Raw genomic sequence first — 57,671 nt, 5'->3', positions numbered from 1 at the left:
TCGTGCCCCTTATATAAACATGAGTTTCGGCATTCAGTTCCGGCGAGGAATTGTTGATCTGCAGCCCTGTGATCTTTCCCTGGAGACCGCCCAAAACATTTTCCTGCGGAACCCTGTTGAGCTCGGTATTCGAAATTTCACCTACCGAGTAACCCAGCGAGCGTTTTTCCCGTTTCATTCCGAGCGCCGTAACGACCACTTCCCGGAGTGATTTATTATCTTCCGCCAGCCTGACGCTGATATTTTGCTGGTTCCCTACCACTACTTCGCGGCTTGTGAAACCCACAAATGAAAAAATAAGCACCGCGTCACCGTTGGGGACATTCAGCTCAAAATTTCCCGAAGCATCCGTGGTCGTTCCCCTTGTCGTGCCCTTCAGCAGGATGTTCACCCCCGGAAGTACGCCTCCATTTTCATCGGTTACCGTTCCGGCTACTTTATGATCGGGCACGGCTTCCTGCCCGGGATATGGCAGGGGCTGCACCGTCTCGTAGGGTTCCTTCCTGATTTTCCTGACAATAATTTTATTTCCCTCCGCCCTGTACTGCAGCGACAGGGAGTTAAAAATATCGTTGAGGACTATCTCCAGCTTCTTTTTCCGGGCGGTATAGGAGATGGTCCGCCCGGAATGGATCAGTTCCCGGCTATAGATAAAACCCACGCCACTTACGGCTTCGAGTTTTTCCATTACCCGCTCAAGCGATTCTTCACTGAAGCTTACGGAAACGGTCCGGTTCAACTGATCCTGCGCATGGCCCGGACCGGCCCAACCGATGTTGATAAGCAGCATAATCAGCAGGGCCTGGACGAAGGTAATTCTCATAATTCTGAGTATAACCTCACGGTTAAATAAAGGTAAGTCCATAACTTTGTTATGTTTTGTTGGTAACTAATAGGAATCGGCAAAACGGCTCCCTCCTCCTTCCAGAAAGGGGCTAATCACTTGAGCCAGAGGGAATCCGGGCGATGATGTAGCAGCATCATCGCCCTTCTTTTAGACAGGTCGGGTTCAGGATTTTTTCATAGGGTTAAGATTTGGAAACATCAGTGGAAACTTGTTATTCAAGGCAACCTCTGCCCGAAATCCGGATCACTGATCCATTCAGGGAATAACTCGCGTCAATTCCCGCGCAAATCAGCTCTACTTTCTTCAGGAAGGGAACATCCTCCAGGTCGGCTGTCAGCGTACATCGCCCGAACCGCTTTGCGTCATACTCAACTCTTACGCCGTAAATGCGTTCCAGTGCGGAAAAGACTTCGGAAGCCGGAATAAATTTCAGATCAAAGGAATACTGTCCGGGCACGTCCGAAAGCTCGCCGGGTTGGCTGACCGGTCCCGACTTCAATAATTCGTCAGTATCTTTCCGGAGCGTGACCGTCTCGTTTTTGCCCAAAACCACTTCGCTGCCCACACCGGGAGATCCGGCAGAATTACCCGCTTTGCGGGTAGCGGCCGTCACTTCCACTTTGCCGCTCAACACGCTTACGCTGGCATCCGCTTCCCTTTCAAATGAGCGGACCCTGAAACTGGTTCCCAGCACTTTCGTAGTCAACAGCGACGTCTGCACATAAAATGGCACCGCTGCATTCTTTTCCACCTCGAAAAAAGCCTCGCCATTCAAACGGACCACACGACGGTCAGCTTCGAATTTTTCAGGAAAAGAAAGTGCGCTCCCCGGCGAGAGCAAGGCAGAAGTTCCATCAGCCAGATTGATTAAAAGAGGGGATTTTGCCCGGTTAGCAACCGTTTTAAAAACGGGTTGCTGCAATTCCGCCTTCGCAAGGCCATCTTTTTTATCATTCGCCGACTGCCGGCCAAAAAATCCGATGCACATGGCAAGCACCAGGACTGCGGCGGCCGCGTAATACCAGACCGGCCGGTACCGGCGCGCTTCAGGCGCCTCCTCCAACAGGTCTTTTAACTTTCCAAGCTTCCCGTCGACCTCACCTTCCGGCCAGTTTCCCGGCGCCTCGCCGATTAATTTCCAGGTCGCCACCGCGTGATAAAACAAGTCTTTCCTCTCGGGATGGTCACGCAGCCAACTTTGCCAAAAAGCGTCAAGTTCCGCATCGTCGGACTGAAGCCACTTCACAAAGCGCTTATTATCAAGAAAATCTTCTATATTATTCAGATCCATAGCCGGCAACTGCGCAAGGTTACATTCCCTTTCCGCGACCTGGAGTATTACGAAAAACCTCTCCGGCTATACCCTATTATTGAAGAAAAAATATTCCAGGCTAAAAATAACCAACAAGGGGATTGTCAGCCTGCCCCGCATTCTTTGAAGCGCCTTCTGTACAAAATTAGCGACCGATTGGCGGTTAACGCCCATAATTTCCGACACCTCCTGCAGGCTAAGATTTTCGAAATAGCGCAGGTAAAGCGCTTCCCGTTCCCTTTTCGGAAGCGCCTCCATTTGCTGCCGGATTTGATGCGATACTTCGGTGAGGTACTCCTTTTCTATCCACTCTTTTTCGACGGTACAAAAATCGGAAAAACTGACTTGCCATTCTTCACTTTGCACGGGGCCAAACCGCTGCTTCTGCCGGATCACGTCGATAATCCGGTTCCTGACCGCTTTAAAAAGATAGTTCTTCACACTGGGCGTGTCGGCAACCCGCTCCCGGTTCTGCCACAAATCGAGAAATAAATCCTGGATACAATCCTGAATTTCGGCGTCGTCGAGACCGAATTTCATTCCATAACGGAGCAGGGAATGGTAATGACGCTCCGCTATACCGGCGAGTGCGCTTTTCTCGCCGCTACGGAATGCCCTCCATTGCTTTTCGTCTAGCCCCATTTTGTTGGAAATCGGTAATCGGAAATCGGAAATCAGTGATCGGAGATCGGAGATTGGTCGCGATAGGGCCGAATCTGTGCAGCCGATTTCTGATTTCCGATCTCCGATTTCCCAAAAATACAAAAGTACGCCTTTCTGTTTTCCCGGCCTAATGCTCACGGCTTGGAAGCCGGCTGCAACCGCTGGTTAATCCCTTTTTCCAGATAAGGCAAGCCGGTCTCCATCCATTCCGGCCGGGGAGCTCCTTTGAGGTAATGGTCAAAATACTGGTAGAGCCGGACCGCAAAATCGGTCATGTTCTGGCGTTTGGTGAGTCCATGCTTTTCACCCACGTAATTGAGCATCCAAACAGGCTTATTTAACCTTTTCAGCGCCAGGAAGAACTCGATTCCCTGGTACCAGGGAACTGCACCATCATTGTCGTTATGCATCATGAGCAACGGCGTCTGCACCCGGTCAGCAAAGAACAAAGGCGAGTTTTCTATAAACTGCAGCGGCTTTTCCCATAAGGTCCCACCGATGCGGCTCTGGGTTTTTTCGTACTGCGCCTGGCGGACCAAACCGGTGTCCCACCGCACACCGCCATAGGCACTGGTCATATTCGCCACCGGCGCACCTGCTTCGGCGGCTTTGAAAAGATGGGTCCGGGTAACCAGGTAAGCGGTCTGGTAACCGCCCCAGCTATGTCCCGAAATTCCGATACGGGACTCATCCACAAAACCTTTCCCGATCATATTCAACACTCCCGGAACTACACAGCTGTACGCGCTCTGACCCGGATAACCTATTTCGTATACGATATCGGGAACGAACACGAGATAGTCGTTGCTGGTAAAATAACTGAAATTGATATACGACCTGATTGGTTTGGGCGCGAAATGGGTATGCAGGTTATCCGAGTTCCGCTCATAGAAATAGGTCATCATCGGGTACTTTCGCTTCGGGTCGAAGTTCTCCGGTTTATACAGAAGCCCTTTCAACGCTTTCCCGTCTGCAGAGTTCCATTCCACCAGCTCGACAGTTCCCCAAAGGTATTCCTCCTGCTGCCGATTGGCATGTGTGATCTGCCTTGGATGCTTCATTTGCAGGTCAGACACATACCAGTTCGGAAAATCCCGGAAGGTTTCCCGCGTGAAAAGCAGCTTATCGGCGGCCCTGGCCTTACGTACCTGAGCGCCTATTCTGAAATCACCCTCATATTCCCTGGTCAGTTTGTTATCGGCAAACGAGTAAACATAAAACCCTTCCTGCTTGGTAGTCTCATTAAATGATCTCAGCAGGAGCGGTTTTCCTAGGTCAATATTCCGTTGGTCCGGATCGAGCGGAATATACCGGTACCGTTGCTTCCGCTCTCTGCCATCGGTAAGCTTCCGGCGATTACCGGGACGGAGCGGATCGATCAGCCAGCAATCGTACCGGTCATAAATCACCACATATTCATCGCCGGTTGTCCACCCCGCAATCCCATACTCCGACGGGAAATCGGGATGATCATCTTCCTCATCAGCGAATCGCACCAGTTGGTTGTCGGTAAGCCGTGAAAGCGTCTGCCTGTCCGTTGAATAGGCAAACCATGCAGTATCCGGGTTTGAAAACCAATACACATACTTCCCGAGCGGGGAAGCCGTTGCTTTCCCTTCCAGGCGCTCCCTGATCCGCTTTTTCGCTCCATTTTCAGTGCTTACCAGGTAGATGTCCGCCTTCGGATTCCAGTCCCAATGCGCATGCAGGTAAGGGCCCGGATCAGAAACTACTACAAAATTGGCATCGCCCTCATTGACCAGGCTGACGGCTTCTGAAGCGGTCGTTGCCAAAGCGGTGGACTTACCATCGGCCAGATTCAGCACGGCGAGGCAGGCCTTTTTTTTATCAGCCTCGGCAGTTACTTTTTGCTGGGTCTGCAGGGTGGCATCCTGCCAATGCCACACTTCGAGGTCAACTATTTCTTCCGGGAGCAATGTAGTGTCAGGCACTACCGGTAAGGGATTGATCCCATAGTACAGCAATCGCCCGTCTTTTGAAAACCGGGGGGTAAAATCGGCATTTACCAGCCAGCCTTGCGGCCCGGGTTGATTTCCTTCCCCGACCCTTGATTGTGCTTCCCGGTCGCCTTTTTTCCAGGAATAGAGCTGCGGGCGCCTGATCTGCGTTTTTGCATTCGTATCCAGGTCTCCGACAAAGGCAAGTTTCGTGCCGCTTTTGTCAAAGGCTATTTTTTTAAACGACTGCCCTGCCAGCCCCTTAAGAATGGGGTGAGGCGCATCCGTTCCTCTTTCCCAAACCATAATACTGGCCGACTTCGCCGAATCAACCGTAGAAAATGCGAGACGGGCGCCGTCTTCAGAGAAAACATACTCCTTTACAAACGGATAATTTGATTCCGCCTTGCCCGGCAGGTTCACCAGGGTAAGGCTGTAACCGTTTTCTTCATTTTCTTTTCTGGGTTTCCGTTTTGAAAGCGAATCGGAAGGTGTCTTCTGCGCAGCCCGTTCCGCCTGAAAAGCCAGCCAGCCGCTTCCTTTTTCCGGGACCTGGTAGGAGATCACCGAAGGCCATTTCACCAGCTCACCGGTTACCAGAGAAAAAAGCCCCAGCGAATCCTTCGGCAATTCTTCTTTTTTCTTCTTCGATCTCCTGGCTTCTTTCACGGCCAGGAACTGCGGTTTGATCCTGAAAACAGCAAAACCGCCATCCCCGGTAAACTTCACCTCGCTTCCCCGCGCAATCCTGCTTACCAGGTGCCCGTCGGCAGTCCTGTAAAGATAAAGGTAACCATCTCCCTGCTGCGGGTTAATCACAAAAGCGGCATATTTCCCGTCATCGGAAAGTACCTGTTCCGGAATCTCCTCCCAGGAATCGTACACACTGTGATGAAGCGCTTTTTTTGAGACCGCAGGTGCCGGGACCTGCTGCTTTTTTTTCTGCGCGACAGAAGGGAATACCGCACAAAATACCAGGAATACTATATAAAAACTTCTCATGTTATATGGGTATGAGTGGTGGGGTATAGGTATGAGGTATGAGGTATGAGTTGTGGGAGATTAGTTCGCCCTCACACCTCACGTCTCACCCCTCACACCTCAAAGCTACTACTCTGGCTGCATTTTCTTCAACCGCGCCAGAATTTCGCTCACTGCAACTGAAATATGCTGTACGTCCGATACCGGGGAAGGAATTTCCTGTGCGTGGTAACTGTGATATTTCCAGATTTCAAGCACTTCATCTACCGGGACCTCATAAGGCGCATACAAAGGGTTGAGCGATTCCAGCAAAACCAGTCGTTCCTTCTGCTTTACCGATACCTTTTTGAAAACAAAATCCTGTTCTCCTTTTAAAATCACAATGCACAGGGCGCCAGGTTTCAGGGCAGTCCAATCCGTCACATAACGCCCTATAACATCCGAGCCTTCCGGCAGCGGCAGCATGGAATCCCCTGTCGTAGGAAACATACGAAAACTTCCGTCCGAGGGAAGTTGCGGCATTGAAAACTTCGGAAGGCCCGCAATAAACTCCGGATCGGCATAGCCGCTACGGTACCCGGCTTTGGCCTTTACAGGTACATACTCCACGTTCTCCCTGTTTTCTGCATCTACCGTAACCGCCAGCACCCTCATCCTGCTCCCGGTCATATATACATCATTCCCTGCCTCCAGGTCTCTTATCTTCAACTCTCCCAGCTTAGACAAATTGACCTTCAACAAGGTGTCAATGCTCATCTTGAATATCTCCGAATACTTCAGATAATCTTCCGGGCGGGGTGCCGACGTCTGTCCTGACTCCAATGCATTCAGCTTGCTGCGGGTAAGCCGCAGCCGGTCTGCCAGCTCCTGTTGGGTGAGCCTCGCCCTTTCCCTCAGGAATTTAATATTCGGTGCGAAAAAAACTTTGAGGTCTTCCATTTGTTTGATATTATTAGTGTCAAACATTTGACATGAATCGTGTCAAATATACTGTTTTTTAAATTAAAGTTGAATCAAATCGAAGAAACTGTGTGCCGACAGGCCGGTTGCGGCGATCTTATCCTGGTCAGTGCTATGGAACGCGAGATTGTAAGCAAGTTAAAAAAGGAGATTTTAGCCATGCAGGGCGTCCCTCAACTTGTAGAAGGACGTGCGGCAGACACCGGTTTAGGGCCCATAACCGGGGCTTTTCCTTATGGTTTTTTTCCGGTAGGCATACATGAGTTTGTCAGTACTTCAGCCGAAACGGCTGCTTCGGTTTCTGGGTTTATGGCCGCTCTGCTGAGCCGTATTACCCGACATGACGGCATCTGTCTGTGGATCGGCACCCACCGGATGCTGTTCCCGCCGGCCCTGGTTTTCTTCGGGCTAAACCCACACAATATAATTTTCATTGATAACCGGAAACCCGCCGATTTATCCTGGATGATCGAGCAGGCATTGAAATGCGAGGCGCTAAGCGCGGTCGTGGGCGAAATATCCGATCTTGACCTGGCCCAATCGCGCCGTTTACAGCTCGCTGTAGAACAAAGCCGTGTGAATTGCTTTCTTCACCGCCGTTACCCTGCGAAAGCGTCGACCATTGCTTCCGTCTGCCGATGGAAAATCCTGCCCATCGCCAGTGTTTCGGAACCGGGTTTACCGGGAGTGGGCTTCCCCGCCTGGGAAGTTACACTCGAAAAAGTCCGCAACGGGCAGCCCGGGAGCTGGCGCATGTGGTGGGCTGAAACCCATTTTGAGTCACTCGCCCCATCCCGGGACCCGGGCCTGTCATTCCAACCTTTATCCGAAACAGCCACTGCATGAGACGCTACGTTGCCATTTGGTTCAGGCATTTGTTGACCGACCGTCATATCCGCAAACACCCTGATATGAAATCGGTCCCTTTTGTAATGGCGCTCCCGCAGCGGGGGCGCATGGTGGTCACCGCCTCCAGTGCCACCGCTACCGCATTAGGGATCGTCCCGGGCATGGTAGTCGCCGATGCCCGGGCAGCATTCCCCGATGTGCAGGTCATAGAAGAAAAAGAGACTTCACCGGAAAAACTGCTGTCGGCTCTGGCAGAATGGGCTATTCGTTTTACCCCTGTCGTAGCCATTGATCAACCCGACGGCCTTTTGCTCGATGCAACGGGCTGTACGCATTTGTGGCAGGGAGAAACGGCATACCTGAAAGACATACGCGACAGACTCTGTGAATTTGGCTACCATATACGGGTTGCCATGGCCGGTACCCCGGGCGCGGCATGGGCCCTAGCCCGGTTCGGGAAAGAACAGGTTATCATACCACCCGGTGAAGACCGGAAAGCCATTCTCCCACTCCCCCCCGCCGCGCTTCGCATATCCCCCGAAATTGTCGAAAAGCTTCTGAAATTAGGACTTTCCACCGTCAGCAAATTCGTAGACATGCCGCGAAGCTCCCTGCGGCGGAGATTCGGACCTGAGCTCTCTGACCGCATCGACCAGGTACTGGGTAAATCTAGCGAATGGATTGAGCCGGTAGAACCGGCAGTCCGGTACCGCGAGCAACTCTCATGCCTGGAACCTATCTGTACGGCTACAGCTATTCGGATTGCCATAGAAAGGCTGCTTGAATTGCTATGCAACCGGCTCGCCAAAGAGCATAAAGGGTTACAAAAAGCCATTCTGAAGACCTACAGACTGGATGGAAAAACACAGCAAATAGAAATCGGCACCTATAGACCCACCTGCCATATACAGCACTTGTTGCGATTGTTTGCGCTCAAAATCAATACCATTGAGCCTGACCTGGGTATCGAACTGCTGATTCTGGAAGCCCCGGTTGTCACCGGTATCCGGGAAGAACAGGGAAGCTTCTGGAGCATTACCGGCGACAAAAACCTTACGGCTATAGCTGCCTTACTTGACCGTATGGCAGGCCGGGGCGGGCACGACATCGTGCGGCGCTACCTCCCTGCCGAGCACTACTGGCCTGAACGATCGGTTACACAGGCCCGCTCACTGGAAGAAAAATCTACCACAGACTGGAGAACAGACCGTCCAAGACCCACCCATCTCCTGCCTTGCCCGGAAGCCATATTCGTTACGGCGCCGGTACCGGATTACCCGCCTGTCCTGTTCCGGTACAAGGACGAAGTGCACCGGATAGCCAAAGCCGACGGACCGGAACGGATTGAGCAGGAGTGGTGGTTATCTGACGGATTGCACCGGGACTACTATACCGTTGAAAATGACCAGGGTGCCCGCTATTGGATTTTCCGGTCAGGCTATTACGATCAAGGCACAGCCAAGTGGTACATACATGGATTTTTTTCATAATACATTTCCATATCATGGACAAAACCCCGGCCGTCGAACTACAGGTTACCACCAATTTCAGTTTTCTGCGCGGCGCTTCGCACCCTGAAGAACTGGTAGCGCATGCGTCGGAACTGGGTTATCAAAAAATTGCGATTACCGATCGGAATACACTGGCCGGTATCGTACGGGCACATGTGGCTGCAAAAAAAAGCAGCATCGAAATCATCCCGGCCTGCCGCCTTGATTTGCTCGACGGGCCGAGCCTGTTGGCATACCCAACCGACGCCAACGCATATTCCAGGCTTTCAGGTTTGCTCTCAACCGGGAACCTCAGGACCGAAAAAGGGAAATGCGAGCTCTATCGGGAGGACATTTTTACCCATGCCGAAGGGATAAAATTCATCGTGGTCCCACCTTCGGCGCTTAACCGGCAATTCAACCTCGAGCCGGCGTTTGAGCAAAGCCTGATACAATACCGCGAAGCCCTTGGCAGCAACCTTTCGCTGGCTGCCGCCAGGTCTTACAACGGCGATGACCAGAAACTACTGTACCGCCTGCATACCTTAAGCACCCGGCTGCATATCCCGATGGCGGCTACGAATGATGTTCATTACCATATTCCCGAAAGGAGACAGCTCCAGGACGTTATCACATGCGTCAGGGAAAAATGCACCATTTACAATGCCGGTTACCGCCTTCATCCGAATGCCGAACGGCACTTAAAATCGCCGGAAGAAATGATCCGGCTTTTTCGCCAATATCCTGACGCCATCGAAAGGGCATGGGAGATTGCAGAAGCCTGCCGGTTTTCACTGGATTCGCTCAGGTATGTATACCCCGAAGAACTTGTCAGCGAAGGACGAACCCCACAGGAGGAGCTGGAGTTTCTCGTTTGGGAAAGAGCCGGGAAAGAATTGGGGAACGATTTCATCGCAAAATATGCAGACCGGGTACGGGAAGAGCTGGAATTCATCGGGCGGAAAAATTATGCCTCGTATTTTCTTACGGTATACGACCTTGTACGGTATGCCCGGGAGAATTCCATTTTATGCCAGGGGCGCGGATCCGCCGCCAATTCCCTGGTTTGTTACTGCCTGGGGATCAGCTCGGTCGACCCCAGAAAGACCCGGCTCCTGTTTGCCCGTTTCATGTCGGACGCCCGGGACGAGCCGCCGGACATAGACGTCGACTTTGAGCACGAGCGCCGGGAGGAAGTAATGCAGTACGTTTACAAAAAATACGGCCGGGACCGGGCCGGTATCGTGGCCACCGTCACCCAGGTACACCGGAAAGGCGCCATCCGGGATGTAGGAAAAGCGATGGGCATGTCGGTAGACGCCATCAACAGGTTGTCCAAATCCCTGTTTGAGTTTACGGAGGAATGGTTCGCGGGCGACCAACCTTCGCAGGACGGTTTCAGCCCCAAGGACCCGCACCTCCGGATGGTCCTCGGGCTGATGAACCAATACGTAGGATTTCCCCGGCAACTGGGCCAGCACACGGGCGGTTTTGTCATTACGCAGGGCAGGCTATCGGACCTCTGCCCGATCTTAAATGCCAGGATGGAAGACCGGACCTGTATAGAGTGGAACAAAGACGATATTGAAGCGTTGGGCTTCATGAAAGTCGATGTACTGGCGCTCGGCATGCTGACCTGTATCCGCAAGGCTTTCGACCTGCTCCGGGAACATTACGGACTTTCCCCCACCCTGGCTGAAATCTCCCATACAAGTGACGACCCGGACAACCCGCAGATAAGTAAGAAGGTATATGACATGATTTGCGACGCCGAGACCATCGGCGTCTTTCAAATTGAGAGCCGGGCCCAGATGTCAATGCTCCCGCGCCTGCGCCCGCGCAGCTTCTACGACCTCGTAATTGAAGTAGCGATTGTGCGGCCCGGCCCCATACAGGGCGACATGGTCCACCCCTACCTGCGCAGGCGCAACGGCGAAGAACCGGTTGAATACCCCAGCGAAAAACTTCGGGCGATCCTGGAGCGGACAATGGGCGTTCCGCTCTTCCAGGAGCAGGCTATGGAAATCGCCATCGAAGCAGCAGGCTTCTCCGCCGCCGAAGCGGATGGCCTGAGACGCAGCATGGCTACTTTCAAATCCAAAGGAAAGGTGAGCTATTATGAAAACAAGCTCGTGGACGGGATGATAGAAAGAGGTTATGAAGAGGCCTTTGCGAGACGGGTATTCAGACAACTGGAGGGGTTTGGGAGCTACGGCTTTCCCGAAAGCCATGCGGCCAGCTTCGCCCTGCTGGTGTACGTATCCAGTTGGCTGAAATGTTATTATCCGGATGTATTTGCAGCGGCCCTGCTCAACAGCATGCCGATGGGATTTTACCAACCGGCCCAAATTGTTATAGACGCGCAAAAAAACGAGGTAGAGGTGCTCCCGGTAGACATCAATCACTCTTTTTGGGACAATACCCTGGAAGAAAAAGCCGGTAAGTACTGCGGTCTCCGGCTGGGGTTCCGCCAGGTAAAAGGATTGCCCGAAGAAAAAATGAATCGATTTTCCAAAAACCGGGCTTCGCCTTATACCCGCATACAAGACCTTCTGACCGCCGGGGTCCCGCTGGACGCGCTGGAGCGCCTGGCAGATGCGGATGCCTTCAGGTCGTTAAGGCTGGACAGGCGGCAAGCCCTTTGGGAAATATCCGCGTTGGCAGACGTCCCTTCCGGCCTGTTCGAAGGCCATCCATCCGAAACCGAGCTGGAACCTGCGGCCTTGCTCCCCAGAATGCTGAGAGGCGAACATGTGGTGCAGGATTACGCGACGCTCGGTCTCTCGCTCAAAGCGCACCCGGTCGCCCTGATCAGGCGGGAGCTTTTTAGCCGACGGGTCCTGAGAGCCGAGGAGGTGAAAAACTGGCCCGATGGTACCCTGGTGCGTGTAGCGGGCCTGGTACTGGTGCGCCAGCGGCCGGGTACTGCCACCGGAATCTGTTTTATCACCCTGGAAGACGAAACCGGCATTGTCAACCTGGTTGCCTTTCAAAAGATTTTTGCCAGGTACCGGAGCCAGATTGTGCGGTCCCGCCTGTTGATGGCCGATGGGAAATTACAAAGAGAAGGCAATGTGATTCATGTAGTGGTACACCGGTGCTATGATGAAAGCGGGCTTTTGCAAAAACTGGGGATTACGGAAGATCAGCTTGCAAAACGGCCAAATTCAGAACCGGCTGGCCCAGGCAGCAACCCACCACCTCACTATGGCGTACAGATGGAGATTTTTCCAAAAGGGAGAAATTTCCATTAGGTATCGGGGGGACGCTGCTTTGATAAAACAACCTGCAATTTGCAATTACCATATGGTTGAAGTATGTTTCCGTACCAATCCTATACTTTACAAACCAGCCAACTTATTGTGCTTTGTATGTTTTTAAGATTTCGATTGTACCCTTCTGATTATCAGCATTCAGCAACCGGCCGTCGGGTCGTTGTAATTAATTCCCGGTTTCTGATTTCCGGCTTCCTTATTATTCTATCCGGCTGGCTAACAGGATGCGGCAATGGGCAGGCGTCAAAAGAGAACGGCGTATCACAAAAAAATGGGCGCGTACGTGTCATAGTCAATGACACCATTCCGATGGAACGGACCGAAATCAGCAAGCAGGCTGTAGCCGGTTACACGGCCAAAGTTCCTGACCCCTTGAATGACTTTGTCTTTTCGGTCCGGCTTTTTGAAACACCTCTGAGGTTCCGCTACCGTGCTGATATCCGGTACAAAATGATGACCATAAAAGACAGCGTGGATATCCCGAACTTCGGCCATCAACCCCGCGTTGACATACGGCGGCATGAAGGCGAGCTGTCCTGCATGATTGGCTTCTATGACGAAAATGGCGTCTTCAAAGACTTAAAAAAAGTAGAAGTAAGAAGTGATCAGGTAAAGATCGTCCAGGTAAAGAGATACGGGCGGGGAACAGTCATCAAAAAATAACGATCTCTCCGGTACGACTGAGGAAACCAAGCCGGACTATTTTTCCAGGACCTTTCTGAGCAACTCCACTTTCTCCCGTTCGGACCGCAGCAGCCTTTCGTATAATCTTTCATTTTCTTCGATCGCCTTCACCCATTTCATCAGCGGATCAAAGCCCTCCGACATAACCGGCGGCTTACCGGGTGCAATTTCGTTAAAATTGGTCTGAAGGTTAAGCAGCGCAGTTTCTTCATCAAACTTCCTGATAGCTTCCACCGGTATTTTCAGTACCAAAGCGATTTGCTCCAATACTTCCGCCTCAATAAAAGCCCGTTTTTCCAGCAAAGAGATTCGCTTCTGCGACCAATCCGCTCCAAGCTCAAATGCAAGCCGCTCCTGTTTGATCCCGAGCATATCCCGAAAGCGCTTGATATTTCGACCGTAATGCACCTTGTCAGGTTGAGAAGAAGGATTCATAAGCAAAATGGTATAGTATAAACAATCACCGGAAAGAGCCGGGTTTGCCGGAAGCACAACGGCTAAGCCCGACACGAAGAACGCAGGCAGATTTATTGCGTTTATCAATAAAATCTCACACCTTTGTTCCATACATACTGTATAACAAATATCAGAAGAAGATTTTCTTCTTCAAAGAAACCCAAAGAAAATATTATACCTTCATGTTTTCAGACCGACTCCGTGAGTTCATTGCTGCTATAGGCGAGACTCCCACCTCAATTGAACCTAAAATCGGCGTTTCCAAAGGAGCCATTTACAAACCGGTTAAGAATGGCAAAACGATAGGCATTGAAATCATCGCGAAAATTCTTGCGGCCTACCCCCGCCTCAATCTCGAATGGCTGATCTGCAACATTGGAACCATGTGGAAAAACCCGTTTACCATTGCCGGCGCTGCCGGGGAAACCGCTTCGGAAGACCCGGCCGATATGTATTACCTGGCAGGCGCCCGAACCCCGGTCAACCTGATCAGCGAAACCAATGCCCTTAACTGGAGCGGCACTCGCGAAAAGGGCGAAAACGCAATAGAGTCCGTATTTTTCCTGCCGCCAGGCTTACTCCGGAAAGGCCCCGACTACGCCGCATTCCCGGCCGGCGGGCCGCAAATGGAACCCACCATTCCGGCCAACTCGCTTGTCGTGGCCGAAATCATAAAGCCCAAAGATTATAGCCGCATCAAGAACGGCGACGTATATGTCATCATCACCAAAGATACACTCGCCATACGGCGGCTTAACAACCGCATAAAAGAAAGAAACACGCTGTTGGCCAGTCCCGACAACCGGGAGTTCACCGCTTACGACATCCCAATCGACACCGTCGTATCGCTCTGGAAAGCCCGCGCCCTGATCTCAGACAAATTCACCGGCGAAACCCACCGGTTATTTGATCTTTACCAGGACCTGGAAGAACGGATCAGGCAGCTGGAAAATAAAAACAAGCCCCTGTAAAATTATACCCAAACCAACAAAGAAAGATTTACCTGCATAAAATATTCTCCAATCGAATGGTATAGAATCTGCCGGTCAGCCAGCTTTACAGCACACTTAAAAAAACGACCGGCTATGAAACAGGATCTTGACCTTATCACGAACAACGCGGTTCTCCAGCTGAAGGAACAGGAAGTATGCAATCCGCAGCTTGCGTTAAGCGCATTCTTTTCCACCTTTGACCTGGGGCAATGCCGCTACCTGCTGCGCGAGCATTTTGAGAAAAATAACCCGGTACGCGAAACTTGCCAGGTGATCAGCGCGGAACCACATGATATTTTCCAGCTGCAGCTGGTCCTTCTCATCGAGGCCTCCTACCTGCTGCACCTGGCTTCACAAAAAAAGAACCGGCCCCCGTCGCCCGAGGAGCCGACAGCGTTAGCAAGCCCGTCGCCCGAAGTGCCGGCAGACACCGTTTGCGTGACTGACTATGACGATTTCCGGGCAGAGGCACTCCGGGTTCCGGACCACCCCGATGCCAACCCTTTCGCACAGCATCTCCCACCGGCGGTATGGGTATCGGTGGAAGCTTTTTTTGACGCATTGAGTCCTGCGACCTTCAAACGGACCTTTTTTGGAATTTTGACCGCCTACGCCGGAACAACCTTCTACTCGCAGGGAAACCCGGTTGAAGTATTGTTTACACTCGAAAAGCTGAAGGACCTGATCTGTTCCCTGGCCCTTCTTCCGAAACCGCCTGCGACAACACTGGCAACAGGCGGAAGTCACCCCGATAACCGTACAGCCCCCTGCCCCGGTACGCTCAACGACACTGACCGGGAAAACCCGCTCCCTTACCTGTACCAATTCAGCCAGGGCCGGCCACCGGAAGAATGGACCGAAATCCTGGATTCGTTGCAGCATTTTGCGTTATGCAGCGAATCAGGCGTAGACGAGGGGGACGGCCTCGACACGCTCGGGCTCTATCATGAGCTGGTCAGCGTTGTGGAAGCCGGCTTCACCCTTTACAAGCTTGCCGGGGGCCGGCTGAAATTCACACAGGACCAGCAATAAACGACCCCAACCAGGCGAGGCGGAACCCGATAAAATTCAGGGTTGTATTTTTTTCAGACATCCTATCCACACCATATTGCTTCATTTTTAAATACCTCCAGTCACATGGCTTGCAACCAACACCAACTATGTCAAAAAATAGTAATAAAAAAACTAAAAATTAAAACATTATATTTTACAAAAATCCAAATACTCAGAATTCTCACTAATTAATGCTTGATCCAAACAAATTTTTTTTCATAAATTGCACCCGTTGCAGAATATAAAACAATAACCCAGAAAGCTTGCAACAGGATATTTCAAACCCGGGCTTAATTTTAAAACAGTCTCGCTCTATCCTGCATCGTATTTATCCTGCAATACATCCGATATAATTAAACGAAGAAAGCATACAAGAACCGCCCGGCAATTACTTCCGGAAGTTCTTGAAAGTTGACCAAACCGCCGGCGCCGCATTAGCCATGAAACCGGCAGATCGAAGTCCAATGACTGTTCTTAACATGTATCGTCCCTTAGTAGTTATCCTCCTTTTTCTTCTGGCACAACTGCCGATAGAGAAAGCGGGAAACTTCCTTTTCCCCCTGGACGATACGGCATCATTGAATGAAACCTGCGCTTATCCGCCTTCCAACCTCTCTGAAGCGTCTCCTCTACCTAAAGGCCTGCATTTTGATGTAGTGCTCTACGAGAAGAAAGAGGGGAGCGACGAAGAGTTCCTGTTCGACCAGGACACCGAAAAAAGCGGCAACGCAGGTTACCTGACCTTAACACCCTTTTTCCTCGCCCTACTCAGCCAACCAGCGGGTGGGAAACGAATGCCGGCCTCCTGCATGCCGGTTCTCCTCCGTCGTCACATCCGTTTCAGGGCACTCCTGATTTGATTGCTTTCAACAATTTGGCCTGGAAACATCCGCAGTTCCCTGTCAAACCGCGGCTGTATGAATATGCGTATCGGCATGTATGGCACATTCATACCCAAATTGATCCCCTTATTTTTGAAGCAATTTATTTCATGAATAGCCGTGAGCTATAAGGCATGAGGTGTGAGGTGCGTCGTTAAAAGACCGCCCCCCGGCTATTGCCCGGCTAATCGCTCAACCTCTTTTTAACATGAGAAGAATTTTCATGGCATTGGCTATGTGTGCCCTGCTATTTAATACCAACTGCGGCTCCGAGAAACACGAAGCGGAGGCAGATACGAAACTATTGGTCACCACTCCACTGAAAAAAGACACGCTGTCGGTTAAAGAATATGTGAGCCAGATTCGCTCTATCAGCCATATAGAGCTCCGCACCCTGGAAAAAGGATATCTCCAAAAAATCTTCGTGGACGAGGGGCAGTTTGTCCGGAAAGGGCAGCTTATGTTCCAGATCATGCCCCTGATACTGGAAGCAGAGCAGCAAAAAGCGAAAGCGGAAGCAAATTTCGCCGAAATAGAATACCGCAACACCAAGTCGCTGGCCGACAGTAATGTGGTCTCGCGCAATGAGCTTGCACTCGCCAAAGCGAAACTGGACAAGGCCAACGCAGAGCTTGCGCTCGCTAATGTCCATTTGGGCTTTACTGAAATCAGGGCGCCTTTTGATGGCATTATGGACCAGCTGCAGGTGCGGCTCGGGAGCCTCCTGGACGAAGGCGATCTCCTGACAACTCTTTCGGACAACCGGAAAATGTGGGTTTATTTTAATGTCCCGGAAGCCGAATACCTTGACTACAAGTCGCACCAGGCAAAAAACCGGCCCGGTGAAGTAAAGCTGCGGATGGCCAACAACCAGCTCTTCAACCATCCCGGAATAGTGGAAACTATCGAAGCCGACTTCAATAATGAAACCGGCAACATCGCCTTCAGGGCTACCTTTCCGAACCCCGAAGGCTTGCTGCGACATGGACAGACCGGCAATATCCTTATTGATGCACCGCTTGTCAATGCCCTCATTATCCCACAGAAAGCCACGTTTGAAGTCCTGGAAAAGAAGTTCGTTTTTGTAGTGGACAAGGACAGCAAGGTCCACACGCGCGAAATCGTCATCGGCGCCGAAATCCCCGATCTCTATGTCATTACGGAAGGGTTGTCTGAAAACGACAAAATCCTGCTGGAAGGAATCCGGAAGGTGAAAGAAAATGAGAAGATCCAATTCAACTTCGAAAAGCCCGAAGCAGTGATCTCCCATTTGAAGGTGTATTCGGAATAGTAACCCGCCAAGACTTCTTACAAGATGTTTAGTAATTTCATTCAAAGACCGGTATTCGCTATAGCGATATCGATCGCAATCGTATTTGCGGGACTCCTCGCCATGAAGAGCCTGCCTACCTCCCAGTTCCCGGAAATATCGCCGCCCATGGTAATTGTAAGGGCGTCGTACCCGGGCGCAAGTGCAGAGGTATTGACCGAATCGGTGCTTATCCCGCTGGAACAAGCCGTGAATGGTGTTCCCGGCATGAAATACATGACTTCAGACGCTACTTCTGCCGGAGAATCCAATATCCAGATCGTCTTCGACCTGGGCACGGATCCCGACCAGGCAGTCGTAAACGTCAACACGCGCATCGCCCAGGTACTTAACCGTCTCCCTCTGCTGGTACAGCGTGAAGGGGTGATCGTTAACCGCGTTATCCCGAGTATGCTCATGTATGTCAACCTTTACAGCAAAGACCCCAAGGCCGACATGAAGTTTCTCTTCAACTACGCGGGGGTCAATATGCTGCCTGAATTGCAACGTATCAGTGGTATCGGCCAGGCCAGTATGCTCGGGAGCCGGCAATATGCCATGCGGATATGGCTATTGCCTGACCGCATGCGGGCCTACAACATTTCTTCGGAAGAGATACTGGAAGCACTGAACGAACAAAGTGTGATCGGATCTCCAGGCCGCATCGGCCGGAGCGACGGTAAACGGGCTGAAGCGCTGGAATATGTGCTCACCTATGAAGGACGTTTCAATAGTGAGGAGCAATATGCCAATGTCATTCTCCGGTCAAACCCGGATGGCGAGACACTCCGGCTCAAAGATGTTGCCAAGGTTGAGCTGGGCAGCGAATATTACGACATTTACTCCAACCTCAACAATCTCCCCTCAGCGGCGATTGTTTTGAAGCAGACCTACGGCAGCAACGCGACAGACGTTATTAAGAATGTAAAGGACAAGCTTACCGAGCTGAAAAAGAGTTTCCCGCCCGGAATGGACTACAAAATCAGCTACGATGTATCCAGCTTTCTGAACGCCTCCACTGAAAACGTAATCCACACCCTTCGGGACGCCTTTATACTGGTAGCCCTGGTGGTATTTATCTTCCTTGGCGACTGGCGGTCCACACTTATTCCTACCCTGGCGGTTCCCGTGTCACTGATCGGTTCGTTTGCCTGTATGCAAATGTTTGGTCTGACCATCAATATGATCACCCTGTTTGCGCTGGTTCTTGCCATCGGGATTGTGGTCGACAACGCGATTGTGGTTGTCGAAGCGGTTCACACCAAAATGGAAGAAGAGCATCTTGCGCCCTACCCTGCGGTCAGGAAGGTTCTCGGTGAAATCAGCGGCGCAGTTATTGCCATCACCCTCATGATGACCGCGGTGTTTGTCCCGGTTGCCTTTATGACCGGTCCTGTCGGGATTTTTTACCGGCAGTTTTCGATCACCATGGCGAGCTCTATCATTATTTCGGGTGTGGTTGCGCTCACGCTTACGCCTGTTTTATGCGCCATGATCCTGAAAAACACACACGGTCAGCCCAGAAAGAAGACGTGGATGAACCGGGCGCTGGACAGTTTCAACCGCGGCTTTGAGAAACTCACCGGAAAGTATGTCGGCCTGCTCAGGCTCATCGTCAACCGTCGGGTCATCACCTTTGCCATCCTGATCATATTCAGCCTCGGCATATTCGGTATCAACCTCAAATTGCCTACGGGTTTTATTCCCAGTGAGGACCAGGGGATGATTTACGCAGTTGTGCAAACGCCGCCCGGCTCCACCCTGGAAAGAACCAATGACATTTCCCGTAAACTTCAGGCCATTGCCGAAGAAATCGACGGTATTGAATCGGTTACGGCATTGGCAGGCTACGAGGTCCTCACAGAAGGCCGGGGATCAAACGCCGGAACCTGTCTGATCAACCTGAAACCCTGGGACCAGCGTCACCATTCGGTCAATGAAATCATACACGAGCTGGAAGAAAAATCAAGGGTAATCCCGGGCGCGACCATTGAATTCTTCGACCCCCCCGCCGTACCCGGGTATGGCGCCGCCGGTGGTTTCTCGCTGCAGCTGCTTGACAAAACCAATAGCGGTGATTATCGTGAACTGGAACGGGTAAATGATGAATTTATGGCCGCCCTTCGCAAGCGCCGGGAACTGTCGGGTCTCTTCACATTTTTCAGCGCCAAATACCCGCAGTACGAACTGCAGATCGACAACGAGCTGGCGATGCAAAAAGGTGTATCGATCGGTAACGCTATGAACACCCTTTCTATCCTGATCGGAAGTACGTATGAGCTCGGCTTTATCAAGTTCCAGCGTTTCTTCAAAGTGTTTGTCCAGGCCTCACCGGAATTTCGCGCACTTCCTGAGGACATCCTGAAGCTCTATGTAAAAAACAACCGGGATGAAATGGTGCCGTTTTCAGCATTCATGAAAATTGTCAAAACGCAGGGAGCGAACGAAATCAACCGGTACAACATGTACAACACCGCCTCTATCCGCGGGCAGCCGGCAAAAGGCTACAGCAGCGGCGAGGCCATAACCGCCATCAAGGAAGTGGCCGCCCAAAATCTGCCGCGCGGTTACGACATCGACTGGGCCGGTCTTTCAAAAGATGAGGTGATGCGCGGAAACGAGGCGATTTACATTTTTATCATCGTTTTGATCTTTGTATATATCGTACTGGCTTCCCAATACGAAAGTTTCATCATACCACTCGCAGTAATCCTGTCGCTGCCGGTCGGAATTTTCGGGTCGTTTTTCCTGCTTAAGGTTATGGGACTTGCCAACGACATTTATGCGCAGGTAGGATTGGTTATGCTCGTCGGTCTGCTTGGCAAAAACGCCGTATTGATCGTGGAATTCGCGATGCAGAAACACCATGAGGGCGCGACGGTCCTGGAAGCTGCCATCGAAGGAGCGAAAGTCCGGTTCAGGCCTATCCTGATGACCTCTTTCGCCTTCATCGCCGGTTTGATTCCATTGGTACTGGCGCATGGTGCAGGGGCTATCGGCAACCGTACCATCGGCGCGAGCGCACTGGGCGGGATGCTCTTCGGCACAGTTTTCGGGGTGATCATCATACCGGGCCTCTATTATATTTTCGGAAAAATTGCAGAAGGCAGGAAACTGATCAAGTACGAGGAAGACGTCTCCCTGACCGAAAACCTTGTGCATGCAATTGACCATTTTCCAAACCTAGAAGAAGACGAACAAAATGAAACGAAATAAATCAAGGGGTTTGGCTTCTGCGGCCGTTATCGCGCTGTTGGTTACGGCATGCAACGCTCCCACGATAGTCAGAAGATCAGAAAGCCGCGTTGTCCCGGAAAGTTATACGGGCCGGGCCGACACCGCCTCGTCGGCAGCCGCAACCTGGCGCGACTTTTTTAAAGACAGCCACCTGACGGCGCTTATCGACTCGGCGCTTGCCCACAACCAGGAGCTGAACATCATCACGCAGGAAATTGCGATGACCCAAAATGAAATTGAAGCTAAAAAAGGGGAATACCTGCCGTTTGTAAGCCTCGGCGGCGGTGCTGGCTTTGAAAAAGCGGCGCGCTATACACAGGTGGGCGCGAGCGAAGCAACAACGGAGATTAAACCGGGCAAGGAAATGCCCGAGCCCCTCGGTGACTTTAAATTCGGCGCGTTCGCCAGGTGGGAAGTCGATATATGGCACAAGCTGCGCAATGCCAGGAAGGCAGCGGTCAACCGCTACCTGGCATCGGTAGAGGGGCGTAATTTTATGGTGACCAACCTGATTTCCGAAATTGCTACCTCCTATTATGAGTTGCTCGCACTCGACAGCCAGCTGCAAATCATCCGGCAGAATATCGATATCCAGCAAAATGCGCTGCGCCTGGTCCGGCAACAGAAAGAAGCGGCAAAACTCACGGAACTTGCGGTAAAACGTTTCGAAGCCCAGGTTTACAACACACTTGGCCTTCAATACGAGATCCAGCAGAAAATCGTAGAAGCCGAAAACCGTATCAATTTCCTGGTCGGACGGTTTCCCCAGCCTGTGGATCGCGACCATTCGGAACTGTTGAAGCTCAGTCCGGAGGTTCTGTCCGTCGGTTCGCCTGCCGCATTGCTTAGCCATCGGCCGGACATCCTGCAGGCCGAACAACAGCTCGAGGCCGCAAAACTCGATGTGGAGGTAGCGCGCGCCGAATTCTACCCGTCACTCGGACTCTCGGCCAGTCTGGGCACCCAGGCTTTTAACCCGGCCTACCTGGCAAAAATGCCCTGGTCGCTCTTTTCCACGCTGATGGGTGACATGATGGGGCCCCTGATCAACAAGCGAGGTATCAAAGCCAACTATCTCAACGCCAACGCCCGGCAGGAGCAAGCCATTTTCCAGTATGAGAAAACCGTTCTTGCCGCTTGCCTGGAAGTGGCTAATCTCGTGGCAATGATCAATAACCTTGAGAAAAACTACGATGTAAAATCGAAAGAAGTGAACGCCCTGAACGAGTCGGTAACCATCTCGAACCGGCTTTTCACGTCGGCCCGCGCAGACTACACGGAAGTGCTCTTTACACAGCGTGACGCGATTGAATCCAAGTTTGAACTGGTGGAAACCAAAATGCAGCAATTCAAGGCGATGATCAGCACCTACCGCGCATTAGGCGGCGGCTGGCAGTAGTACGGGACGGCGACTGGCTTTTGGATAAAGGAATAGCAAAAAGCGCCTTTCCCGGTGCTTATTCCCTATCTTTATCCGGAAACCAGTCGCCAGTTACCCATGCCCGAAATTCACACCCAGTTAGTGATTATTTCCACCAACCGGATCCTGGATTTTCTACGAGTATTACCGGAAGTCCCTTGTGCCTTGCCTGCCGCTTCATCGTTGTCCGAATCACTTGGAATAAGCCGCACCACCCTTCAAAAAGTAATGCAGGTATTGGCAGCGAAAGGGATAGCCCGGATCGACGGCCCGCATAAGCTGGTGCTCAGAAAACCCCTCGACAACGATTATCTGGCTACCGTTGACGCCCCACCTTCCAAAGCAGAACAAACCGGGCAAATCATCCGGCAAAAGCTGCATAGCGCTGCCTTGAAGCCAGGGAAACGTTTTTCAGAGCTGGAACTGGCAAAAGAGCTGGGAGCAAGCACCGTATTGGTAAGAGAATCCCTTTTGAAAATAGCGCAGGCAGGGATAATCCGAAAGCTGCCGCACCAGGGCTGGGAAGCTATCCGGTTCGACCGTGAGCAGCTGGCCGGTATTGCCGAAGCCCGTGCCGTTTACAATTCCTTCTTGTTTCAAAAACTGGAGCAGGCGGGGAATTCTCCCGGGATAAGGGCTGAATGGCTGCAGCTTGAAAAGAGGATTGCCCCAAAAATAAAAGCCGGCAAGTGCCTGGTCGGCGACCTGCTCGACACGGACAGGTTGTTGTACCAAACCCTGCTGTCAGTAACGGAAAACCGTTACATAGAGACTTCCTACGATAAATTGCTTACGCTCACCTCGGTCGCCGTTCAGCAAAACCATCCGCAGGAACAAAGGCTGAACCGGATGTTTCAGGGACTGCACGACCTCGTCCTGGCCTTAACCGGGCACGAAATTCAATCCGCGGAAATTTTATCGGGAAGGCACCTGCACCGGTTGGCCGGCCTTAACGATTGAACCCTAGCTTCCAGAGTCTCAGCCCGAAACCCTTCCGCCTATCTATGCTTTCAGATAAGTCTCGCTAAGCAGGCGCACCGCCTCCCGCAGCGCTTTGTTGCGCTCCTGCTTTTCCCACAAAACGGGCTGCCGGGCGCGTTTGGCACAATCCGGCAAGCGGCAGCGCTCACAGGTTTCGTTCACCTGCTGATGCGGAAGCGCCGGATCATTCAGAAAACGAACCAGGTTTTTCAAGCGGTCATTGATCGCAAAACCGAGCGTAATGCTGCTGTTGTATTCCTTGCGGGGCGGCGAAGGCTTTGCCAGCGTTATAACCAGGTACTGATTGGCAGTGTCGACGTACTCCGCGATCTGCGCCTGGCACAAAGGTTCGCCATCCCAGCGGTTTTCCTGCTGCAACAATGCCAGGTCTTCCAATACCGACAGCGATGCCCACCTGCGGCAGTAATGCTCATTGACGGTTCCGTGCAAAAAAGGCAGTTTAGCCAGGTGCATTTCCTTTGCCAGCTTGAAAGAACCGGAAGAGGTAGTATGATCAAAGCGAAGAAAAAAAAGCTGGTCGATACCAAAATGCCGGGCCATAACATTGCTGATCCGCTGCATAAAGATCTCGGGCGTCGCTTCAAACGTATCCATGAATTCCACCAATACCGCCGGGCTCCAGACCGGCTTTGCGAAAAACACGGCGAGGCCCGAAATCAACAGTTCCCGGGGGACCAGAATGGCCCCCGCAAAATAAGATGCTTTAAAGTTGTTCAGCACCTGGTCAAAAGAATCGGCTTCGCGCTGCGAAGAAACATAGGGCCGCGGCGCCAGTTTCATCCTGCAAAACCCTATTTCGCGGCCGTAGGTAAACGCGCGCTGCTTCGGTTCCAGGTTTTCATTGATAAGCAGCAGGTCCGGTATCCCGCTTTCCGCCCTACCCGGCAACACTACCGACCTGATTCCGGACAACTCGGGCCTGCCGGCTTCGTTAAAAGTCTCTACCCGGTAACCATATTCCGTTTCCAGGTGGTTCCTGAGCCAATCTTCGCGAAATGCCACGCCGTCCGGAGGCCGGTGATCCTTGATAAATTCGTTTGCTTCCGCCTCAATTTCTTCAAAGAAATTAAAATGCAGCTCCTGGAAGGAACGCAGCGCCGAGAAGTAGAACTGTTCGACATTCATCCCGTGGTTGCGGCTGATCTCAATAATGGTAGAGATGAATGCGCTCACCTTAGACGGTGCCTCCGAAAGCATCCGGAGCAGGTCCGCCGGCTCAATACCAAACATTTCCAATGGCAGCTCACCCAGAATATTTGAATTGAGCAATTCCTCGATCGGCTCCAGGTGTTTGTCGAGCGAAACGGACACCAGGTTATCGTAGTGGGTGCCTAGCACCCTGGCCAATGCAAAAATCTTCTCGGACTTGGGATACTTCTTCCCCTTCTCGATTTCATTGAGGTAAGAAGGAGAAAAACCGGCGAGATCCGCCAGCTCGTTAATCTGAAGCCCCTTTTCCTGCCTGAGCTGCCGAAGCTTCAAACCAAATATCAAGCGTACCCTGTCTGCTGCCGGAATCATTTTCGATGTCAATTAACCGGCAATAATAGCAAAAATTGTTGAAAAATATATTTTAGCGATGATTCGCTAAAATATATTTAATCGCTTATTGACTATTTATAAATAATAAATCATAATTGCATATCGATCACTTCATAACAACCAAGGCGTGGAAACGACAACCATCATCCGGACCGGAGAAGCCATTTCACTGGCACCTTTGAAACAACATTCATTGAACTGCAAAACGATTTTTCTCAATTTGCCGCCCGAGCGCCTGGGCGAACTGGCTGCCACCCGCTCCGAGGGTGTTTTCACCGCAAGTGGTGCTTTCATGTGCGATACCGGCACTTTTACAGGCAGATCTCCCAAAGACCGCTACATTGTCTCCGACGCCTTTACAAAGGACATTGTCGACTGGGGCGGTATCAACCAGCCTTTTGACCCGGACTCATTTGCCCGGCTACACGCTCGGATGACGGAGTTCCTGGCCGACCGGCAGGTATTTGCCCGGTATGCGTATGCCGGGGCCAACCCCTTATACCGGAAGTCCGTAATGGCCATCACCACCAAAGCCTGGCACAGTTTGTTCTGTTATAACCTGTTCGTTCAACCGGACGCCGGGGAGCTGGCAAACTTCGACCCGGAATGGTGTATTTACTGCGTTCCCGAATTCGAGGCCGATCCTTCCGTCGATGGCACCCGGCAGGAAAACTTCACCATCATCGATTTTACCAGGAAAACCATCCTGATTGGCGGGACCGGCTATGCCGGCGAAATCAAAAAGGCGGTGTTCAGCGTCCTGAATATGCTGCTGCCGGTCGAGCACGGTGTGCTGCCCATGCATTGTGCTGCGAACCGGGGCGCCGACGGCGACACCGCTCTTTTCTTCGGACTGTCAGGGACAGGCAAAACCACGCTTTCGGCAGACCCGAACCGCCGGCTTATCGGCGACGACGAGCACGGCTGGGCTCCCGAAGGTATTTTCAATTTTGAAGGCGGATGCTACGCCAAAGTAGTAAATCTCAGCCGGGAGGGCGAACCCCAGATTTTCAACGCTATCAAAAGCGGGGCTATTCTTGAAAACACCCGATTCTTTCCCGGGAGCCGCGAGGTTGATTTCACCAATACGACCGTAACCGAAAACACACGGGCCGCCTACCCGCTGAGCCATATACCGGGTGCCGCCGGCCACCTGACCGAAAAAGAACCTGCAAATGTTTTCTTTCTTACCGCCGACGCTTTTGGCGTACTTCCGCCCCTGGCAAGACTGACGCCCGAGCAAGCCGTCTTCTTTTTTCTCTCCGGCTATACGTCCAAGCTGGCCGGCACCGAAGTAGGGATTGTAGAGCCGGCAGCAACTTTTTCCTCGTGCTTCGGCGCAGCCTTCCTGCCCCTTTCGCCGGAAGTATACACCCGCCTTCTCGGGCAACGGCTGCAGGCCGGCGGAGCAAAGGTCTGGCTCATCAATACCGGCTGGACCGGAGGCGCTTACGGAACCGGCAAACGCATCCCGCTCCAATATACACGGAACATGCTGCAGGCAGTCCTGGACGGCAAACTGGAAGAAGTGGAATACACGAAACATGCTGTTTTTGAAATTGATGTCCCCACCAGTTGTCCGGGAGTCCCGTCTGCCGTACTTTTACCGGAAAATTCCTGGACCGATCCCCTTTTGTACCGCCAACAAGCAATGAAATTACTCCTGGCTTTCAGGCAAAACGCTGCCCGTTTCCCGATGACAACCGGGGTCCAGCCCGTACCTAATGCAAATCCCGTTGAAGTTTAACCCATGACCAGTACGCATACCCTGCCTTTCAGGCGATTGCTAATTGCAAATCGCGGCGAAATTGCCATTCGTATTATGAGAGCCGCCACCGAGTTGGGAATCACCACCGTGGCTGTTTTCACCTACGAAGACCGCTATTCCTTACACCGTTACAAAGCCGATGAATCTTACCAGATTGGGCGGGACAATGAACCGCTCAAACCTTACCTGGATGTGGAAGGGATTATCCGGTTGGCAAAACACAAGCAAATAGACGCGATTCACCCGGGATACGGGTTTCTCTCGGAAAGCGCTGTGCTTGCCCGGCGATGTCGCGAAGAGGGCATCTGCTTCGTAGGCCCGTCCCCCGAATCTATGGAGGCATTAGGCGATAAGGTCAGGGCCAAGCAACTGGCGGTACGCGCCGGGATTCCTACCGTTCCGGATAGCCGCATTGACCTGCTGGACGTGGAAACAGCGCTTGCCGAAGCGGACCGTATCGGTTTCCCGCTGCTGATCAAAGCCGCTGCCGGCGGCGGCGGGCGCGGCATGCGGGTCGTAAAGACAAGGAATGAGTTTGCCCGGTCTTTCGAAGATGCGCGCAATGAAGCCGGTAAAGCCTTCGGGGACGACACGGTCTTCCTCGAAAAATATGTCACGGACCCGAAACACATCGAAATACAACTACTGGGCGACCAGCACGGTAACCTCGTCCACCTTTTTGAGCGCGATTGTTCCGTACAGCGCCGCTTCCAGAAAGTAGTGGAGCTCGCCCCGTCGGTAGGGCTCTCGGATGATGTCAGGCAACGACTTTACAGCTATGCACTGAAGATAGGCAGGGAAGCCGGATACTACAATGCCGGCACCGTGGAGTTCCTGGTCGAGAAAGACGAGACCGTCTATTTCATTGAAGTTAACCCCCGCATCCAGGTAGAGCATACCATTACCGAAGAAATAACGGGAATCGACATTGTGGTATCCCAGCTGCTGATTGCGATGGGGCACCGCCTTTCCCACCGGGACATCGGCATTAACAGCCAGGACGACGTATCCACCAACGGATTCGCGGTCCAGTGCCGGATTACAACCGAGGACCCGGCCAACAATTTCCGACCGGATTTCGGCACCATCATTGCCTACCGGAACGCCGCCGGTTTCGGCATCCGCCTCGACGAGGGCAGCAGCTATGCAGGAGCCAAAATCTCCCCGTTTTTCGATTCGATGATCGTCAAAGTGTCTGCCAGGAGCCGCTCGCTGGAGGGCGCGGTGCAAAACCTGAAACGCGCCCTGGCCGAATTCCGGGTACGCGGCGTGAAGACCAATGTGCCCTTTCTGCTGAACGTCATCAACCACCCCGTTTTCCAAAGCGGCCAGACGCGGGTCAATTTCGTGGAACAGCACCCGGAGCTTTTCAACCTGTACAAACCGCGTGACCGTTCGACCAAGGTACTGAACTTCCTGGGGGAGGTGGTCGTAAACGGGAACCCGCAGGTCAAAGGCGCCTGTCAGCGAACATTGCCCACCCCGGTTGTGCCGGAGACAGACGCTTATGCCCCTTACCCGGAAGGACGGCGAAACCGATTAAAAGCGATAGGAAGGGAGAATTTCGTCCGTGAAATCATGGAACAACGTCCTGTCCTGTTCACTGACACCACCTTCCGTGATGCCCATCAGTCGCTGCTGGCCACCCGGGTCCGTACGCAGGACATGCTCAAAGTTGCAGAAGGCTTTGCCAAAAAGCACCCCGACCTGTTTTCTATGGAAGTATGGGGCGGCGCTACGTTCGACGTCGCGATGCGCTTCCTCTACGAATGTCCGTGGAAAAGGCTCCAGGCATTTCGCGAGGCGATGCCGAATATGCTGCTCCAGATGCTTTTCAGAGGCTCAAACGCTGTTGGTTATTCCGCCTATCCTGACAACCTGACGGAAAAATTTGTTGAAAAATCATGGGAAAACGGCATCGATGTCTTCCGGATATTTGATTCGCTGAACTGGATAGAAGCGATGAAAGTAAGCATCCGCGCGGTACGGGAGCGGACCGATGCGCTTGCCGAAGCAGCCATCTGCTACACCGGGGACATGCTCGCCCCCAACCAGCAAAAGTATACGCTCGCCTACTACCTCGACCTGGCCCGGCAGCTGGAAGACGAAGGCGCGCATATACTGGCTGTAAAAGACATGGCAGGACTGCTGAAACCCAAAGCTGCCGAGGTACTGATTTCCGAACTGAAGAAAGCGGTAAGCATACCCATTCACCTGCATACCCACGACACTTCGTCTATACAACCCGCGACCTACCTCAGCGCGGTCAATGCCGGCGTTGACGTTATTGATTGCGCATTGGGCGCTTTGTCGGGACTCACTTCCCAGCCCAACCTGAATTCGGTTGTGGAAATGCTCAAAGGCCACGAACGGGAAAGCGCCCTGAATACGGATTCGCTTAACGCCTATTCTGCCTACTGGGAGGACGTGAGAGAGTGGTATTACCCGTTTGAATCGGGCATGAAAGCCGGTAGCGCGGAGGTATACCAGAACGAGATCCCGGGCGGCCAGTACTCGAACCTGAAACCGCAGTCCGTTGCTTTGGGCCTCGCCGAAAAGTTTGAAACCCTGAAGCGCAACTACCGGGTGGTGAACGAAATATTCGGGGATATCGTCAAAGTGACGCCGTCGTCAAAAGTGGTCGGCGACATGGCCCTGTTCATGACCTCCAATGACCTGACGGCCGACGATGTGCTTCGGAAAGGCCATACATTATCTTTTCCGGACTCCGTAAAAGGCTTTTTCCGCGGCGACCTGGGGCAACCCGCCGGCGGGTTCCCGCAAACCATACAACAAGTGGTACTGAAAGGCGAAAAGCCGCTGACCGGACGACCTAATGAACACCTGCCTCCCGTGGATTTCGAAGCGGAGCTTGCGGATTTCCGGCATAAGTTCCCCTACAGCAAACAAACCGCCGACAACGGGTTTCTCGACTATCTCTCCTTCAAAATGTATCCCAAGGTATACGAGGAGTTTTACCAGGCCCGCGAAAAATTCGGCGATGTAAGCAAAATCCCGACCCCGGCTTTTTTCTTCGGACTTTTACCGAAAGAAGAGATCCTGGTAGAAATTGCCGAAGGGAAAACGATCCTCGTGCGGCTGCTGTTTGTCTCCGAGCCGGACGAAAATGCCATGCGTACCGTCACTTTTGAACTCAACGGGCAAAGCCGGGTTGTCCGGGTACACGATCAGTCTATTGTGGCGACCCGGGTAAAGCATGCCAAGGCTGGCTCTGAAAATGAAATCGGCGCCCCGCTGCAGGGCAAGCTGGTGAAAGTCTGGGTAAAACCCGGCGCCGTTGTGAGCGAAAACAGCCCGCTGTTTGTGATCGAGGCCATGAAAATGGAAAGCACTATCACCGCATCGCGTAAAGGGACAGTCGAGCAGGTTATCCTGGAGGAAGGGGTTCTGGTAGAACAGGATGACTGCGTAATCAGACTGACCTAACCTCGGCGCCTGCTTCAGAAAGCAGCGGCATTCAGCGCTTGTCTCTCCGGGGAAAGTGCTGAATGCCGCTGCTTTTTAATTATTCTCAATGTCACCTGCTTTCTTTTTTGGAAAACTGCCTGACTGCAAAACGCCGGAACGTCTCGGGCAAACGCCCGATCACCCCCTGGGGGCGCACAAAATAGAAATCCCTGATTATTTCGAAGTTATCTATCTCTATGATTTGCAGTTCCCCTGCCAGCAATTCCCTGGTAATGGCATGAATGGAGAGAAACGAGAAACAATCAGTCCGGGCGAGGAAGCTCTTGATGCTTTCGGTACTTGCCAGCACCACCTTTACGTTCAGCTCATGCCATTCGATACCGATCCTGACCAGCTCCTTCCGGATGACCTCATTCGTTCCCGAACCCTGCTCCCGTAATACAAATTCGAAGCCGCGAAGTGATTCCGGCCGGATGGACGGCTCCTTCGCCTTCGGGTTGCCGGAGCGGGCCACCAGCACGATTTCATCTTCAAGGAACGACTCGTACTTCATCGAAACATTGTCCGTCAGCCCTTCCACAATCCCCAGGTCGATGGTTTTGTCCAGCAGCCATTCCTCTATTTGGCGGGAATTGCCATGCAGCGTTTTGATCTTGATATTGGGAAGCGTGGCATGAAAATCTACCAGGATCTGCGGTACCACGTAATGCGACAAGGTGGTGGAGGCGCCGAGCCTGATTTCACCGGCCAGGCGCCCCTCCAATATTTCAAGCCCTTCGTTGAGCTGCTCATAAACAGACGACAATTGCTGTGCGTGAGTGAGCAATATGTGGCCCGCCTCAGTCAGTGCTAACCGGTTCCCTGTTCGTTCGAACAAATTTCGCCCGGCCTGCAACTCCAGTTCATGGATGTTCTTGCTGACTGCGGGTTGGGAAATATTGAGCGACTGCCCGGCTTTTGTAAAGTTCAGATACCGGGCGGCCGCCAGGAAAGTTGCAATTTTAAAATCAATCGAAATCATCGGAATAACCTGTTCAGGACCAACCGGATTAGGTCAGATTAAAGGAAATAGCAATACTTATTCAACCTCGAAACCGTACTTCGCGTAGATTCCTTTTGCTTCATCTGACACAATATAATCCATAAACAGCTTCGCCGCTTCAGGGTGAGGTGCATTTTTCAGTTGCCCCGCGATGTAAGTGGACCTGATGTTGTACGCTTCCGGGATCTTGATTTCCTCAACGGGGTGGCCGATCAGCTTTTGGTACACCACCTCGGAAGTCCACACCGGCGCCACATCACTCTGAAGGTGAAGGATCCTGAGCGGGCTTTCCCGGTGGTGAATACGCGTCAGGTAGGTGGAACCGTCTTTCACTTTCGCTTCCATCACCGCCTGGCGGAGCTGCGCCCCACCCCGTTTTTCATAGGCAATTTCAATTTGACGCCCTATTCCTTCCCACGCCGGGTTAGGCATACTTATCCTGACAGTCCCGCCCGCAAGGTCTTCCAGCCCGCGCACCCCTGCCGGGTTTCCTTTCGGGACCATAAGACTCAATTTGTTATAGGCATACACCTCCGTACGGCTGAAATAGCGCTGCATGGACGCTATCCTGGTCTTCCCGGCTGTGTAAACATCCGGCGTGTGCGTAATCCGCAGGTTACCCAACGTAAGCGACCCGCCTTCTATCTGACGGGCGAGTATGCCCGGCGGCAAGGTCTCCACAAAAATCCGCTCGATCTGGGGATGCTTCTTGCGGAAACCGGCGAGGAGGTCGTCGACACACATGAACTGATTGCCGGCAAAAAAGACCGTAAGCTGCGGGTCGACAATATCGCCATAGAGATCCGGCACGTTGTTGATACCGGGAACGGTAAACATAACGGCCGATTGAGGCGGAGTATTCCACGGCGGATCAAACCGGTGCGGATCCTGGGCATTTGCATTTGAAAATACGGTCATGCCGGCGACCGCCAGCCCAAAAATTTTAACTATACGCATCATAGTGAATCAAGGTTTAACAATTGCCCATCCGTCTGCTGCCCGTATGACCAGCTCGCCGTTCCCTGAAGGGACATAACCGATAAAATCAAAAAGTTCGCTCTTCTCTATTTTTCGCTCCCTGAGGCTGTTCAGGCATTGTGCTACAATTACCCCCTTATTGACCAGCCCCTTTAAAGCTTCGCCATATTCACTGGTTTTGCGGAGCGCCTCGGTTCCGCCGGAAAAAGTGACAAGCTCAACTTCTATCTTTCCTTTCAGTCTCGGGTCATCCAACAGGTTGTTGATATTCCGGATTGCCTTTTTAATCACATCGGGTGACGACTGATCCAACTGGTAAATTGCCCGGTAATGGTCTTTCCCGGCTACGGCCCCTGTAAACTGCCTGTTGGCATTGATCCGTTCCTGTGCTTGGGCGGGCAGGTACAAACAGAAGGCTGCAAGCACCATGAAAAAAAATTGATACGATTTCATTGCGATTATTTTGATGGTTTTAACTGGTTAAAAATTAAATGGCCCGATCCGGTGCTGTTCCTGGGTGACGTTATCCTGATAGGGAGGATAGGGACAATCTTTGGGCTTCTTGCTGAGATCGGGGTAATCTTTCTCTTTATTCGCCTTCACCGGCCTCAGCTTGCTGTTGATATAAGCAGCAACATCGTAGGCTTCATCGTCTGAAAGCAGGGGGCTTTCGTGCGTCACTCCCAACGGCATATTGCCCTTGATAAACCTGGCGGCCGTAATCAGCCGATTCATTCCTGCACCGTCGTTATACGAATCCTCGCCCCACAAAGGCGGGAAAATATACCCTCCCTCCCGGTTTCCGGCCACGCCCTTCACCCCTTTGCCGTCGGCGCCGTGACAAGCCGCGCAATTAGCTTCGTAAACTGCCGCCCCGTTTTTCGGATCCGCAGCGCGATCCGGCGCCTTGAAGCTGACAAATCCACGGCCTTTGAACGGGCCGTCTTTCTGCAGCTCCCTGCTGATATGTTTGATATAGGCCACCATAGCAACCATTACCTCATCGTCTACAGCAATGGCTCTACCGTTCAGGCTCCGTTCAAAACAGCCGTTGATTCTTTCCTCCAGTGTTTCCACCTTGTTTTCACGGGCGATGTAGGTAGGAAAAATTTTGTCGAGCCCGACGTACGGTGCAGCAAACGCCCTGGTCCCGCCATCCAGGTGACAACTGCTGCAGGCAAGGCGGTTGCCCGAAATCTGCCGTTTCGTGCCCGGGCCTACCCATGCATAAGTTTCGGTTATTAGTCTATAGCCATAGTCGACTAGAGCAGTCGCGTCGGCATCTTCCTCAGAAAGTGTATCCACAGCCCCGGCCGGTACATGACGGCCACTTTTTCCAACACCCGCAACCTCGTCTCTTCCTACCGCTGCTTTTCGCGATTTATTTCCCGAAAAACCCGTAACAACAGCCACAAACAAGATAACCAGGAGCGGCAGTACCAGTATTTTCGACTTGGGCTTCACCTTTTTAACAAGTGATTTTCGATCAAACATTTCCATAAATATTACATTTTTTTCGCCAGTAAAGTTACCGGACCCCACGCGTTTCTTTTCAGGACGGTTTTTTATGGAGCATAACTATAGGTTATGCAAAAATTCGGCTCAGCCTTTTACCTTTTCCGCTTTCAAGGGTTGATTGTTAACGGATTTATCTCCTAACTTTACCGCGGCGGCCTTATGAAACCCTTGTTATGATCCGGAATATATCAATAGACGATTTTCTTGGCCTTGAAGAAAAACCAGTACTGGCAGATGTCCGTTCTCCCGGAGAATTTCAGCATGCGCATATTCCCGGCGCGGTGAACCTTCCGCTCTTCACAGATGAAGAGCGCGCCAGGGTAGGCACGACCTACAAGCAGGAAGGACGGGAACCCGCCATATTGCTCGGTTTTGAGCTTACCGGCAGTAAATGGGCCGGTTTTATCCGCACCGCGCTTGAGCTCGCGCCGGATAAAAAGATTGCGGTGCATTGCTGGCGCGGGGGGGATGCGAAGCGGCGTGATGGCCTGGGCGCTCGACCTCTACGGATTTGAAGTACTACTGATACAGGGCGGCTACAAAAGCTTCCGGCAATGGGCCCGCCGGCAATTTGCGGCCCCTTACAGTTTCCGGATTCTTGGCGGAATGACCGGCTCCGGAAAAACACGTCTGCTGGCCGCTTTAAAGACTTCAGCTGAACAGGTAGTAGACCTGGAAGACCTGGCACAGCACCAGGGCTCCTCCTACGGGACAATGAATAAAATGGTGCAGCCCACCCAGGAGCAGTTTGAAAACAATCTTGCCTGGCGGCTAAAAGACCTGGATACCGCCCGCCAGGTCTGGATCGAGGACGAAAACATGAACATAGGTAAAATCATTATCCCCCGGCCACTGTGGGAAAACCTTGTTTCCGCCCCTACTTTCAATATAGAAGTGGCGCACGAAGAACGGGTTGCCAGCCTCGTCCGGGAATACGGCTCGCTTGATCCCGATTTCCTGGTCGCATGCACCCAGCGAATTCATAAGCGCCTGGGGCCGCTGCAAACCACCCAGGCTATTACCGCCATAAGAGAAAACCGCATGGCCGATTTTATCAGGCTTGTGCTGGTTTACTATGACAAAGCCTACTCGAAAGCACTCGCAGGAAAAATCTCCGCCCGGTTGTTTACCCTTCTGCTGAGCGGCGGGACCGATATGGAAAAAGCGAGGGAGCTAATTGAATTTAATCATACAATCGCTACCGAAAGGTAGCACGGCATCATAATGAATACACAGGACATCAGGCTTACGCAATACTCCCATGGCGCGGGCTGCGGGTGCAAAATCAGCCCCGCTATTTTGGATACCATCCTGCACAGCGCTTCTCCCGCTCCTGCCGATCCGAGGCTTCTTGTGGGAAATGATAAACGGGATGATGCGGCTGTACTCGACCTGGGCAACGGCACCGCCCTCATTTCCACTACCGATTTTTTTATGCCGATCGTAGACGACCCCTACGATTTCGGAAGAATTGCCGCCACCAACGCAATCAGTGACGTGTACGCAATGGGAGGAAAACCGGTGCTGGCCATCGCCATTCTCGGCTGGCCGATAGACAAATTACCCCCGGAGGTAGCCCGCGGCGTACTGGAAGGCGGCAGAGCAGTTTGCGCGCAGGCAGGGATTGCGCTCGCCGGCGGGCATAGCATCGATTGCCCCGAACCGGTTTTCGGCCTTGCCGTAAACGGAATTGTAGCGACAGAACATCTGAAGGAAAACTCCACTGCAACCGAAGGATGCCGGCTTTACCTGACCAAACCCCTGGGTGTCGGCATATTGTCCACCGCACAGAAGCGCGGACTGCTTCAACCCGAAGATGCGGCCGTAGCGCTTGAGAGCATGACCCGGCTGAACAGCCTGGGTGAAACGCTGGGAAAAATGCCCGGTGTGAAAGCGATGACCGATGTAACCGGCTTCGGACTACTGGGGCATCTTACCGAAATGTGTGAAGGAAGCGGCCTGGCAGCGACGGTCGATTTTGACAAAGTGCCCGTTATTGCGTCATTGCCTTATTACCTGGAGCAGGGCTGTTACCCGGGCGGAACGGTCCGCAACTGGAAAAGCTACGGCCATAAAGTGGGGCTGCTTTCTGAAATACAGCGGTACATCCTGGCAGACCCGCAAACAAGCGGCGGCTTGCTGATAGCGGTTGCTCCCGGGTACGCAGATGAATACGAAGCGAAGCTTCGCACGATGGGCTATGATTTAAAAGCATTCGGTGTCCTAAAAAAGAGGTCCGGAGATTTGCTCATCCAGGTAAATGATCATTCTCTCAACCCGTAGCACCGGCGTTTCCTGATCACAAAGGTCACCTCAGACATGCCGGTACCATATTTATGAATTCATTTTTGTACCTTTTACAAAATCTACCCCAAATGAAATATCGTATTTTTCTTTTAGGCGCGCTGGCACTACTCGCTGTCCGGGTATCCGCCCAGCAAAAAAAGGAACCCTGGAAACCGGGTCAGCTAATGGCGACAAAGGTATTGGCCGACCGGATCTCGAACCGACAAACCGGCGATATGCTCATTGTATCCATCGGGCCCGACAACCCGATCCGGGGATCGGTTGATATAGGTCCCGGGAAAGAAAAGGAGAATATAGCCGCCCTGAAGTCACTGCTTGAAAAAACACCTCGTGACAAAGAGGTGGTCATTTATTGCGGGTGTTGTCCATTTGACAAATGTCCCAATATCAGGCCCGCCTTCCAGGTGTTGAACGAGCTGGGTTTCAAGCAGGCGAAACTGCTGGATATTCCCAAAAACATAAAAGTAGACTGGCTGGATAAGAACTACCCCGTAAACGAAGAAAACTGAATTACCGGGCGCGCTTCAGATACTTCTTCAGTTTCGATTTTGAACTCCTGAGTTCCGACGCAGCAATAGCGGCTACCGTTTTTCCCCCATATTCGTTGAGGTGCGTATTATCTTTCAGCCCATCGGGCAGTTTACCGAACTTCCCGGCCGGGATGTAAAGAAAAAACGCTTTTGACCCTTCAACACCGGTACTATCGAGTAGCTGCATGGTCCTGAGGTTCATATCAAGCACCGGAATACCCTCTGCCGCGGCGACCCGCAGAACCGTCAGCGTATACGCGGTATGCGTATCGACTAGCCTGCCTGCCTCGTCAAAGTTCCTCCGGGCAATAGAAGTAGCCAGGATCGGGTGCGCGCCTTTGTTCCGTATTTCGCGTATGTACTGAGATAAAGATGCACCAAATTCAAGTCGCGGCTCGGTATAGCGCAGACTGTCTTCCTTTTTCTGATCATTGTGGCCGAACTGAACGAGCACATAATCGCCCTTTTTAAGGCTATCCAGTATCTTGGCCCAATGCCCTTCTCCGCGAAAACTCCTGGAACTCCTGCCGCTGATCGCCTTGTTGCGAATGGCGAGCTTATCGGTAAACTGTTCACCCAGGTACATCCCCCAGCCTCTCAGCGGATAATTTTCTCCTTGCTGGCTTTTAGACAAAGCCGCTACATTGTAAGTGGCCATGGTTGAGTCACCTATACAATAAAGAGTGGGACGGGCACAACCCTGTAAAATCAGGAAAACGAATAACGCCAAGGCAACCGGCAGGTATTTCATCAGGTATGGAATTTGGGTGATGAGCTATGGGCCAGATCGGCCTCGGCTGAAATCCCCGGGGGTCTGACAGCTCACAGCCGGCAAATATAAAACATGATCTACTTTCACCTGCCTTACCTCATTTTTTATTCTTGTCGTTTCGTTTCTCTTTTACATTGTGCGAAATTTTATCACCTCTTACTTGCTGCTCGGTTCGCTCTCTGCTGTCCAGATCGTCCTTATTCTGAGGTTTCCGGCCTAACTTCACCTTTTTCTCTTCCAGAATTCGCGGTGTGTTGTTCTTCCCTGAAGCATTCATAGTGTTCTCGGTTTAAGTGGTTGTACGTGACAGCTTCAACCCGGTAGCCGTAGTTACCCTAAATAAACTGTCTCTCCTTTTAACAGCGCGTTGTATTCTTCTTCATTGAGTGTAATCCTGAGGTCGTATTTACCCTCCTGGTTATCTAACCCGATTTCCAGGACGTAGTGATCATCGTGAGCCGGTTCTCCCGCTACCAGGGTGGCATTTTCTTTTTCACCAGGCAGCCCTGCAGGATGAATCAGCCTGATTGACGCCTCGTCGTCTCGTTCGGTCTTGTGGAATGTGGTTTTCATAAGTAACGTTGAAATTGAGTTGGCAATCCACATAGTGTATAATTATAACGACGCAGGTATGGATTTTATTGAGGCGCCATCAATGCTATCCTGCTTCTACTCACTCCGCAATGACTTCACCGGGTTAGCCAGCGCCGCCTTCAAACTGTGACTGACAACCGTTACCAGGGCAACACCGGTCATGGACAGGCCTGCCGCACCAAAGCACCACCATTCCAATTCAATCCTGTAGGCAAAATCTTCCAGCCATCGGTTCATTAAATACCAGCCGATCGGAGCGGCAACCAGGAATGCCATTAAAACAAGTCTGAGAAAGTCGTCTGCCAGCAATTTCACCACGCTAACTGCCGAAGCCCCCAGCACCCTGCGAATACCGATTTCTTTGGTTCGCTGAATGACCACGAACGTCATTAATCCGTACAAACCCAGGCAACCAATTAAGATCGCCACCAGGGTAGCGGTATCAACCAGGCGTGAAATGAGTATTTCCGTCTCGTAATACCGGGCAAGATTTTCATCCAGAAATGTAGCTTCAAAAACTTGAGTGGGATAGAATTTCTGCCAAACCCCTTCAATTTGCCGTAGAGATTGCTGAATACGCTGACCACTAAGCCTGATACTGGCCTGCCGGTACAGATCGGCGCTCGACGCGATGAAACAGGGCTGAACGGCTTCATGTACGGACTGAAGATGAAAATCCCTCACCACGCCTACAATTGGCAGTGGGATCGCTGATCTGTAATACTGCAGGGACTGACCAATAATCTGTTGCGGATCCTGAATATTCAGTTTGCGAAGCAACGCTTCATTCACGACATACTCTTTAATCGTATCGCTCGGGGTAATATTTCGGCCTGCAATCAACTTCAAGCCATAGGTATCCAGGTAATCCGCGTCGGCAAAGCGCTCGCGAATCACAAATTTTTCGTCCTGGTCCCGGTTTCCGAATTTAAAAGTTCCGCCATACATCCCCGGCGTTGAAAGCGGCAGAAAACTAATGCTGACGTCTTTGACAGACGGATAATTCCGCAGTTCATTTTTAAACGCCTGCTGAAGAGCGGGCCGTCCGGGCGGCAGATTCACCAATACGATATTCTCCTTCTGAAAACCGATATCCGCATGTTGGATATAGCGCATTTGAGCGGCCACAACAATTGCTCCTATCATCAGGACCTGGCCAATAACAAATTGAGCGCCGACCAGCAGCTGCCGGAGCTGCAAGCCGCCAACAGTATGACCGATCAATTTGCCGCGCAAGGCCGTTACGGGCAGTAAACCGGAAAGTGTGATTGAGGGATATCCGCCGGCCAGAAAAATAACGATAACGATCAACAGTACCAGGAACAAAACGGTAGGTGTATCAAAATAAAACTGTAAAGGGGTCTTTGCCCAGCTACTGAATACGGGTAGCAACAGGGCCGTCAGCAACAAGGCTGCCAGTAGCGAGCTCACGGCAACCAGGCTGGTCTCTACTAAAAACTGCGCCGTCAATTGTCCCCGTGAACTTCCCAGTATCTTTCGTACGCCTACTTCCTTTCCGCGTCTGAGCGCCTGCGCCGTTGCCATATTGACAAAATTGATGCAGGCGGTCAGAACCAGTAACACGCCTAGTGCTGCCAGCGACCACAACATTGAAGCGCGAATAACACCGCCCCTGCGTTTGACGTCGAAATGGACATCGGCTAATGGTTGCGCATGAAAACTGAGACCGGCATCTGAGCCGTAGCTTCTGGCGGCGATTCCGGCCAGCGTAGTTTCCAGATTGGAGAATGAGCGAATATCCTTTAGTACAACAAATACGCGATCTGTGCTGTTGAGAACCGACCAGTCGCCTGCTGCGTACCCCGGTTTCAATGATGGTAAAGTGGCTACTGAAATATAAACATCGAGATCCAGGTCCGTTGCCCCTACCGGTTCCGCCAGAACGCCCGTTACCGTGGCATCGACAGTATCGTTCAGCCTGATTCGCCGGCCTATTGGATCCAGAGCACCAAAATACCGCCTTGCGGACGACTCTGTGAGCACGACCGTATTGGGCTCGCTCAGGGCTGTTTCCGGGTTACCCGCTAACCATTGAAAATCAAATACACCAAACCATTCCGGTTCGGCAAATGCTGAACCGGAATGCATTAAAAAACGCTTTACTCCCTGCCCGGGCAGGTCTATGCTTAGCGTCAATTCCTGGTTCATACTCAAAAAGGCCGCTTGTTCTTCTCCAGGCAGTTCGCTCCGCAACGCACTGGCCATGGGCCACGGGGCCTCCGGATTGTATTCTATCGATCCGTCCGGCAAATGCTGATCATAGACAATCCTGTAAATGCGGTTAAATTTAGAATGGTGCCGATCGGTACTCAGGTGATGACGAACAAACAGGAAAATGAGTATTCCGCCGGTCATGCCAATTGTTAAACCGACGATATTCAATAAAGTAAACCGGTGCTGGCAGCGCAGATTTCGCAGGGCCGTTTTGAGATAGTTCCGCAGCAAGATACAGAGATTCAGACATCGGAAAGGTACGCATCACAACCGGTTCCATCTTACTTTCAGATTCGTTTTAACGTAATTTAACAGCCTGATAACCTGCCAGCTACCCTCAAGGAGACCGCAAAACATCCGCCGGGTGATTCCTGCCTGCCGATACTTTGGTCTTCTCTGTTGATGACTATGGGTTGAGAAGCCACAGCGCACCATTTTTGGTGGCCAGTTCGCTTAAATTCCCGGATTTAACCAACGCACGCAGTACTTCTTCCGCCTGTTCCCGCGGGATCCCGGAAAGCTCAGAGAACTCACGGGCCGTCAGGGTAGCATATTGGGCAAATAGTTCCCTCCAATCCGGGTTGATGGCTTTTTTGACTGCTCCGGGAAGCTGCTTGAGTAAGGCAGACTCGTATACAGCATAAGGCTTGGTACCGTAAACCCTTTCCTGTCCGCCCTGCGCGTTCACGAAAAACATAGTTGGAAAGCCCCTCACGCCGAGTTGCGCCCCTAGTTGCAGATCTTGTCTGAACAACTCCTGTGCTTCACCGTTAAAATCCTTTTCAAGCTTTTCAACATCCAAACCGGCCTTTTTCGCCGCCGCGGCCAGGTTTTCCCATTTGGTAATATTGATCTTTTCCAGGAATACCATTTCTCTTAATACCCGAAGGAAATGGATCGATTTACCGGAATCCTGCAGTTGCGCCGCCTTGAAGGCAATCGAGGGCGGATAAGACGAGTCCAGCGGATCTTCAAGCCAGACATCGCCGTCGATGGGCATGTCGTAATACCTGCTCACCTCATCCCAATGGTGGGCGACGTCAGAAGGTTTACTAATCCCACCGCTATTGTAGCTCCAATCCGGCAAAAGGCCGCCCATGCGGTAATCAATCTCTACATTCTGGCCGTATTCCAATTTAAGCTTGCGCAATTGCGGCTCAATACCCCAGCAGGAAGAACATATGGGATCGGTGAAGTAAATAATTTTCACCGGTTTCTGTCCGGCGGCTTCCGCTTGCCCTGCCGTTGCAGGGGAAGCTTCAGGCATTTCACAAACGCCTGATTCAATATCACATAAAAGCGGGTTATTGTGGGTTGCTTCCATTTTAGGTCTCGTTTTTTGGCCATCACACGCGTTTACCTGCAAGCGCATGTAAGCCACCAGTGTCTAAAAATTCAATTTCGTACAGCCCGTCCGGAACCTTTTTTGCTGAACAATAAATGATCCAGAGAGAATTTCCCCGGGCCTAACAGCAGGATAAGCACATAAACTACCAGGTAAAGCAATGACAGTTCTTTTACCCCGAACGGGTCATTTGCATGCATAACTGTAGCGGCTACAAGCATGGTTACTGCGAGCGCTGTCGTTGCAAACCTTGTAAAAATGCCCGCTATCAGGAAGATTGAACCTACCACTTCTGAAAATACGGCCAACGCAAGAGAGGCAAGCGGGCTGAGCCCTAATACGGACGGGAACTTCAAATCCTCGGACCCGGCCAGCAGCAAATCCAACTTGGGCAATCCGTGGGTCAACATCATCATACTTACAGCGACCCGTGCGACCAGGAGCGCTGCCGAAGCGGTTTGATTACTTGTATTTATATGGGTTGCAAACATCTGTGAATGGTTATAGATTCGGATACAAATTTCGTCCCTACCTGCAAGCGAGTCAATTAGTCAAAAAAAATTGACCACCGAAGAAAATATACAACAGTCTTATTATCAGCAAATTCCATATATCCTATTTAGCCCTTAAAATTTTGGTAGCTGTAACTTTTCACTGCAGAAATCTGTTAACCGCATAGAGTGCCGTCAGGGCCAGCCAAAGTGTCGCTTTTCTTATGAATAATATTGTTGAGGATCAGAACCAGTGCCCGGCAGAAAGCCTGTTAAAGCAATTATCAGGCAAGTGGAAACCGCAGATATTCCGCATTGCCGTTACGGGGCCGGTGCGTTTCAATTCGCTGCTCCGTCAATTGGAAGGATCAAGCAAGCAAGCCATCGCGACGGCTTTGAAAGAGATGGAAGAACAAAGCCTGATCGAAAAAACGGTCATTCAGCTAAAGCCGCTTCATATTGAATATACCTTGTCAGAAAAAGGTAAGTCGCTGATCCCGGTTTTTAAACAGCTTGAGCATTTGGCGTGAGCTTGAGAGGGTACCCGTTTCTGTAGGTCGTGTGCCAGCTCTTTGAGTTGGCTTGCTTCCATGCCTGAATACCTTTTACCGCAACGGCGGACCGTGCCAGTTATAGAAGGTACCGGTATTAATACCCAACTCACGATTGATGGTTTCAACGGAACGACCTGACTCGTTCTCCTTCAAAGCTTTGATGATCTGACTTTCGGTGAATTTGCTCTTCTTTATAACAACATAAGGGTAATTGATTTATCCTGCTTTTATGTTGTCCCAGTTTTGGGGAAGTCTTCAGTAATGTGGAAAGGGGGCCGCGGTTGCGGCTCCTTTTTTTACTACACTCGCTTTGTATAAATTGCGTTTTAATCAAACCTTCGTCCCTATGTTTATCTCTTATTTCGACGAATCAGGTGATGATGGATATCCTAAATATTCCTCAGAGCTTTTTGTTCTGTCATCCCTGTATATGCATGAAACCCACTGGAAAGAGAACTTACAAACAATCCAAAGCTTCCGGAAAGTTTTAAAAGCAGAATATGGGTTTCTGGTAAAAGAGGAGTTTCATAGTAAGGAGTTTGTTACTGATAAAAACCCTTATCACGGAAGATATGAGCCTACAATTAGAAAAAAGATACTTTTAGACCACTGCTACCTACTCTCGACGCTCAAGCTAAAATGCGTTTCGGTCGTTATAGACAAAAAGAACATAAACCGCCCAAAATACGAAATACTAAAAAATGCTCTCACATACTCGATACAGCGAATCGAAAATGACTTAAACAAGAGTTATGCCGGAGAGCGTTTCATGATCATCTCTGATGAAGGGAGAGTAGCAAAAATGAGGGAAACAACCCGAAAAATTCAAAGAATAAACTATATACCATCAAAATTTAGCTTCAGCTCCTATCGCCAGGAAATACAGAATCTAATAGAGGATCCTCTGCCCAAAAATTCACAAGAGTCGTATTTTATTCAATTTGCCGACCTCTTGGCATTTATTGTTTCTCTGTACGCAAAACGCCATTTGTGTTTCGAAAAAATAGATTGGGGGAAGCGCATACTCAATGTTTTGGATTATGGTGATGAAATAAAGCTAATGGATATCTTACGTCCATGCCTCAATTTGAAGGCGAGCACTAAAAATCCGTACGGCATAGTACATTACCCACAATCGCAAAAATAAAACCGCCCCAACAAAGTGAAGCGGTTAATATCTTAAAGACCACCAGCTACACCCCATTCGAGGCTTGACTAGTTCGGTTCAAAGGTGCTCATTTTATTTGGATTATCCAAATAATATACACATAAAACCAAACCAGCACAGCCCTTCCGACGATGCTGGTTGAAATGGACTCATCCCCCTCACACCCTCCGCCACCTCCGGCGGAATGACCACCGCATTATGCTGCACCTCTTCCACCAGGAACAGGAACCGAATTTCCATAAACTGTACAAAGGGCTGGTGCCCGGGGTTGTACTGCCACAACCAGAGGAACCCGGTAACAAGGTCAGCCTGTGTAAGCTCTTTGATTATCCGCTGACCATTCGTTACGATCCCTATCAGCTTGCCCAAATGCTTCGTTACACAGCCTTTGGCCGTCGGATCCCACCAATCCCGCCAGCTGGCGCATGATAACTTGTCACCGTTAAAAACGGGGCCATTGGGACGCTTTGAGAGGAAATCGCCTTTTACGTTGCAGGCTATGTATTGAACATCAGTTGATTCGTCACGGTCCGTAATATCAACGGGGTCGTCGTCCCATTCCTCTTTCGGGATAAAATAGATACCTACCCGATAAATGTGATAACACAGAAGGATATCGCAGAAGCGGAAAAACCTAACAGGAAATACACTTTTCCTCAGACTGAGCGAGTGGCAGTAAAGCTCTTAATCCTTCCGTTCAACCTTCCTTAGCACTACGACATAGATACCATGCGTACACGCCAGCGCATACAGCGGTTGTTTTCTGCTCTCAAATTCCGCCTCAAGTTGCTCCAATGAGATCGGGCGACCATAGAAGAGGTCAGATCCTTTCGGAATCCCGTCCTTATAGCCATTATCCACGCAGTCCATCGGCAGTTCAAATGCCCTGGCCCCTTTCAGGCGATCATTAAAGAAGTGTTGTCTGTATTTAAACAAATAAACCGACTAAATATTTTTCAGAGCGGCGGTTACTCTTCTAAAGATTTTACAAACGAATCCCGCGTAATCAATCCCCTCTTCCCCTTCCTCGTCTTGTACCTGGTTTCCCTGGGCTGAGCCTGCAATACAGGCTTTCTACCATTCCTGCGCTCGACCATAAAAGCGTCCAGATCAGACTTCAGAAGAAAGAATTCCTCCCTTCATAAAAACTCACTGGCAATCAAACAACTATAAAACCGCAAATTTGCGGCGTTATAAAATCGTCTTTAAACGAATTTACAAGATATGAACTTTCCATTTTTTGTTGAATTTTTATGATACGCAAATTGGCGCAACATAAATTGTTGGCTGGAACAATTTACCGGTATACAGGGCTTACCCAACTGATCGGGAGACCGGAACTAATGTCTATTGACCAAGTTCCAACCTTTTGCCAACTGGACAGGTCAATTACTAAAACCTTAACTTATGAAAAGGAACCTACTTGTAGTTCTGGTATTAGGCTCGCTGTTCACAAACTGTTCCGAAGTTAAACCAAAAGAACAAGCAGCAGTTATCGGGAATTACGATGGCACAGAGTGTGGATGGTGTGGAGGGACATTTGTTTGGACCGACTCAACCACTTGGTATAGAGCAGAGATTCCATCTGAATTCCGCGGAGAGGGGAAAAAAGTGTGGATCCGTTTTACTAATAAAGAAAATCCCGGAGGAAAGGCAGGTCGTTGGATAAATATCACAGCAATCAGGGAACGTTGATCAATCTTTGATTTCCGTAGATTTACAGAAATGCCCGGAACAGTATGCCGGGCACCGTTGCGCCAATCCGCATTATGGGAAATCACATAACGATCAAAAAGGCCAGCTGAAATCAGAGCCCGCTAACGAGCGGAGTTTTACGCCGGTTGAACCGGTCGAGTTTTCGGCCCGTCAACTCGCAGGAATTCCGTTAGTTCAACCATGTGTAAACTTACCTCTGTTTTGTTCTGAACTTGGCTTTTGCCTGGATAATGTCGGTGCAGAGATACCTTTTATTTGCTAAAGGCGATTTTCGAGGCCGAGTTTTCGGCCATGTTTGGGGAGGGGGTTCAGTGGACGAGTTCACCACAACCACAATTGTGGGCGAGTATACAACAAAAAAAGCACTTAACATTTCTGCTAAGTGCTTCATTCTCAAGCTCCCGAAGCTGGGCTCGAACCAGCGACCCTCTGATTAACAGTCAGATGCTCTAACCGACTGAGCTATTCGGGATCATTTGCCTTTTTACCCCTCTGAAGAAACATCAGATGCTCTAACCGACCGGCAAACGGTTTGTGAGCTATCCGGGATTAATTCCCCTTTCCGTTGAAAGGGAGTGCAAATGTAGAATGCGATTTACTAGTTTGCAAGTGCTCGCCTTAAAAAAAATTAATTATTTACCTTCTCCAAAATTAATTCCTTCACCCTCAGGGCATCGCGCTTGCCAAAATTTTCAATCACAATTTCGGGGCGCATACGCGGCAGCACCCGGACCGTAGAAAAAAAGATGCCGTTATCGATCTCGACTCCCGATATGTCCGTATAAAACACAAAGCTGTCGTTCGAACGCAGAAACTTCCGGATGGTGAAAGTCACGCCTTTGTCGCCAAAGCTGACAGAATCCGGGAAAAAGGGGTTCATGAGGGCGCTTGCCTTAAATTTCGTTTGAGCAGTCATCGTTCTAGTTTTTTACGGGTATATGCACGACCTTTTTGGTTTCGAAAAAAGGTTCGCCAAAATATTCACTTAAGTCAAATATGCGCGCTTTATGCCCGCTCTCCCTGATCTCTTCCTCCAGATCCCCGCCTTTCAGGTACAGCACGCCGTTCAGCAAATCATGGAAGGAATTGGGCGAAACCTTTCCTTCTATCCACCTCATAAACGGCGCAAGCCGCGTCACAGCCCTGCTGACGACGAACTCAAACTCGTCGTCCACCTTTTCGGCACGGACCGCTTCTGCCTGAACGTTATCGAGCCCTATCGCTGCTGCTACCTCCCTGACTACTTTAATTTTTTTGGTGGTGCTATCCACCAACGTGAAACGACTCTCCGGGAACAGGATCGCCAAAGGGATCCCTGGGAAACCGCCGCCGGTACCTACATCCAGAACCGTCGTACCGCTCCGGAAAGAAAGTACTTTGGCAATCCCAAGCGAATGCAGCACATGCCGCTCACAGAAAGCATCCATGTCCTTCCTTGAAATTACGTTGATCTGTGCATTCCAGAAAGCATACAATTCCGGCAGCGCAAGAAATTGCCCGCGCTGTCGCTCAGTCAAATCGGGAAAATATTTAAATACTTCGTTCATCCTTTACCGGCTTTAGCGCCACCTGGCAACTTTTTTCTTTCTGAAAAGATTACCTGCGCCCATTACGAGATAATATAAAAACAGCGTAATATCCATCAAAGGTATTAAAAAGCTGTTGATGGTTTTACCCATCCGCTGATTCACAAATGACAGGATCAGCCATTGGAACAGCCAGCGAACCGCGAACAATGTGCCAGTCCCGATAAGCAGATATTGATTACGGGTCACCAGAGCCCATCCCAGCAACGAAGCGGCCGCTATCCAAACCATCACGTGAGACGCTCCCAGTATCCCCAGCAAAAACTTGAACCGGAACCGGTATCTTTTGCCGACGCCCAGGTGGCGGGTTTTCTGAACGTACCATTCACCCCAGGTTTTCTTGGGGACCGAATACATATACCCTTCCGGGTCGAGGTTGCAGGCGGTGTTCCCAATCCTTGCCACCTCGTTGATAAAAAGGTCATCATCTCCGCCAAGCACGTTGTGATGTGTATAAAAGCCCCTGTTTTCAAAAAAAAGGCGCTTCCGGTACATCAGGTTCCGTCCGACCCCCATATAGGCCATCCCGAACAAGGCAAATGAAAAGTACTGTACTGCCGTATAGAACGTTTCGCAACGGATCAGCCAGTTCAGCAATCCTTTTTCCCTGAAATAGGGAGAAAACCCGAGCACGATTTCCTTCCCGTCCGCCATCCGATTCACCATTGAGGAAATCCAACCCGTGCCCGCAGGACGGCAGTCCGCATCGGTCATGAGCGATATTTCATACACCGCATGTTTCTGACCGATGGTAACCGCATACTTCTTGGGTGTTATGTGCTCATACTCCTTCTCGATCCGGATGCTGCGAACGTGTGCTGACTGCCTGCAATAAGCTTCCAGGAACCCTGTAGTACCGTCCGACGACCGGTCGTCCACCACCAAAATCTCAAATAAAGGATAATCCTGTGCATCCAGGAGTGGCAGCAGCTCCGCCAGGTTCTCCAGTTCATTCCAGGCGCAAACGATAACACTCACACCCATCCAACTTTTTTCAGACCGTTTTTCCTCCCGTTCGGGGCTTTGAAAGAAGGCCAGGCGTCCGAAAACGATCAGTATAAAAAAAAGCTGAACCGAAACCGGGATCAGCAAGACAAGCAATAACCAGTCGGAGGGCGTCACAAATTCTCTTTTTGTAACAAATATACGAGCCTTCGCCTCCTTTATCCCATCAATGTGCTTAATTTTGCGGCTTGAAAATTAACAGGATCCGGTTAGATAGGAAAAGTGCCGGTTCGGATCCACACTGCTTCTATGAAATTCAGCTTACACGCGAAAGATCTCAGTTCTAAAGCCAGGGCCGGCGAGCTTGAAACCGCCCACGGAACTATCCAAACGCCCATTTTCATGCCGGTCGGAACTGCCGGATCAGTCAAGGCCGTGCACCAGCGCGAGCTGAAGGAAGATATCCGGGCGCAGATCATCCTCGGCAATACCTATCACCTCTACCTGCGCCCCGGCCTGGATATACTCGCGAAAGCCGGAGGCCTTCACCGTTTTATCAACTGGGACCGGCCCATTCTCACAGACAGCGGCGGCTACCAGGTGTACTCTCTCGCTTCCACGGGGAGAAAAATCAACGATGAAGGTGTGGCGTTTAAGTCCCACATCGACGGCGCAACCCATTTTTTCTCGCCTGAAAAAGCCATCGATATCCAGCGCACCATAGGCGCAGATATCATTATGGCGTTTGATGAATGTACACCTTACCCTTGCGAATATGGATATGCCCGCAAATCCATGGACCTCACGCACCAGTGGCTCGACAGATGCTGCAAACGTTTCGATGAGACAACGGGCCATTACGGGTTCAGCCAGACACTTTTCCCGATTGTGCAGGGAAGCACCTTCAAAGACCTCAGAACCGATTCGGCCAGGCGCATTGCCGACGCCGGCAGAGAGGGGAACGCCATCGGCGGATTGTCAGTAGGCGAACCGGCCGAAGTTATGTATGAGCTCACGGAAGTAGTCTGCGACATCCTCCCGGCTGACAAACCCCGCTATCTCATGGGGGTAGGAACGCCGGCCAACATCCTGGAGTGTATTGCCTTGGGCGTAGACATGTTTGACTGCGTCATGCCTACTCGCAACGCGCGCAACGGTATGTTGTTCACCACCGAAGGCATCATTAACATCAGGAACGAAAAGTGGAATGCGGACTTCAGCCCGATCGACCCTAACCTTCCCGGCTATGTTTCCGGTTACTACACCAAAGCGTATCTCAGGCACCTGGTCAAGGCGGGTGAAATGCTCGGCGCCCAGATCGCCAGCATCCAGAACCTCTCTTTTTATCTTTGGCTGGTGACTACCGCCCGTGAAAAAATAATAGACGGCAGCTTCTCCGAATGGAAGACTTCGATCCTGCCGACGCTTATGAGGCGCCTGTAACAGTTCTCCAAAGCAACCTTTTTACCTGAACAGCTGGCACAATTATTGTAAAGGCTGGTGCTACCGTCGGGTCTTAACCGCGAGCAGGATCTTGTCTCCTGCATTTTAAGCGGCGCGCTCATGAAACGGTACCAATAGAACGATCATTTACCAGGTTGTAAAAATTGAGGATTAACGCCAAGTAACCTTATGAAAAAAGTATCCCGCTTATTCTTGTCAATACTGCTGGGCGCTGCAGGCATTTCTTCGTCGCTTGCGCAGGAAATAGCACAACCCAACAGTCCTGACTATAATCCTAAAGCACTGTACGAAGGCCCTTACAAGCTGAATACGTGGTCGGTGTCAGCTCATTTCGGCCCGGGCCAATACTACGGTGACTTAAGGGAATACGACTTTTTCCCCGTCACAAAAAGCAATATCGACAGCCATAGCGAAGTGTCGGTGCAGGGAGGAATTACGCTGCACAAACAGCTTTCCTATCTGTTCGGCGCAAAGGCAGATCTTTCTTTCGGCGGGCTGAACGGCATGAAAAGAAGGTTGTACAATAGCTATTTTACGGGCTCATATACCGACTTCTCCATTTCCGGAACCGTCAACCTGAAGGGCCTGCTGATGGGCGCCAACAAAATGAAACGGTGGAAAATAGACCTTTCGCTGGGAGCCGGCCAGGTTTGGTACAATTCAAAAGCTTACAGGCTCGGCACAGGGGAATTGCTCCGGTCAACAGAGGGGACCAGAAACGACTGGATCATTCCGCTCGGCATGACCTTCAACTATGAGCTCTCGCCGCGCTTTGACATCGGCCTGGATTTCCGCGCCAACCGGGTCAATTCAGACTACCTCGATGCCACTTACGGCGGCGCAGACCCTTCGGAAGCGGCTAACGCCACTACTTCCAGGAAAGGTACATCCGCCGTGGATGTGTACGGCGGCGCATCGGTTGTGCTCACCTATAAATTCGGCAAAAAACCGCTGCGTGTCAAAAAAGAGAACGGGAAATGGGCTTATCACCCGGAGGACGGCAACGGCTATTATAACCTCCGGTACACCGACCCCAAAGTATTGGTGAAACCGCCGAAAATCCTGACGCTTGAAGAAATGGATTCTGTTGCCAAAGCCAACAGGCCCGAAGACATTGATCCGCGCCTGCTGCTCGATTCCGATGGCGACGGTGTGTCCGACTTCTTTGACAAGGAGCCCAATTCACCTGCAGGAAGCATTGTGGACGGAAGCGGTCGCGTAATCGACTTCGACGCTTATGTTAAAAATGCCCTCAGCACTCAACTGGGCTGCACAGAGGTATTCGCCAATATCCAGTTCAAAACCGACAAGAGCCTGCTCGACGATGAAGGAAAGGAAATTCTCCGGAATGTAGCACAGGTAATGAACAAGAATGGCTGCAGGCTTCAACTGGCAGGCCACGCCGACCGCCGTGCTTCCGACCGTTACAACCTGGGGCTATCGAAACGCCGTGTAGAAGCCGTAAAAGACTTCCTGATCAAAGAAGCGGGGGTAAACGCCGGCAAGATCATGGTCGACTATTTCGGTTCCTTTAAACCGATTGCCGACGGCTCCAGCAGGGAGGGCCTTCAGAAAAACCGCCGGGTTGAACTGAGATTGCTTCCCTAAAAGAAAAGGCTTACTTTTGCCATGAGGATGTCCAAAAAAGCGACTACCCTCGTCATTCCATAAGCGCTTTATACCTTTATCCAGGACAAAGCGTACGCCATGACGAACAGGTGAAGCTCTTTTTGGACATCCTTTCTTTACAATTGTCCATTGTTTTCCACACAACAGAGTTCCCAGTGCAATCTGATTCCAGCCCCGCTACCAAACCTTTTGATTATCTTATTGTCGGCGCCGGTCTATGGGGCTGTGTTTTTGCGCATCAGGCCGTTAAGCACGGAAAAAAAACACTCGTGGTGGACCGCAGGGGTCACATCGGGGGAAATACCTATTGCGAAAATGTAGAGGGTATTAACGTACACAAGTACGGTGCGCATATCTTCCACACCAACGACAAGCCCATTTGGGATTTTGTTAATTCATTCGTGGAATTCAACCGTTATACCAACTCTCCCATCGCCAATTTTAAGGGCGAGCTGTATAACCTTCCTTTTAATATGAATACCTTCTATAGCCTGTGGAAGGTCAAAACACCGGAAGAAGCACGGGCAAAGATTGCCGAGCAGGTGCGCCAGGCCGATATTACGGATCCGCAGAACCTGGAAGAACAGGCCATTTCGCTCGTAGGTACGGATATCTACCACAAATTGATCAAGGGCTATACCGAAAAACAGTGGGGAAGAAAGGCCACAGAATTGCCTTCCTTTATTATCAAGCGCCTTCCGGTGCGGTTTACTTACGACAATAATTACTTTAACGACAAGTACCAGGGAATCCCGATCGGTGGTTACAATAAACTTTCGGAGGGCCTTCTCGAAGGCAGCGAGGTGAGATTGGGGACCGACTATTTTGCCAACCGGAAAGAACTGGAAGCGCTGGCCGAAACAGTAGTGTATACCGGTAAAATTGACGAATATTTCGATTTCCGGTTCGGCAGTCTCGAGTACAGAAGCCTCCGTTTTGAACACCAGCTGCTGGACCAGGAGAATTTCCAGGGAAATGCCGTAGTCAATTACACCGAAGCGGAAGTTCCTTATACCCGTATCATTGAACACAAGCATTTTGAATTCGGCACCCAACCCAAAACGGTAGTTACCTACGAGTACCCGCAAGAATGGACACAGGGCGCTGAACCCTACTACCCGATCAACGACACCAGGAACGACGAGGTTTTCCGGAAGTATAAAGAGCTGGCCGAAAATGAAAGCAACGTTATTTTTGGCGGAAGGCTCGCGGAATACCGCTATTACGACATGCACCAGGTGATCGGCTCTGCGCTCAAACGGACCAAGGTACTCTTCCAGTCCTGATCCGCCCAGCAAGAATCCTGGTCCTGATATAAAAAACCACTATATTTGCCTTTCAAAAAGGCACATCCCCTTATGTAGGATTTTCATTTCTTCCGAATCACTGAGACAGCGCCCCCGTTCCGCGGCGGCCCTTTTTAGTACTTTCAGGCAGGAAATCATGATTATCTTACAGAACATTACCTACACATATCCCGGTGGGGATCAGTTGTTTCATGACCTTAGTCTGGTCGTTGAAAAACAAAAAATGGCCCTTGTCGGCCAGAATGGCACAGGGAAATCCACTTTGCTAAAAATTATCGCCGGCGAATTATCTCCCTCCGCAGGAGTCGTAAGCCTTTCGGGCCCGGTTTTCGTTGTTCCGCAAATTTTCGGTCAGCTCGACCATCTTACAGTAGCCCAGGCACTCGGGATAGCGCCCAAACTGAACGCATTGAAGGAGATTCTGAATGGCCTGGTAACCGAAGAAAACCTGTCCCGGCTGGATGGTGACTGGGAAATTGAAGAACGCTGCTCGACAGCGCTTCACAACTGGGAATTGGCCGACACTACCCTGGAAAGAAACCTCGGCACGTTAAGCGGGGGCCAGAAAACCAGGGTTTTCCTGGCAGGTATCGACATTCATCAAACCGGCATAGTCCTGCTTGATGAACCTACCAATCACCTGGACACCCATGCCAGGAAAAAACTGTATGCTTTTATAGAAAGCACCTCAAAAACCGTTCTCACCGTCAGCCATGACCGCCGCCTGCTCAACCTGCATGACACAATAGGCGAACTCAGCAAAAACGGGCTGGCACTCTACGGGGGCAACTACGACTTCTATGTAAAAGCAAAGGAAATAGAAAACGATGCGCTTGAACAGGATATCAAGAACCAGGTCCGCGAGCTCAGAAAAGCACGTGAAAAAGAACGGGAAACGATGGAACGCCAGCAAAAGCTGGATAACCGGGGCAAAAAGAAACAGGAAAAGGCGGGAGTTGCGCGCATTATGATGAACACACTTCGCAATAAGGCGGAAAACAGCACTGCAAAATTAAAAGGTGACCATGCAGAAAAAACGGCGGGAATTTCGAAGCGCCTGCACGAATTGCGCAGTTCCCGGACAGACCCGGATCAGATGAAACTAGGCCTGGCCTCCGCCTCCCTGCACCAGGGCAAAATTCTCTTTGAGGCGACAGCCGTCAACTATCGTTTTGCGGGGAAAAAGCTATGGCCGCAGGCAGTGGATTTCAGGCTCGAAAGCGGCGCCCGGGTCGCGCTCCTGGGCAGCAACGGATCGGGAAAAACCACTTTGATAAAAACCCTTCTGGGATTATCCGTTCCGGATGAGGGGAAGGTATTTCGAGCCGACGTCCAATCGGTCTACGTCGACCAGGACTATTCATTGCTGAACAACCAAATGACAATTTACGAACAGGCGCAGCTCTTCAACACGTCGGCACTCCGGGAGCATGAAGTAAAAACCAGGCTCAACAGGTTTCTTTTTACGAAAGAGGACTGGGAAAAGCGGTGTGGCGTATTAAGCGGCGGGGAACGGATGCGCCTGACTTTGTGTTGCCTTGGCATTCAAAGCCACACACCCGATCTCATTGTGCTCGACGAACCTACGAACAACCTCGACATCCGGAATATCGAGATACTCTCGAACGCCATCGCCGCCTACAGCGGAACACTGGTGGTAGTATCACACGACGCTTCATTTTTGGAAGAAATAGGGATCGACCGTGAATTATCATTGAAAATACACTAACTTTCAAGACGTTAAGTCCCAAAAAACAAAAAAGCCGGGCTTTGGCGGCAACCTGCTACGGGACCTGCATGTAAGGCTTGTGCGGCGTTGGTCATCGCTCGAATTTTACGGCAAAAAAATGCTTAAAAAAGAATTCACGTACATACCTAAAAAATTGAATTCACGTTTAGTATCAAACTATAACCACCAAATAAAAATGAAAAAGACCGTTTTGTTATTAGGGACTCTGATGGTAGTCGGGGGCCTTACTTTCAGCTCCTGTTCAAAAAGTACCAAAGAAGAAGCGACCGAAACTGCTGAATCCGCAAAGCAGGATATGAAAGACGCGGCAAATGCAGCCGAAGAAACGCTTGACAACGTAGCAACTGACATTAAGCAGGGGGCCAATGAGGCAGTTTCTGACGTGAAAGACGCAGCCAACGAAGCCGGCGCGAAAATCGATGAAAAAATCAGCAAGCTTAACGCCGCGGCGAAAAAGGAGTACGATGCGATCGAAAAAGACCTGAAAAAAGTAGATGAGGATATAAAGAACGCGACGGCAGAAAAGAAAGCCGAGCTGCAAAAGGCCAAGGAGCGCCTTGAAAAAAGAAAAAAAGAGATCCTGGGTTGATATAACCCTAAAAACCAAAAACCACTGGCAGGAATTTCCCACCAGTGGTTTTTGGTTTTTATGCCCCCGGGCTTTTTGTAATTTTAAAAAATCCGGCGCCTGACCACCTATTGGTTCGGATTGAGTGCGAGCGCGATACGCTGACTGAGGTCCTGCAAATGGAATTTGCTTAACCGGTCCCCGGTTTTGGGAATTGCCGCCTGTACCTGCCGTTTCAGGCTTTCGAGATGGGCCCGCGCAATCGAAGGCAAATCCGTCTGCGACAGCTCAACTGGCCGGATAGAAATGCCATAAGTAACACCCGGAGGAATCGAAGGCACTACCGCCCTGCCCGGTTTTAGCTGCGCAATCAGGTTTTCTACAAATACCTTCTGCAAGTTTCTTCTATACACATCGATCACCCTGCCGGCAGCCAGCTCCGACCAAATCCCCTTCCCGAGATCAGTGAACAAGTCATCAAGCGAATAGGCGCCCCGCGCGCTGCCGGTTTCCATCAGGCGCACCACCCGGTCCCCGGCAAACAAAGACGCCAGGGTAGCAGACTGGATCGCTTTAATGGCCTCGACGCCGGTTTCCGGCTTCAGCTTATTCACGACAGAAGAATCCAGCAGCCAGGTCGGCGTCAGAAACAGTTGTTCATTAAGAAAGGCTATTGCCTCGCGCTGCATCTCTTTCGGAACTGCAGCAAAAGCCGGCCCCTGCATGTCATAGGTAACCGGGTTGTCATAAATCCCGCCAACATTCTTGGTTACATGCCCCAGGTACCTCCGGTACTGGCCTACCACATTGCCGTAGAGCTCCTCAAGCTCCTTGTAGCTCTCACCGTCCTCCCTGCTCCATTCGACCAGATTCGGCAATATACGCTTGAGGTTCATGATTCCATAGGCGGAAGCTTTCATCGCATTGTCCCCCAGATCCTCCGACTGGTACCGGGGATCATGAGGATTTATTTCCGTTCCAAAACGAAGTGCCGCCTTCCGGTACGCTTCCTTGGTCCATTGGTTCAGGATGGCGCGGTCATCTTCCCCTTTTTCGAAAAAGCTATAGCCCCACTTAATGGCCCATTTGTCATAATCACCCACACCCGGGAAGAAGTGGGTCACACCGTCGCCGGGTTGCGCCACATAGTTGAAACGCGCGTAATCCATAATAGAGGAAGTGTGCCCGTTTTTGGCCAGCCATTCATTGTCACGCAGTTTTTCTACCGGAGTAGCCGAGCTGGCGCCAAAATTATGTCTGAGCCCCAGGGTATGCCCGACTTCATGAGCCGCAACAAACCGTACCAGGTCGCCCATCAGCTCGTCGTCAAATTTCTTCTTACGCGCCCTCGGATCCACGGCAGCAGTCTGCACCAGGTACCAGTTTCTCAGTAGCCGCATCACGTTGTGATACCAACCGATATGGCTTTCCAGGATTTCGCCGCTCCTGGGATCATGTACATTGGGACCATAAGCGTTTTGAATATCTGCGGCAAAATACCTGATAACCGAAAAACGCGCATCTTCCAGGCTCATCGTACTGTCTGATACGGGCCAGTCAGCGGCTCGGATTGCATTTTTCCAACCTGCATTTTCGAAGGCAGGTTTCCAGTCCTCCACCCCGGCTTTCAAATATTTCCGCCACTTCTCGGGCGTTGCAGGATCGAGGTAAAAAACAATGGGCTTTTTGGGCTCTATCAGTTCCCCTGCTTTCTGACGTTTCGCATCGGCCTCATTTTTAGGCTCCAAACGCCAGCGAACGGCAAAAACCTGCTCTTCCGCCCGGTGGGATTCTTCGCCGAAAACGGTATACTTATTGGCGAAATACCCTACCCGGTTGTCGAAAAGCCGGGTCTCCATCGGGACTTTGGGGAGAACAATCAGGGAAGTATTCATATCGAATGTCACCACCCCTGCGTCGCGTCCCGAGGGCATGTAGTTGCCCACCTGGGGAACGGGCGCAGTTGTAACCATCGGCGGCACCACTGCGAACGTTTTGGTTGTTTTGATTTCAACGTTGGCCGGATAGGCGCTGATCTTGCTTATAAAAGAAGCATCTTTCTTGAAGGCAGACAATTTTAGCATCTGCTTCGAAATCGAGCTCAGTGAAAACGTCTGGTTGTCTGCATTAAAGTAATCACTTACTTCAACCACGTAGCTCTGATGCTTATCCGCTTTCTTTAGCGCTTTTACATCGAACACCCCGATAATAGGATCGGCTGCCGAATTCCGTACGGCTTCTGCAATCGGCCGGGCACTGTCCGGGCTTACCGTCAACACCGTAACCGACCGGAGCAAAAGATTATTCTCAGGACCTTTTTCCCAGCGGATCATCTGGCGGTTCACCTCCTCTCCACCGAAAACGCCGCCGCCGCCCGCCACGCGCGAAAAGCGGGTAACCGACATGATGTCGCGGGCAAGCAGGGAATCCGGTACTTCCAAATACCATTTATCCCCTACAAAATGAACGCCCATCAAGCCTTTCTGGCTTTTTGCTGTACTGTCAATCACTTCGTTATAGGGCTTCGGGCCTTTTTTCTGAGCGGCTTTCGCCTTGTCGGCCCCCACAGAGGATGCGGTCTTTTCAGTTTTTACGGGCTCTTCTTTTTTCTTTTTCTTTTTTTGGGCAGGACTTACTTGCACACTTGCAGCCACAATTACGGCTGCCAATAACAATCGTTTTAGCATTAGTAGAGTTTGGTATAGTTAATAATAGTTTGTTATGATAATAGTCTGTTATGAACTACTGCTTTGGAATTGCTACTCTTCCGGCAAATAAGTCAGTATTGAAAACCGCCTCTCATCGAATACCTCCTGAGCCACGTCCTGTAGCTGCCGGGCACTAATCAGCCTTATCTTTTCAAATATCTCCGCCAGCGGCTCAACTTTCTGGATATCCAGCAGGCTTTTCGCCATCATGAGCATAAAACTGTTGTTACTTTCCTCCGACATGGCCAGCTGCCCCATGATCTGTCCTTTTGTAAAATGCAACTGTGCCGAGGTGAGCGGCGTGTCACGGAGTTTTTTAAACTCTTTCATGATCAGCGACATGCTCTTGTCAAGGT

The 57,671-nt window shown here is 51.1% G+C and carries 50 protein-coding genes and 1 tRNA gene (2 of these 51 cut by a window edge); 25 read left to right on the top strand and 26 right to left on the bottom strand.

Going from position 1 to position 57,671, the window contains the following annotated elements:
• From ABD852_RS04610 to ABD852_RS04590, 5 genes are all read right to left on the bottom strand, one after another.
• Positions 1-865, bottom strand: the beginning of a protein-coding gene (locus ABD852_RS04610; RefSeq protein WP_345026849.1) for a SusC/RagA family TonB-linked outer membrane protein. The gene continues 2,729 nt to the left of window position 1, outside the view; only the first 865 of its 3,594 coding nucleotides appear in the window; it begins with the start codon at positions 863-865; the stop codon falls past the left edge of the window.
• 193 nt (positions 866-1,058) lie between these two features.
• Positions 1,059-2,138, bottom strand: a complete 1,080-nt coding sequence (locus tag ABD852_RS04605) for a FecR family protein (RefSeq protein ID WP_345026848.1) — start codon at positions 2,136-2,138, stop codon at positions 1,059-1,061.
• Between the two features lie 66 nt (positions 2,139-2,204).
• Positions 2,205-2,801 (bottom strand): RNA polymerase sigma factor, encoded by a 597-nt coding sequence (locus tag ABD852_RS04600; protein WP_345026847.1) that lies wholly within the window; start codon positions 2,799-2,801, stop codon positions 2,205-2,207.
• 155 nt (positions 2,802-2,956) lie between these two features.
• Positions 2,957-5,782, bottom strand: coding sequence for a S9 family peptidase (locus tag ABD852_RS04595; protein ID WP_345026846.1), 2,826 nt, complete (start codon positions 5,780-5,782; stop codon positions 2,957-2,959).
• 108 nt (positions 5,783-5,890) lie between these two features.
• The gene (locus ABD852_RS04590; RefSeq protein ID WP_345026845.1) at positions 5,891-6,700 is read right to left on the bottom strand and encodes an XRE family transcriptional regulator; all 810 of its coding nucleotides are present in this window, start codon (positions 6,698-6,700) and stop codon (positions 5,891-5,893) included.
• Positions 6,701-6,835: 135 nt separating this feature from the next.
• Between ABD852_RS04590 and ABD852_RS04585 the strand changes: the two genes are divergently transcribed.
• The 4 genes from ABD852_RS04585 to ABD852_RS04570 all read left to right on the top strand — a co-directional run bounded on the left by ABD852_RS04585 (position 6,836) and on the right by ABD852_RS04570 (position 12,998).
• Entirely contained in the window at positions 6,836-7,567 is a 732-nt protein-coding gene (locus ABD852_RS04585; RefSeq protein ID WP_345026844.1) for an ImuA family protein, read from the top strand.
• Complete coding sequence (locus ABD852_RS04580) at positions 7,564-9,060, top strand: Y-family DNA polymerase (protein ID WP_345026843.1); 1,497 nt, start codon at positions 7,564-7,566, stop codon at positions 9,058-9,060. Before ABD852_RS04585 ends, ABD852_RS04580 begins: the two co-directional genes overlap by 4 nt.
• A gap of 14 nt (positions 9,061-9,074) precedes the next feature.
• Complete coding sequence (locus ABD852_RS04575) at positions 9,075-12,314, top strand: error-prone DNA polymerase (RefSeq protein WP_345026842.1); 3,240 nt, start codon at positions 9,075-9,077, stop codon at positions 12,312-12,314.
• A gap of 330 nt (positions 12,315-12,644) precedes the next feature.
• A complete protein-coding gene (locus ABD852_RS04570; protein WP_345026841.1) occupies positions 12,645-12,998 on the top strand; it encodes a hypothetical protein in 354 nt (117 codons plus the stop codon).
• Between the two features lie 36 nt (positions 12,999-13,034).
• Here the strand turns inward: ABD852_RS04570 and ABD852_RS04565 are convergent, their stop codons facing one another.
• Positions 13,035-13,454, bottom strand: coding sequence for a helix-turn-helix domain-containing protein (locus ABD852_RS04565; protein ID WP_345026840.1), 420 nt, complete (start codon positions 13,452-13,454; stop codon positions 13,035-13,037).
• Positions 13,455-13,657: 203 nt separating this feature from the next.
• Between ABD852_RS04565 and ABD852_RS04560 the strand changes: the two genes are divergently transcribed.
• The 7 genes from ABD852_RS04560 to ABD852_RS04530 all read left to right on the top strand — a co-directional run bounded on the left by ABD852_RS04560 (position 13,658) and on the right by ABD852_RS04530 (position 23,327).
• Positions 13,658-14,446, top strand: coding sequence for a S24 family peptidase (locus ABD852_RS04560; protein ID WP_345026839.1), 789 nt, complete (start codon positions 13,658-13,660; stop codon positions 14,444-14,446).
• A 114-nt stretch (positions 14,447-14,560) separates the two neighbouring features.
• Entirely contained in the window at positions 14,561-15,499 is a 939-nt protein-coding gene (locus ABD852_RS04555) for a hypothetical protein (RefSeq protein ID WP_345026838.1), read from the top strand.
• A gap of 500 nt (positions 15,500-15,999) precedes the next feature.
• Entirely contained in the window at positions 16,000-16,380 is a 381-nt protein-coding gene (locus tag ABD852_RS04550) for a hypothetical protein (RefSeq protein WP_345026837.1), read from the top strand.
• A gap of 229 nt (positions 16,381-16,609) precedes the next feature.
• A complete protein-coding gene (locus ABD852_RS04545) occupies positions 16,610-17,692 on the top strand; it encodes an efflux RND transporter periplasmic adaptor subunit (RefSeq protein ID WP_345026836.1) in 1,083 nt (360 codons plus the stop codon).
• Positions 17,693-17,716: 24 nt separating this feature from the next.
• Complete coding sequence (locus ABD852_RS04540; RefSeq protein ID WP_345026835.1) at positions 17,717-20,926, top strand: efflux RND transporter permease subunit; 3,210 nt, start codon at positions 17,717-17,719, stop codon at positions 20,924-20,926.
• On the top strand, positions 20,913-22,346 hold the full coding sequence (locus ABD852_RS04535) for a TolC family protein (protein WP_345026834.1): 1,434 nt from the start codon (positions 20,913-20,915) through the stop codon (positions 22,344-22,346). Before ABD852_RS04540 ends, ABD852_RS04535 begins: the two co-directional genes overlap by 14 nt.
• Before the next feature lie 54 nt (positions 22,347-22,400).
• A complete protein-coding gene (locus tag ABD852_RS04530; RefSeq protein ID WP_345026833.1) occupies positions 22,401-23,327 on the top strand; it encodes a GntR family transcriptional regulator in 927 nt (308 codons plus the stop codon).
• A gap of 42 nt (positions 23,328-23,369) precedes the next feature.
• Here ABD852_RS04530 and ABD852_RS04525 read toward each other — a convergent pair whose 3' ends face one another.
• Entirely contained in the window at positions 23,370-24,890 is a 1,521-nt protein-coding gene (locus tag ABD852_RS04525; RefSeq protein ID WP_345026832.1) for a helix-turn-helix domain-containing protein, read from the bottom strand.
• Positions 24,891-25,038: 148 nt separating this feature from the next.
• On the opposite strand from ABD852_RS04525, the gene pckA reads away from it, so the two are divergent.
• Positions 25,039-26,658, top strand: coding sequence for a phosphoenolpyruvate carboxykinase (ATP) (pckA, locus tag ABD852_RS04520; RefSeq protein WP_345026831.1), 1,620 nt, complete (start codon positions 25,039-25,041; stop codon positions 26,656-26,658).
• Positions 26,659-26,661: 3 nt separating this feature from the next.
• Positions 26,662-30,126, top strand: a complete 3,465-nt coding sequence (locus ABD852_RS04515; RefSeq protein WP_345026830.1) for a pyruvate carboxylase — start codon at positions 26,662-26,664, stop codon at positions 30,124-30,126.
• A 91-nt stretch (positions 30,127-30,217) separates the two neighbouring features.
• Here ABD852_RS04515 and ABD852_RS04510 read toward each other — a convergent pair whose 3' ends face one another.
• From ABD852_RS04510 to ABD852_RS04495, 4 genes are read right to left on the bottom strand one after another with little or no spacing between them, the layout of a single operon-like run.
• Entirely contained in the window at positions 30,218-31,129 is a 912-nt protein-coding gene (locus ABD852_RS04510) for a LysR substrate-binding domain-containing protein (RefSeq protein ID WP_345026829.1), read from the bottom strand.
• 57 nt (positions 31,130-31,186) lie between these two features.
• Positions 31,187-32,110, bottom strand: coding sequence for a molybdate ABC transporter substrate-binding protein (locus ABD852_RS04505; protein ID WP_345026828.1), 924 nt, complete (start codon positions 32,108-32,110; stop codon positions 31,187-31,189).
• Positions 32,111-32,116: 6 nt separating this feature from the next.
• Entirely contained in the window at positions 32,117-32,581 is a 465-nt protein-coding gene (locus tag ABD852_RS04500) for a DsrE family protein (protein ID WP_345026827.1), read from the bottom strand.
• Positions 32,582-32,608: 27 nt separating this feature from the next.
• Positions 32,609-33,628 (bottom strand): c-type cytochrome, encoded by a 1,020-nt coding sequence (locus tag ABD852_RS04495; protein ID WP_345026826.1) that lies wholly within the window; start codon positions 33,626-33,628, stop codon positions 32,609-32,611.
• A 191-nt stretch (positions 33,629-33,819) separates the two neighbouring features.
• Here ABD852_RS04495 and ABD852_RS04490 point away from each other — a divergent pair, with 191 nt between their 5' ends.
• The 4 genes from ABD852_RS04490 to ABD852_RS04475 all read left to right on the top strand — a co-directional run bounded on the left by ABD852_RS04490 (position 33,820) and on the right by ABD852_RS04475 (position 36,462).
• Entirely contained in the window at positions 33,820-34,161 is a 342-nt protein-coding gene (locus tag ABD852_RS04490; RefSeq protein ID WP_345026825.1) for a rhodanese-like domain-containing protein, read from the top strand.
• Positions 34,088-34,858, top strand: a complete 771-nt coding sequence (gene mnmH / locus ABD852_RS04485; protein WP_345026824.1) for a tRNA 2-selenouridine(34) synthase MnmH — start codon at positions 34,088-34,090, stop codon at positions 34,856-34,858. Before ABD852_RS04490 ends, mnmH begins: the two co-directional genes overlap by 74 nt.
• Positions 34,859-34,870: 12 nt before the next feature.
• Complete coding sequence (gene selD, locus ABD852_RS04480; protein ID WP_345026823.1) at positions 34,871-35,929, top strand: selenide, water dikinase SelD; 1,059 nt, start codon at positions 34,871-34,873, stop codon at positions 35,927-35,929.
• Between the two features lie 92 nt (positions 35,930-36,021).
• Complete coding sequence (locus ABD852_RS04475; RefSeq protein ID WP_345026822.1) at positions 36,022-36,462, top strand: rhodanese-like domain-containing protein; 441 nt, start codon at positions 36,022-36,024, stop codon at positions 36,460-36,462.
• 1 nt (position 36,463) lies between these two features.
• Here ABD852_RS04475 and ABD852_RS04470 read toward each other — a convergent pair whose 3' ends face one another.
• The 6 genes from ABD852_RS04470 to ABD852_RS04445 all read right to left on the bottom strand — a co-directional run bounded on the left by ABD852_RS04470 (position 36,464) and on the right by ABD852_RS04445 (position 41,920).
• The gene (locus ABD852_RS04470) at positions 36,464-37,234 is read right to left on the bottom strand and encodes a rhamnogalacturonan acetylesterase (RefSeq protein ID WP_345026821.1); all 771 of its coding nucleotides are present in this window, start codon (positions 37,232-37,234) and stop codon (positions 36,464-36,466) included.
• A 118-nt stretch (positions 37,235-37,352) separates the two neighbouring features.
• Positions 37,353-37,532 (bottom strand): hypothetical protein, encoded by a 180-nt coding sequence (locus ABD852_RS04465; RefSeq protein ID WP_345026820.1) that lies wholly within the window; start codon positions 37,530-37,532, stop codon positions 37,353-37,355.
• A gap of 53 nt (positions 37,533-37,585) precedes the next feature.
• Positions 37,586-37,828 (bottom strand): hypothetical protein, encoded by a 243-nt coding sequence (locus ABD852_RS04460; protein ID WP_345026819.1) that lies wholly within the window; start codon positions 37,826-37,828, stop codon positions 37,586-37,588.
• Positions 37,829-37,924: 96 nt separating this feature from the next.
• Complete coding sequence (locus tag ABD852_RS04455; protein WP_345026818.1) at positions 37,925-40,315, bottom strand: ABC transporter permease; 2,391 nt, start codon at positions 40,313-40,315, stop codon at positions 37,925-37,927.
• Between the two features lie 175 nt (positions 40,316-40,490).
• Positions 40,491-41,408 carry a DsbA family protein gene (locus ABD852_RS04450; RefSeq protein ID WP_345026817.1) on the bottom strand — a complete coding sequence of 306 codons (918 nt, stop codon included), beginning with the start codon at positions 41,406-41,408 and terminating at the stop codon, positions 40,491-40,493.
• A gap of 71 nt (positions 41,409-41,479) precedes the next feature.
• Entirely contained in the window at positions 41,480-41,920 is a 441-nt protein-coding gene (locus ABD852_RS04445) for a DoxX family protein (protein WP_345026815.1), read from the bottom strand.
• A gap of 224 nt (positions 41,921-42,144) precedes the next feature.
• On the opposite strand from ABD852_RS04445, the gene ABD852_RS04440 reads away from it, so the two are divergent.
• Positions 42,145-42,450, top strand: a complete 306-nt coding sequence (locus tag ABD852_RS04440; RefSeq protein ID WP_345026814.1) for a winged helix-turn-helix transcriptional regulator — start codon at positions 42,145-42,147, stop codon at positions 42,448-42,450.
• 75 nt (positions 42,451-42,525) lie between these two features.
• Here ABD852_RS04440 and ABD852_RS04435 read toward each other — a convergent pair whose 3' ends face one another.
• Positions 42,526-42,669, bottom strand: coding sequence for a transposase (locus ABD852_RS04435; RefSeq protein WP_425568762.1), 144 nt, complete (start codon positions 42,667-42,669; stop codon positions 42,526-42,528).
• Positions 42,670-42,820: 151 nt separating this feature from the next.
• On the opposite strand from ABD852_RS04435, the gene ABD852_RS04430 reads away from it, so the two are divergent.
• Complete coding sequence (locus ABD852_RS04430) at positions 42,821-43,621, top strand: DUF3800 domain-containing protein (protein WP_345026813.1); 801 nt, start codon at positions 42,821-42,823, stop codon at positions 43,619-43,621.
• Between the two features lie 102 nt (positions 43,622-43,723).
• Here ABD852_RS04430 and ABD852_RS04425 read toward each other — a convergent pair whose 3' ends face one another.
• Both ABD852_RS04425 and ABD852_RS04420 read right to left on the bottom strand, forming a co-directional pair.
• Positions 43,724-44,011 carry a hypothetical protein gene (locus tag ABD852_RS04425; RefSeq protein WP_345026812.1) on the bottom strand — a complete coding sequence of 96 codons (288 nt, stop codon included), beginning with the start codon at positions 44,009-44,011 and terminating at the stop codon, positions 43,724-43,726.
• 315 nt (positions 44,012-44,326) lie between these two features.
• The gene (locus ABD852_RS04420; protein ID WP_345026811.1) at positions 44,327-44,578 is read right to left on the bottom strand and encodes a hypothetical protein; all 252 of its coding nucleotides are present in this window, start codon (positions 44,576-44,578) and stop codon (positions 44,327-44,329) included.
• Between the two features lie 471 nt (positions 44,579-45,049).
• Here ABD852_RS04420 and ABD852_RS04415 point away from each other — a divergent pair, with 471 nt between their 5' ends.
• Positions 45,050-45,337 (top strand): hypothetical protein, encoded by a 288-nt coding sequence (locus tag ABD852_RS04415; RefSeq protein WP_345026810.1) that lies wholly within the window; start codon positions 45,050-45,052, stop codon positions 45,335-45,337.
• Between the two features lie 419 nt (positions 45,338-45,756).
• On the opposite strand, the gene ABD852_RS04410 is transcribed toward ABD852_RS04415, so the two are convergent.
• From ABD852_RS04410 to ABD852_RS04395, 4 genes are all read right to left on the bottom strand, one after another.
• A tRNA-Asn gene (locus tag ABD852_RS04410) sits at positions 45,757-45,830 on the bottom strand.
• Between the two features lie 156 nt (positions 45,831-45,986).
• Positions 45,987-46,274, bottom strand: coding sequence for a hypothetical protein (locus ABD852_RS04405; protein ID WP_345026809.1), 288 nt, complete (start codon positions 46,272-46,274; stop codon positions 45,987-45,989).
• A 4-nt stretch (positions 46,275-46,278) separates the two neighbouring features.
• The gene (gene rsmG, locus ABD852_RS04400) at positions 46,279-46,905 is read right to left on the bottom strand and encodes a 16S rRNA (guanine(527)-N(7))-methyltransferase RsmG (protein ID WP_345026808.1); all 627 of its coding nucleotides are present in this window, start codon (positions 46,903-46,905) and stop codon (positions 46,279-46,281) included.
• A 12-nt stretch (positions 46,906-46,917) separates the two neighbouring features.
• On the bottom strand, positions 46,918-48,066 hold the full coding sequence (locus ABD852_RS04395) for a glycosyltransferase (RefSeq protein ID WP_345026807.1): 1,149 nt from the start codon (positions 48,064-48,066) through the stop codon (positions 46,918-46,920).
• 132 nt (positions 48,067-48,198) lie between these two features.
• Here ABD852_RS04395 and tgt point away from each other — a divergent pair, with 132 nt between their 5' ends.
• The 5 genes from tgt to ABD852_RS04370 all read left to right on the top strand — a co-directional run bounded on the left by tgt (position 48,199) and on the right by ABD852_RS04370 (position 54,628).
• On the top strand, positions 48,199-49,332 hold the full coding sequence (gene tgt / locus ABD852_RS04390) for a tRNA guanosine(34) transglycosylase Tgt (protein ID WP_345026806.1): 1,134 nt from the start codon (positions 48,199-48,201) through the stop codon (positions 49,330-49,332).
• A gap of 189 nt (positions 49,333-49,521) precedes the next feature.
• Complete coding sequence (locus ABD852_RS04385) at positions 49,522-50,961, top strand: OmpA family protein (protein ID WP_345026805.1); 1,440 nt, start codon at positions 49,522-49,524, stop codon at positions 50,959-50,961.
• A 176-nt stretch (positions 50,962-51,137) separates the two neighbouring features.
• Positions 51,138-52,268: a UDP-galactopyranose mutase gene (glf, locus tag ABD852_RS04380; protein WP_345026804.1), complete on the top strand. Its 1,131-nt coding sequence runs from the start codon at positions 51,138-51,140 to the stop codon at positions 52,266-52,268.
• 157 nt (positions 52,269-52,425) lie between these two features.
• Positions 52,426-54,018, top strand: a complete 1,593-nt coding sequence (locus ABD852_RS04375) for an ABC-F family ATP-binding cassette domain-containing protein (protein WP_345026803.1) — start codon at positions 52,426-52,428, stop codon at positions 54,016-54,018.
• Between the two features lie 196 nt (positions 54,019-54,214).
• Positions 54,215-54,628 carry a hypothetical protein gene (locus ABD852_RS04370; protein WP_345026802.1) on the top strand — a complete coding sequence of 138 codons (414 nt, stop codon included), beginning with the start codon at positions 54,215-54,217 and terminating at the stop codon, positions 54,626-54,628.
• Positions 54,629-54,735: 107 nt separating this feature from the next.
• Here ABD852_RS04370 and ABD852_RS04365 read toward each other — a convergent pair whose 3' ends face one another.
• Both ABD852_RS04365 and ABD852_RS04360 read right to left on the bottom strand, forming a co-directional pair.
• Complete coding sequence (locus tag ABD852_RS04365) at positions 54,736-57,294, bottom strand: zinc-dependent metalloprotease (protein ID WP_345026801.1); 2,559 nt, start codon at positions 57,292-57,294, stop codon at positions 54,736-54,738.
• Between the two features lie 72 nt (positions 57,295-57,366).
• A protein-coding gene (locus ABD852_RS04360; RefSeq protein ID WP_345026800.1) for a M16 family metallopeptidase crosses the window boundary here: on the bottom strand, positions 57,367-57,671 show its end. The gene runs 988 nt beyond the window's last position; the window shows 305 of its 1,293 coding nt (coding positions 989-1,293); its start codon lies off the right edge, out of view; its stop codon occupies positions 57,367-57,369.

This window comes from Ravibacter arvi, from assembly GCF_039540405.1.
GTDB lineage: Bacteria > Bacteroidota > Bacteroidia > Cytophagales > Spirosomataceae > Ravibacter > Ravibacter arvi.
The sequence above is the reverse complement of the archived record's forward strand: the minus strand, read 5'-3'. Positions and strand labels throughout refer to the sequence as shown.

Bases quoted from the DNA above. Each gene is read 5' to 3' on its own strand.
- ABD852_RS04605 (WP_345026848.1), bottom strand. From the start codon at position 2,138: ATGGATCTGAATAATATAGAAGATTTTCTTGATAATAAGCGCTTTGTG.
- ABD852_RS04600 (WP_345026847.1), bottom strand. From the start codon at position 2,801: ATGGGGCTAGACGAAAAGCAATGGAGGGCATTCCGTAGCGGCGAGAAA.
- ABD852_RS04595 (WP_345026846.1), bottom strand. From the start codon at position 5,782: ATGAGAAGTTTTTATATAGTATTCCTGGTATTTTGTGCGGTATTCCCT.
- ABD852_RS04590 (WP_345026845.1), bottom strand. From the start codon at position 6,700: ATGGAAGACCTCAAAGTTTTTTTCGCACCGAATATTAAATTCCTGAGG.
- ABD852_RS04585 (WP_345026844.1), top strand. From the start codon at position 6,836: ATGGAACGCGAGATTGTAAGCAAGTTAAAAAAGGAGATTTTAGCCATG.
- ABD852_RS04580 (WP_345026843.1), top strand. From the start codon at position 7,564: ATGAGACGCTACGTTGCCATTTGGTTCAGGCATTTGTTGACCGACCGT.
- ABD852_RS04575 (WP_345026842.1), top strand. From the start codon at position 9,075: ATGGACAAAACCCCGGCCGTCGAACTACAGGTTACCACCAATTTCAGT.
- ABD852_RS04570 (WP_345026841.1), top strand. From the start codon at position 12,645: ATGGAACGGACCGAAATCAGCAAGCAGGCTGTAGCCGGTTACACGGCC.
- ABD852_RS04565 (WP_345026840.1), bottom strand. From the start codon at position 13,454: ATGAATCCTTCTTCTCAACCTGACAAGGTGCATTACGGTCGAAATATC.
- ABD852_RS04560 (WP_345026839.1), top strand. From the start codon at position 13,658: ATGTTTTCAGACCGACTCCGTGAGTTCATTGCTGCTATAGGCGAGACT.
- ABD852_RS04555 (WP_345026838.1), top strand. From the start codon at position 14,561: ATGAAACAGGATCTTGACCTTATCACGAACAACGCGGTTCTCCAGCTG.
- ABD852_RS04550 (WP_345026837.1), top strand. From the start codon at position 16,000: ATGTATCGTCCCTTAGTAGTTATCCTCCTTTTTCTTCTGGCACAACTG.
- ABD852_RS04545 (WP_345026836.1), top strand. From the start codon at position 16,610: ATGAGAAGAATTTTCATGGCATTGGCTATGTGTGCCCTGCTATTTAAT.
- ABD852_RS04540 (WP_345026835.1), top strand. From the start codon at position 17,717: ATGTTTAGTAATTTCATTCAAAGACCGGTATTCGCTATAGCGATATCG.
- ABD852_RS04535 (WP_345026834.1), top strand. From the start codon at position 20,913: ATGAAACGAAATAAATCAAGGGGTTTGGCTTCTGCGGCCGTTATCGCG.
- ABD852_RS04525 (WP_345026832.1), bottom strand. From the start codon at position 24,890: ATGATTCCGGCAGCAGACAGGGTACGCTTGATATTTGGTTTGAAGCTT.
- ABD852_RS04515 (WP_345026830.1), top strand. From the start codon at position 26,662: ATGACCAGTACGCATACCCTGCCTTTCAGGCGATTGCTAATTGCAAAT.
- ABD852_RS04510 (WP_345026829.1), bottom strand. From the start codon at position 31,129: ATGATTTCGATTGATTTTAAAATTGCAACTTTCCTGGCGGCCGCCCGG.
- ABD852_RS04505 (WP_345026828.1), bottom strand. From the start codon at position 32,110: ATGATGCGTATAGTTAAAATTTTTGGGCTGGCGGTCGCCGGCATGACC.
- ABD852_RS04500 (WP_345026827.1), bottom strand. From the start codon at position 32,581: ATGAAATCGTATCAATTTTTTTTCATGGTGCTTGCAGCCTTCTGTTTG.
- ABD852_RS04495 (WP_345026826.1), bottom strand. From the start codon at position 33,628: ATGGAAATGTTTGATCGAAAATCACTTGTTAAAAAGGTGAAGCCCAAG.
- ABD852_RS04490 (WP_345026825.1), top strand. From the start codon at position 33,820: ATGATCCGGAATATATCAATAGACGATTTTCTTGGCCTTGAAGAAAAA.
- selD (WP_345026823.1), top strand. From the start codon at position 34,871: ATGAATACACAGGACATCAGGCTTACGCAATACTCCCATGGCGCGGGC.
- ABD852_RS04475 (WP_345026822.1), top strand. From the start codon at position 36,022: ATGAAATATCGTATTTTTCTTTTAGGCGCGCTGGCACTACTCGCTGTC.
- ABD852_RS04470 (WP_345026821.1), bottom strand. From the start codon at position 37,234: ATGAAATACCTGCCGGTTGCCTTGGCGTTATTCGTTTTCCTGATTTTA.
- ABD852_RS04465 (WP_345026820.1), bottom strand. From the start codon at position 37,532: ATGAATGCTTCAGGGAAGAACAACACACCGCGAATTCTGGAAGAGAAA.
- ABD852_RS04460 (WP_345026819.1), bottom strand. From the start codon at position 37,828: ATGAAAACCACATTCCACAAGACCGAACGAGACGACGAGGCGTCAATC.
- ABD852_RS04450 (WP_345026817.1), bottom strand. From the start codon at position 41,408: ATGGAAGCAACCCACAATAACCCGCTTTTATGTGATATTGAATCAGGC.
- ABD852_RS04445 (WP_345026815.1), bottom strand. From the start codon at position 41,920: ATGTTTGCAACCCATATAAATACAAGTAATCAAACCGCTTCGGCAGCG.
- ABD852_RS04440 (WP_345026814.1), top strand. From the start codon at position 42,145: ATGAATAATATTGTTGAGGATCAGAACCAGTGCCCGGCAGAAAGCCTG.
- ABD852_RS04430 (WP_345026813.1), top strand. From the start codon at position 42,821: ATGTTTATCTCTTATTTCGACGAATCAGGTGATGATGGATATCCTAAA.
- ABD852_RS04415 (WP_345026810.1), top strand. From the start codon at position 45,050: ATGAAAAGGAACCTACTTGTAGTTCTGGTATTAGGCTCGCTGTTCACA.
- ABD852_RS04405 (WP_345026809.1), bottom strand. From the start codon at position 46,274: ATGACTGCTCAAACGAAATTTAAGGCAAGCGCCCTCATGAACCCCTTT.
- rsmG (WP_345026808.1), bottom strand. From the start codon at position 46,905: ATGAACGAAGTATTTAAATATTTTCCCGATTTGACTGAGCGACAGCGC.
- tgt (WP_345026806.1), top strand. From the start codon at position 48,199: ATGAAATTCAGCTTACACGCGAAAGATCTCAGTTCTAAAGCCAGGGCC.
- ABD852_RS04385 (WP_345026805.1), top strand. From the start codon at position 49,522: ATGAAAAAAGTATCCCGCTTATTCTTGTCAATACTGCTGGGCGCTGCA.
- ABD852_RS04375 (WP_345026803.1), top strand. From the start codon at position 52,426: ATGATTATCTTACAGAACATTACCTACACATATCCCGGTGGGGATCAG.
- ABD852_RS04370 (WP_345026802.1), top strand. From the start codon at position 54,215: ATGAAAAAGACCGTTTTGTTATTAGGGACTCTGATGGTAGTCGGGGGC.
- ABD852_RS04365 (WP_345026801.1), bottom strand. From the start codon at position 57,294: ATGCTAAAACGATTGTTATTGGCAGCCGTAATTGTGGCTGCAAGTGTG.